Source organism: Actinosynnema pretiosum, assembly GCF_024171695.1.
GTDB lineage: Bacteria > Actinomycetota > Actinomycetes > Mycobacteriales > Pseudonocardiaceae > Actinosynnema > Actinosynnema pretiosum.
In genome coordinates this window covers 504,126-561,796 of the sequence record NZ_JAMTCF010000003.1, presented here as the reverse complement: position 1 = coordinate 561,796, position 57,671 = coordinate 504,126, and the positions used below count along the sequence as shown (strand labels likewise).

At 72.0% G+C, this 57,671-nt stretch carries 50 protein-coding genes and 4 tRNA genes (2 of these 54 cut by a window edge); 28 read left to right on the top strand and 26 right to left on the bottom strand.

What is annotated here, in order from left to right; all coding sequences use genetic code 11:
- The 5 genes from LV78_RS09010 to LV78_RS08990 form a co-directional block, all read left to right on the top strand.
- Positions 1-556, top strand: partial view of an FtsX-like permease family protein gene (locus LV78_RS09010; RefSeq protein WP_253844267.1) — the final stretch only. 1,805 nt of this gene lie to the left of the window's left edge; 556 of the gene's 2,361 nt are visible here — the last part of the coding sequence; its start codon lies off the left edge, out of view; its stop codon occupies positions 554-556.
- Positions 557-778: 222 nt separating this feature from the next.
- Positions 779-3,139: an FtsX-like permease family protein gene (locus LV78_RS09005; protein ID WP_253844265.1), complete on the top strand. Its 2,361-nt coding sequence runs from the start codon at positions 779-781 to the stop codon at positions 3,137-3,139.
- Positions 3,136-5,355 carry an FtsX-like permease family protein gene (locus LV78_RS09000; RefSeq protein ID WP_253844264.1) on the top strand — a complete coding sequence of 740 codons (2,220 nt, stop codon included), beginning with the start codon at positions 3,136-3,138 and terminating at the stop codon, positions 5,353-5,355. Before LV78_RS09005 ends, LV78_RS09000 begins: the two co-directional genes overlap by 4 nt.
- Before the next feature lie 121 nt (positions 5,356-5,476).
- Entirely contained in the window at positions 5,477-6,769 is a 1,293-nt protein-coding gene (locus LV78_RS08995) for a sigma factor (protein WP_253844263.1), read from the top strand.
- Positions 6,770-7,228: 459 nt separating this feature from the next.
- Positions 7,229-8,641 carry a hypothetical protein gene (locus LV78_RS08990; RefSeq protein ID WP_253844261.1) on the top strand — a complete coding sequence of 471 codons (1,413 nt, stop codon included), beginning with the start codon at positions 7,229-7,231 and terminating at the stop codon, positions 8,639-8,641.
- Between the two features lie 436 nt (positions 8,642-9,077).
- Here LV78_RS08990 and yczR read toward each other — a convergent pair whose 3' ends face one another.
- A complete protein-coding gene (yczR, locus tag LV78_RS08985; protein ID WP_253844259.1) occupies positions 9,078-10,541 on the bottom strand; it encodes a MocR-like transcription factor YczR in 1,464 nt (487 codons plus the stop codon).
- Between the two features lie 61 nt (positions 10,542-10,602).
- On the opposite strand from yczR, the gene yczE reads away from it, so the two are divergent.
- Positions 10,603-11,232, top strand: a complete 630-nt coding sequence (gene yczE / locus LV78_RS08980) for a membrane protein YczE (protein ID WP_253844257.1) — start codon at positions 10,603-10,605, stop codon at positions 11,230-11,232.
- Here the strand turns inward: yczE and LV78_RS08975 are convergent.
- Positions 11,201-11,734, bottom strand: a complete 534-nt coding sequence (locus LV78_RS08975; RefSeq protein WP_253844255.1) for a Clp protease N-terminal domain-containing protein — start codon at positions 11,732-11,734, stop codon at positions 11,201-11,203. The two genes, yczE and LV78_RS08975, sit on opposite strands and share 32 nt — an antisense overlap.
- On the bottom strand, positions 11,731-11,943 hold the full coding sequence (locus LV78_RS08970; protein ID WP_253844253.1) for an Lrp/AsnC family transcriptional regulator: 213 nt from the start codon (positions 11,941-11,943) through the stop codon (positions 11,731-11,733). Before LV78_RS08970 ends, LV78_RS08975 begins: the two co-directional genes overlap by 4 nt.
- 66 nt (positions 11,944-12,009) lie before the next feature.
- Here LV78_RS08970 and LV78_RS08965 point away from each other — a divergent pair, with 66 nt between their 5' ends.
- Positions 12,010-12,771, top strand: coding sequence for a hypothetical protein (locus LV78_RS08965; protein WP_253844251.1), 762 nt, complete (start codon positions 12,010-12,012; stop codon positions 12,769-12,771).
- An 84-nt stretch (positions 12,772-12,855) separates the two neighbouring features.
- Here LV78_RS08965 and LV78_RS08960 read toward each other — a convergent pair.
- From LV78_RS08960 to LV78_RS08945, 4 genes are all read right to left on the bottom strand, one after another.
- Positions 12,856-12,932 (bottom strand) — tRNA-Phe (locus tag LV78_RS08960).
- A 34-nt stretch (positions 12,933-12,966) separates the two neighbouring features.
- Positions 12,967-13,040: transfer RNA gene (locus LV78_RS08955), tRNA-Asp, on the bottom strand.
- Between the two features lie 34 nt (positions 13,041-13,074).
- Positions 13,075-13,147, bottom strand: a tRNA-Glu gene (locus tag LV78_RS08950).
- A gap of 638 nt (positions 13,148-13,785) precedes the next feature.
- Positions 13,786-14,031: a hypothetical protein gene (locus LV78_RS08945; protein ID WP_253844249.1), complete on the bottom strand. Its 246-nt coding sequence runs from the start codon at positions 14,029-14,031 to the stop codon at positions 13,786-13,788.
- A 165-nt stretch (positions 14,032-14,196) separates the two neighbouring features.
- Here LV78_RS08945 and LV78_RS08940 point away from each other — a divergent pair, with 165 nt between their 5' ends.
- The 4 genes from LV78_RS08940 (at position 14,197) to LV78_RS08925 (ending at position 17,538) form a co-directional block, all read left to right on the top strand.
- Entirely contained in the window at positions 14,197-14,523 is a 327-nt protein-coding gene (locus LV78_RS08940; protein ID WP_253844247.1) for a hypothetical protein, read from the top strand.
- Between the two features lie 64 nt (positions 14,524-14,587).
- Complete coding sequence (locus tag LV78_RS08935) at positions 14,588-14,794, top strand: heavy-metal-associated domain-containing protein (RefSeq protein WP_253844245.1); 207 nt, start codon at positions 14,588-14,590, stop codon at positions 14,792-14,794.
- Between the two features lie 5 nt (positions 14,795-14,799).
- Complete coding sequence (locus LV78_RS08930) at positions 14,800-17,019, top strand: heavy metal translocating P-type ATPase (RefSeq protein ID WP_253844243.1); 2,220 nt, start codon at positions 14,800-14,802, stop codon at positions 17,017-17,019.
- Positions 17,020-17,220: 201 nt separating this feature from the next.
- Positions 17,221-17,538, top strand: coding sequence for a hypothetical protein (locus LV78_RS08925; protein WP_253844241.1), 318 nt, complete (start codon positions 17,221-17,223; stop codon positions 17,536-17,538).
- 184 nt (positions 17,539-17,722) lie between these two features.
- Here LV78_RS08925 and LV78_RS08920 read toward each other — a convergent pair whose 3' ends face one another.
- From LV78_RS08920 to LV78_RS08910, 3 genes are all read right to left on the bottom strand, one after another.
- Positions 17,723-17,926 (bottom strand): cold-shock protein, encoded by a 204-nt coding sequence (locus LV78_RS08920; protein WP_015805473.1) that lies wholly within the window; start codon positions 17,924-17,926, stop codon positions 17,723-17,725.
- Between the two features lie 215 nt (positions 17,927-18,141).
- Entirely contained in the window at positions 18,142-18,969 is an 828-nt protein-coding gene (locus tag LV78_RS08915; RefSeq protein ID WP_253844239.1) for a glutamate ABC transporter substrate-binding protein, read from the bottom strand.
- A 189-nt stretch (positions 18,970-19,158) separates the two neighbouring features.
- The gene (locus LV78_RS08910; protein WP_253844237.1) at positions 19,159-19,998 is read right to left on the bottom strand and encodes an oxygenase MpaB family protein; all 840 of its coding nucleotides are present in this window, start codon (positions 19,996-19,998) and stop codon (positions 19,159-19,161) included.
- A gap of 171 nt (positions 19,999-20,169) precedes the next feature.
- Here LV78_RS08910 and LV78_RS08905 point away from each other — a divergent pair, with 171 nt between their 5' ends.
- Positions 20,170-20,820, top strand: a complete 651-nt coding sequence (locus LV78_RS08905; RefSeq protein ID WP_253844236.1) for a hypothetical protein — start codon at positions 20,170-20,172, stop codon at positions 20,818-20,820.
- A gap of 28 nt (positions 20,821-20,848) precedes the next feature.
- On the opposite strand, the gene LV78_RS08900 is transcribed toward LV78_RS08905, so the two are convergent.
- From LV78_RS08900 to LV78_RS08890, 3 genes are read right to left on the bottom strand one after another with little or no spacing between them, the layout of a single operon-like run.
- Positions 20,849-25,720, bottom strand: coding sequence for a DNA repair ATPase (locus tag LV78_RS08900; RefSeq protein ID WP_253844235.1), 4,872 nt, complete (start codon positions 25,718-25,720; stop codon positions 20,849-20,851).
- Entirely contained in the window at positions 25,717-27,723 is a 2,007-nt protein-coding gene (locus LV78_RS08895) for an SPFH domain-containing protein (protein WP_253844233.1), read from the bottom strand. Before LV78_RS08895 ends, LV78_RS08900 begins: the two co-directional genes overlap by 4 nt.
- A 14-nt stretch (positions 27,724-27,737) precedes the next feature.
- Complete coding sequence (locus LV78_RS08890; RefSeq protein ID WP_253844231.1) at positions 27,738-28,313, bottom strand: hypothetical protein; 576 nt, start codon at positions 28,311-28,313, stop codon at positions 27,738-27,740.
- A gap of 157 nt (positions 28,314-28,470) precedes the next feature.
- On the opposite strand from LV78_RS08890, the gene LV78_RS08885 reads away from it, so the two are divergent.
- Positions 28,471-28,546: transfer RNA gene (locus LV78_RS08885), tRNA-Lys, on the top strand.
- A gap of 74 nt (positions 28,547-28,620) precedes the next feature.
- Here the strand turns inward: LV78_RS08885 and LV78_RS08880 are convergent.
- Together LV78_RS08880 and LV78_RS08875 are read right to left on the bottom strand one after the other, a co-directional pair.
- A complete protein-coding gene (locus LV78_RS08880) occupies positions 28,621-28,839 on the bottom strand; it encodes a site-specific integrase (RefSeq protein WP_253844229.1) in 219 nt (72 codons plus the stop codon).
- Positions 28,793-29,494, bottom strand: coding sequence for a site-specific integrase (locus LV78_RS08875; protein ID WP_253844227.1), 702 nt, complete (start codon positions 29,492-29,494; stop codon positions 28,793-28,795). Before LV78_RS08875 ends, LV78_RS08880 begins: the two co-directional genes overlap by 47 nt.
- A 142-nt stretch (positions 29,495-29,636) precedes the next feature.
- On the opposite strand from LV78_RS08875, the gene LV78_RS08870 reads away from it, so the two are divergent.
- The 3 genes from LV78_RS08870 to LV78_RS08865 are packed head-to-tail and all read left to right on the top strand — an operon-like array spanning position 29,637 to position 33,278.
- The gene (locus LV78_RS08870) at positions 29,637-30,842 is read left to right on the top strand and encodes an ABC-three component system protein (protein ID WP_253844225.1); all 1,206 of its coding nucleotides are present in this window, start codon (positions 29,637-29,639) and stop codon (positions 30,840-30,842) included.
- On the top strand, positions 30,829-31,326 hold the full coding sequence (locus LV78_RS41985) for a three component ABC system middle component (RefSeq protein ID WP_372494827.1): 498 nt from the start codon (positions 30,829-30,831) through the stop codon (positions 31,324-31,326). Before LV78_RS08870 ends, LV78_RS41985 begins: the two co-directional genes overlap by 14 nt.
- A complete protein-coding gene (locus LV78_RS08865; RefSeq protein WP_253844224.1) occupies positions 31,323-33,278 on the top strand; it encodes a DUF3732 domain-containing protein in 1,956 nt (651 codons plus the stop codon). Before LV78_RS41985 ends, LV78_RS08865 begins: the two co-directional genes overlap by 4 nt.
- Before the next feature lie 857 nt (positions 33,279-34,135).
- Here the strand turns inward: LV78_RS08865 and LV78_RS08860 are convergent.
- The 3 genes from LV78_RS08860 to LV78_RS08850 are packed head-to-tail and all read right to left on the bottom strand — an operon-like array spanning position 34,136 to position 36,285.
- On the bottom strand, positions 34,136-35,224 hold the full coding sequence (locus LV78_RS08860) for an NAD(P)-dependent alcohol dehydrogenase (protein WP_253844222.1): 1,089 nt from the start codon (positions 35,222-35,224) through the stop codon (positions 34,136-34,138).
- On the bottom strand, positions 35,221-35,688 hold the full coding sequence (locus LV78_RS08855) for a DUF4334 domain-containing protein (protein ID WP_253844220.1): 468 nt from the start codon (positions 35,686-35,688) through the stop codon (positions 35,221-35,223). The genes LV78_RS08860 and LV78_RS08855 overlap by 4 nt, the downstream gene beginning before the upstream one ends.
- 60 nt (positions 35,689-35,748) lie before the next feature.
- Positions 35,749-36,285: a TetR/AcrR family transcriptional regulator gene (locus tag LV78_RS08850; protein ID WP_253844219.1), complete on the bottom strand. Its 537-nt coding sequence runs from the start codon at positions 36,283-36,285 to the stop codon at positions 35,749-35,751.
- Positions 36,286-36,383: 98 nt separating this feature from the next.
- On the opposite strand from LV78_RS08850, the gene dusB reads away from it, so the two are divergent.
- The 5 genes from dusB (at position 36,384) to phoU (ending at position 44,033) form a co-directional block, all read left to right on the top strand.
- Positions 36,384-37,529 carry a tRNA dihydrouridine synthase DusB gene (gene dusB, locus LV78_RS08845; protein ID WP_301306201.1) on the top strand — a complete coding sequence of 382 codons (1,146 nt, stop codon included), beginning with the start codon at positions 36,384-36,386 and terminating at the stop codon, positions 37,527-37,529.
- Entirely contained in the window at positions 37,522-37,980 is a 459-nt protein-coding gene (locus tag LV78_RS08840) for a hypothetical protein (protein WP_253844217.1), read from the top strand. The genes dusB and LV78_RS08840 overlap by 8 nt, the downstream gene beginning before the upstream one ends.
- A 147-nt stretch (positions 37,981-38,127) precedes the next feature.
- Positions 38,128-38,985: a GGDEF domain-containing protein gene (locus LV78_RS08835; RefSeq protein WP_253844216.1), complete on the top strand. Its 858-nt coding sequence runs from the start codon at positions 38,128-38,130 to the stop codon at positions 38,983-38,985.
- A gap of 212 nt (positions 38,986-39,197) precedes the next feature.
- Entirely contained in the window at positions 39,198-43,223 is a 4,026-nt protein-coding gene (locus tag LV78_RS41515; protein WP_253844215.1) for an LCP family glycopolymer transferase, read from the top strand.
- A gap of 147 nt (positions 43,224-43,370) precedes the next feature.
- Complete coding sequence (phoU, locus tag LV78_RS08825; protein WP_253844214.1) at positions 43,371-44,033, top strand: phosphate signaling complex protein PhoU; 663 nt, start codon at positions 43,371-43,373, stop codon at positions 44,031-44,033.
- A 60-nt stretch (positions 44,034-44,093) separates the two neighbouring features.
- On the opposite strand, the gene LV78_RS08820 is transcribed toward phoU, so the two are convergent.
- From LV78_RS08820 to LV78_RS08785, 8 genes are all read right to left on the bottom strand, one after another.
- Entirely contained in the window at positions 44,094-44,897 is an 804-nt protein-coding gene (locus tag LV78_RS08820; protein WP_253844213.1) for an ESX secretion-associated protein EspG, read from the bottom strand.
- Positions 44,894-46,597, bottom strand: a complete 1,704-nt coding sequence (locus tag LV78_RS08815; RefSeq protein WP_253844212.1) for a hypothetical protein — start codon at positions 46,595-46,597, stop codon at positions 44,894-44,896. Before LV78_RS08815 ends, LV78_RS08820 begins: the two co-directional genes overlap by 4 nt.
- 224 nt (positions 46,598-46,821) lie before the next feature.
- Positions 46,822-47,598, bottom strand: coding sequence for a phosphate ABC transporter ATP-binding protein PstB (gene pstB / locus LV78_RS08810; RefSeq protein WP_015805491.1), 777 nt, complete (start codon positions 47,596-47,598; stop codon positions 46,822-46,824).
- A gap of 10 nt (positions 47,599-47,608) precedes the next feature.
- Positions 47,609-48,523 carry a phosphate ABC transporter permease PstA gene (gene pstA, locus LV78_RS08805; RefSeq protein ID WP_253844211.1) on the bottom strand — a complete coding sequence of 305 codons (915 nt, stop codon included), beginning with the start codon at positions 48,521-48,523 and terminating at the stop codon, positions 47,609-47,611.
- Complete coding sequence (gene pstC / locus LV78_RS08800) at positions 48,520-49,578, bottom strand: phosphate ABC transporter permease subunit PstC (RefSeq protein ID WP_253844210.1); 1,059 nt, start codon at positions 49,576-49,578, stop codon at positions 48,520-48,522. The genes pstA and pstC overlap by 4 nt, the downstream gene beginning before the upstream one ends.
- Positions 49,579-49,616: 38 nt before the next feature.
- Complete coding sequence (gene pstS, locus LV78_RS08795; protein ID WP_253844209.1) at positions 49,617-50,738, bottom strand: phosphate ABC transporter substrate-binding protein PstS; 1,122 nt, start codon at positions 50,736-50,738, stop codon at positions 49,617-49,619.
- A gap of 192 nt (positions 50,739-50,930) precedes the next feature.
- Positions 50,931-51,824, bottom strand: a complete 894-nt coding sequence (mshD, locus tag LV78_RS08790; protein ID WP_253844208.1) for a mycothiol synthase — start codon at positions 51,822-51,824, stop codon at positions 50,931-50,933.
- A 106-nt stretch (positions 51,825-51,930) separates the two neighbouring features.
- The gene (locus LV78_RS08785) at positions 51,931-52,683 is read right to left on the bottom strand and encodes a response regulator transcription factor (protein ID WP_253844207.1); all 753 of its coding nucleotides are present in this window, start codon (positions 52,681-52,683) and stop codon (positions 51,931-51,933) included.
- Between the two features lie 211 nt (positions 52,684-52,894).
- Here LV78_RS08785 and LV78_RS08780 point away from each other — a divergent pair, with 211 nt between their 5' ends.
- The 7 genes from LV78_RS08780 to LV78_RS08750 all read left to right on the top strand — a co-directional run.
- Complete coding sequence (locus LV78_RS08780) at positions 52,895-53,593, top strand: alpha/beta hydrolase family protein (RefSeq protein WP_308208687.1); 699 nt, start codon at positions 52,895-52,897, stop codon at positions 53,591-53,593.
- Complete coding sequence (locus LV78_RS08775) at positions 53,590-54,396, top strand: LmeA family phospholipid-binding protein (RefSeq protein WP_253844205.1); 807 nt, start codon at positions 53,590-53,592, stop codon at positions 54,394-54,396. The genes LV78_RS08780 and LV78_RS08775 overlap by 4 nt, the downstream gene beginning before the upstream one ends.
- A 40-nt stretch (positions 54,397-54,436) precedes the next feature.
- Positions 54,437-54,862, top strand: a complete 426-nt coding sequence (locus LV78_RS08770; protein ID WP_253844204.1) for a thioredoxin family protein — start codon at positions 54,437-54,439, stop codon at positions 54,860-54,862.
- A 235-nt stretch (positions 54,863-55,097) separates the two neighbouring features.
- Positions 55,098-55,532 (top strand): DUF4395 domain-containing protein, encoded by a 435-nt coding sequence (locus tag LV78_RS08765; protein ID WP_253844203.1) that lies wholly within the window; start codon positions 55,098-55,100, stop codon positions 55,530-55,532.
- Between the two features lie 102 nt (positions 55,533-55,634).
- Positions 55,635-56,480, top strand: a complete 846-nt coding sequence (locus LV78_RS08760; protein WP_253844202.1) for a sulfurtransferase — start codon at positions 55,635-55,637, stop codon at positions 56,478-56,480.
- Complete coding sequence (locus LV78_RS08755; RefSeq protein ID WP_253844201.1) at positions 56,480-56,782, top strand: DUF1416 domain-containing protein; 303 nt, start codon at positions 56,480-56,482, stop codon at positions 56,780-56,782. Before LV78_RS08760 ends, LV78_RS08755 begins: the two co-directional genes overlap by 1 nt.
- A 385-nt stretch (positions 56,783-57,167) precedes the next feature.
- Positions 57,168-57,671, top strand: partial view of a heme-binding beta-barrel domain-containing protein gene (locus tag LV78_RS08750; RefSeq protein WP_253844200.1) — the 5' portion only. It continues 132 nt past the right edge of the window; the window shows 504 of its 636 coding nt (coding positions 1-504); the start codon lies at positions 57,168-57,170; its stop codon lies beyond the right edge, outside the window.

The window sequence follows — 57,671 nt, the reverse complement described above, 5'->3', positions numbered from 1 at the left end:
CCGCGACCTGGCCGTGCCGCCTGGCGCGAGCGGCTCGATCAGCATCGCGCTGGAGAAGGACGCGGACGCGGCGAACCACGTGCGCGTCGCCCTGGCCCCGATGGCCTGGCGCGTCTACACGTACTACTTCGGCGCCGCGGACCTGTCCTTGGAGGCCAAGCAGTACCAGCAGATCAAGGGCGCGCTGTTCGTGGGCGCGCTGATCGTGCTGATGCTGGCGGCGGCGAGCCTGCTGGTCGTGGCGCTGGAGCAGATCAAGGAGCGCAGGCGGCCACTGGCCGTGCTCGCCGCCAGCGGGGTTCCGCGCGGTGCGCTCGCCCGGTCGCTGCTGTGGCAGAACGCGGTCCCGCTGGTGCTGGCCGTGCTGGTCGCCATCGCCACCGGCGCGGGGCTCGGCGCGCTGCTGCTCGGCGTGATCGAGCGGCCGGTCGAGCTGGACTGGGCGGGCATCGCGCAGTTCTCGGGGGCCGCGCTGGTCCTCGGTCTGCTGGTCACGGCGCTGACGCTGCCGTCGCTGCGCAAGGCCACCGGGGCGCTGGGACTGCGCACCGAGTGAGCCCTCCCGAGGGGCGGCGCCGGGTCGGTGACGGCGTCGCTCCTCGTCCCCCGGAGGTCGATCCGGGGGCTCGAACCGACCATCGCCCGATCGGGCTGACAACGGAGGTGGCCCGATGCGGCCCCTGCTCGAAGCCGCGGACCTGCGCGCGGCGACCGGGAGCCAGGCGCGCGACCGGTTAGCACGTGGCGATGCCGCGCCCCGCGAAGTGGAGCGCGCCAGGTGAAGCGGGTGCTCGACGACCTGGCGCTCGGCGTCCGGCTGGCGGTCGGCGGCGGGCGCGAGTCCTGGGCCAGGCAGGCGCTGACCGGCGTCGGCATCGGACTCGGGGTGGTGCTGCTGTTCGTGGCCGCGGCCATCCCGTCGATCATGGCCAACCGGGACGCGCGGCAGGACGCGCGGCTGGCGGAGAACCCCGCCGCGGGCACGCCCGCCGAGCGGGTCCTGCACTCGGAGAGCTGGTACAGCGCCTACCGCGACCACGGCCCGATCGCGGGCAAGCACCTGCTCGCGGGCGGCCCGCAGGCCCCGGTGCCGCCGGGCATCCCGGAGATCCCGGCCGACGGCGAGATGTACGTGTCGCCCGCGCTGGCCGAGCTGCTCGCCGACCCCGACAACGCGGTGCTGCGCGAGCGGTTCCCGCAGAGGGTCGTGGGGACCATCGCCGACGAGGGCCTGATCACGCCGCACGACCTGGCCTACTTCGCGGGCGACGCCTCGGTCGTGCCCACCGCGCAGAACGCCGTCGGCCGGTTCGGCGTCCCGAGCGAGATGTCCCTGGTGCCGCCGTTCCTGCTGGTGCTCGGGCTGACCGGGTGCGTGGTGCTGCTGTTCCCCGTGCTGGTCTTCATCGGCGTGAGCACCCGGCTCGCGGGCGCCCAGCGCGACCGCAGGCTCGCCGCGCTGCGGCTGGTCGGCGCGAGCGCCGGGCGGGTCCGGCTGATCGCCTCCGGCGAGGCCCTGGTCGGCGCGCTCGTCGGGCTGGCGCTGGGCGGCGGGCTGTTCCTGCTGGCCAGGCGGCACGTGGAGGAGGTCGAGCTGGTCGGGATGAGCGTGTTCGCCGAGGACCTGACCCCGGCCCCCGCGCTGGTGGCGCTCCTGGTCGCGCTGGTGCCCGCGCTGGCGGTGGTCACCGCGCTGGTGGCCATGCGCCGCACCGTGGTGGAACCGCTCGGCGTGGTGCGGCAGACCAGGCCCGCGCGCCGGAAGCTGTGGTGGCGGGCCCTGCCGGTCGTGGCGGGTGTCGCCCTGCTCGCGTCGCAGGCGGGCGCGTTCGCCGGGCGGCTGGTCGACGGCAGCTCCCAGCAGACGCTGGTCGCGGGCATCACGCTGCTGCTGTTCGGCGTCCCCGCGCTGCTGCCCTGGGCGCTGGAGCGCTCGGTGCGGCGGGCGCACCGGGGCGCGCCGTCCTGGCAGCTCGCCATGCGCAGGCTCCAGCTCGACAGCGGCACGGCGGCGCGCGTCGTCGGCGGCGTGGCCGTCGTGCTGGCCGGGGCGATCGCCCTGCAGAGCGTCCTGACCAACGTGGAGAGGGCGATCCCGGACGGCAGCGGGCCGCGGGTCGACGAGTCGCTGCTGACCGTCGCGTCCAGCGGCAGGTACTCGATCACCCCCGCCGAGGACGCCGGGCTGCGCGGGCGCGCGGTCGAGCTGCTGGACGGCGTCGCGGGCGTCGAGCGGGTCTTCACCCCCGAGTACGCGTACGTCCGGAGCGACGAGGTCGAGCAGCAGGTGGTGATCAGCGACTGCGCGATGCTGCTGGCGCGGGGCGTGCCGGAGTGCGTCGACGGCGCGGCCTACAGCTTCCACCTGGAGGGCCAGACCCCGTACTGGCAGGTGGCCCCCGGCTCCGAGCTGACCGTGCTCCCCCTGGCGAACGCGGCGACGATCCGGACCGACGAGCGCGGCAGAACGCACGACGACCGCGTCCCGCTCGGGACGTGGCGCGCGCCCGAGGCCCGGCAGGTCGCGCTGCCGTCGGACAAGTCCGACCTGTACGGGCTGCACGTGACGCCCGGCGCGGCCCGCGACCTGCCCAGGGCGGCGGCCTCCAGCGGCGGGGTGATCGCGCTGCTGGACGGGCGCGTCCCGGAGGCGGCGGACAACGCGCGCACCGCGCTGGCCCCGCTGGCCTGGAAGCTCCAGTCGCACCACGTGGGCACCGCCGACCTGTCCGAGGAGGCGGAGCAGTACCGGCAGGTGCGGGGCGGCCTGTTCGCGGGCTCGCTGCTCACCCTGCTGCTGGCGGCGGGGAGCCTGCTGGTCGTGGCGCTGGAGCAGATCAAGGAGCGCAGGCGACCGCTGGCCGCGCTCTTCGCGGGCGGGGTGCCGCGCGGGGTGCTGGCCCGGTCGCTGCTGTGGCAGAACGCGGTCCCGCTGGTGCTGGCCGTGCTGGTCGCCATCGCCACCGGCGCCGGGCTCGGCGCGCTGCTGCTGCGCACGTTCGGCAGGCCGGTCGAGCTGGACTGGGCGGGCATCGGCCAGTACTCGGCGCTCGCCCTGGTCCTGGGCCTGCTGGTGACGGCGCTGACGCTGCCGTCGCTGCGCAGGGCCACCGACGCGCTGGGGTTGCGCGCCGAATGACTCCTCGCGCGCACTGGGCGGCAGACCTGGTCCTCGGCGTTCGGCTCGCCGTCGGGGGCGGGCGGACGGCGTGGGCCAGGCTGGCGCTCACCGCCGTCGGGGTGGGCCTGGGGGTGGTCGTGCTGCTGATCGGCACGTCCATCGGGCCCGCGCGCGAGGCGAAGTCGGAGCGGGTCGGGGCGGCGCTGCCCCGACCCGCTCCGGTCGCGCAGGACGCGGCGCTGCGCACCAGGGGCGTGGTCGTGTCCTGGCAGGGCAGGCTGATCACCGGGCTGGAGCTGGCGGCGGTGTCACCGGCCGCGACGCCACCACCGGGGGTCGGCCGGGTCCCCGCGCCGGGCGAGATCGTGGTGTCGCCCGCGCTGTTCGACCTGCTCGGCGCGGACGAGGGCGTGCGGGCGAGGTTCCCGGAGCGGGTCATCGGCGTGATCGCCGACGAGGGGTTGGCCCGCCCCAGGTCGCTCTCCTTCTACGCCGGGCTGGCCGCGCACCACGTGGGCGGGGCCGAGCCGGTGGCCGGGTTCGGGGTGGAGCGGCCACCGCCGGTGTGGGGGCCGTTCTACCAGCTGCTGGTGATCGCCGGGCTGGTCGCGATGCTGCTGCCGCTGGGCACGTTCGTGCTGGTCTCGACCCGGTTGGGGGCGGCGGGCCGGGACCGGCGGCTGTCCTCGATCCGGCTGGTCGGCGCGTCCGGCGCGCAGGTCAGGCGGATCGCGGCGGGCGAGGCGCTGGTCGGCGCGCTGCTGGGGCTGCTGGTGGGGACGGCGCTGTTCTTCGCGGCGCGACCGCTGGTGCGGTTCGTCGAGGTGGAGGGCATCGGGTTCTTCCCCACCGACGTGCTGCCCGCGCCGCTGCCGTCGCTGGTGGTCGCGCTGGGCGTGCCGCTGGTGGCGGTGGGCGCGGCGGTGCTCGGCGTCGGCGTGGGGACGACCGGGCCGCTCGGCCTCGGCGCGCGCGCCGAGGCCCCGCCGCGCCGGGTGGGCTGGCGGCTCGGGCCGCTCGGCGCGGGCGCGCTGGTGCTGGTGGTGCTGTCGGTCGCGGCGACGTTCACCGAGGTGGTGGACTCGCCCGCGCTGGCGGGCGCGGCCGGTGGCGGCATCGCGCTGGTGCTGGCGGGGACGGGCGCGCTGCTGCCGTGGCTGGTGGACCGGGTGGCGCGGCGGGCGCGGCCGGACGGGGTGGCCGGGTTGCTGGCGGTGCGCGCGCTGGGGTCCGACCGGAACACGCCGAGGGTGCTGTCCGGGGTCGTGGTGGTGCTGGCGGGCGGGCTGATGCTCCAGGTGCTGCTCGGGGTCGCCGCCGACCACGTCGCGGCCGGGTCCAGCGCGGGCGGGGAGCCGGGCCGGTGGGTGCTGGGGCTCGCGCCGGGCACGCCGGTGCGGGAGCTGGCCGAGTCGGTGTCGCTGGTCGGCGGGGCGCGGCGGATCAGCGAGGTCCGGATGGCGAGCACCGAGGGCGCGCAGGTGGTCACGACCGACTGCGCGGAGATCGCGGACCGGTTGCGGGTGACCGACTGCGCGCCCGGCCGCGCCTACCTGGTCGGCGGCGCGCCGCCCGCCGCGGGCACCGAGGTGCTGCTGCGGGTGTTCGGCGGCGAGCCGGTCCGGTGGGTCGTGCCCGAGCACCGGGTGCTGGGCGGGGACGTGACCGGGGAGTACCTGGGCCTGGTCGTGGCCGACGACCCGGCGCTGCTGGCGCTGGAGCCGCAGCGGCTGGTGGTGCGGGGCGACCCGGACGAGACGTTCGGCGAGCGGCTGCAGGCGGTGACCGAGCGGGTCGACCGGGCGTCGGCGCTGGTCACCGGGTACGAGGCCGGGCGGGTGGAGCTGTTCACCACCCTGCGCAACGGGGTGCTCGGCGGGTCGGTGCTGCTGACCCTGCTCGCCGTGGTCGGCCTGGTGGTGGTCGCGGTGGACCGGGTGTGGGAGCGGCGCGGGCCGGTGGCGGTGCTCGCGGCGAACGGGGTGCCGAGGGAGGTGCTGGTGCGGGCGGCGCTGTGGCAGGCGGCGATCCCGGCGGCGCTGGGCCTGGCCGTGGCCGCGCCGCTCGGCCTGGCGGGGGCGTGGCTGGTCGTTCCCGCCGACCGGTTCCGGGTGGACTGGGCGGCGCTGGTGACGGCGTTCGGCTCGGCGGGCGCGGTGGTGCTGGTCGTGGGCGCGTGCACGCTGCCCGCGCTGCGGTCGGCGATCACCCCGGAGGGGCTGCGCGCGGAGTGAGCGCCGGGGCGCCCGCACGCGTGGGCGGGCGCCCCGAGCGGGTTCATCGGCCGTGGATACATCGTGCGCACCTTCGTGTGCCAGCGGAAACGGGTGGGCGGTCGGCGCGGTCCGAGCGGTCATGCGACACAGCAGTGATGCGGTCCTGCTCGCCGGGGCGGGCGCGGGCGACGAGCGGGCGTGGCGGGAGATCGTCGGGCGGTACGCGCCCCTGGTGCGGTCGGTGGTGGGCGGCCACCGGCTGACCGAGGAGGAGGTGGCGGACGCCTGCCAGGCGACGTGGCTCGCGCTGGCCGAGCACGCGGGCGCGGTGCGGGACCCGGCGAAGCTGATCTCCTGGCTGGCCGCGACGGCCCGCAACCAGGCCCGCAAGCAGCTCAGGTCCCGCTGCCGGGAACTCCCAGCGACCGCCTTGGGGGACGTCGGCGGGGGCGAGCACTGGCTCGACGCGGTCACCGGGCGCGGGAGCTCGCGCGGCGGGCGGCGGGCGGGTGCGGAGGCCGGGTGGTGGGGTGGCTTCGGGGCGCCGCGCGACGGCGGCGGTCCTGATCGGACAGCCGGGGCCAGCGGGAGCGCGGGCCTCGGCGGGGGCGGTGGGGCTTGCCGGTGCGGGGAGCGCGGCGCCGGGCGGGCAGGCGAGGCCGGGCAGGCAGGCGGGGCCGGTCGGCGAGACAAGATCAACCAGCGCCTGGAACCCGCGCGCGTCAGCCGGGCGGGCGAGTCCGGCCAGGGGCACGGGAGCTGCGAGTGCGACCGGTCCGGCGGCGTGGGCGCGGTGAACCGGTCCGGCGGCCTCGATCCGGCCGATCCGGCGCTGTCAACGAGTCCGCCCCCTCCGGTCTCGACGGCTTCCCCGGAGCAGCCGGTCCTCTCGAATCCACTGGCCCTCCCGCCCGCGACGGTTTCACCAGCCCCAGCGGCTTCCTCGTCCCTGCTGGTGCCCCAAAACCCTGCGCGGTCGGCACAGCCGGGGCGGTCGACACCGCCGGGACGGCCGGGGCGATCAGCGCAGTCGGAACGGCCGGAGCACTTGGCGCAGTCGGAGCGATCGGAGCGATCGGTGCAGCCAGTGCGGCCGGAGCAGTCGGAGCGGCCGTTGAGTCCGTTCGCGCCGTTCGGTCCGTTCGGCGTCTTCGGGGCGGGCGGGGGTTTCGGGCGGCTCGGGGAGCCTGGCGGGTTCGGGGAGTCCGGTGAGGACTTCGCGGTTCGGCGGGCGCAGGAGCGGGCGTTGCGGGTGGCGCTGGACGGGGTGGACGAGCGGTGTCGGGCGGTGCTGCTGCTGGTCGCGGCCGGGCCACGGCCCGACGGGCGGTTGATCGCCGAGGCCGCCGGGGTGGCCGCGTGCAGCGCGGGCGCGGCGCGCGGGCGGTGCCTCGCGCTGCTGCGCCGCCGCCTGGTCGAGGCGGGCTGGTGAGGGGCGCCGGAGCGGTCAGGGGGCCGCCTCGGGGCCCGGCCGCCCGGCCGCCGCGACGCAGGGTCCCGGGAGCGCTCCCAGGACGGGTCACACGAACGGCCCACACCGGGCAACCACCCCGGGGTCCCGTGCATCTGCACGTGCGACCGTTCCCCCGGAACGGTGACCGATGGGTAAGCCCTCACACGCTGCACCCCACCAACGTCCACATCGGACACAACCGGGTGGTTCCGAGGAGGTCCACAACGGACGGACGGTGGCGCGAGCACGTGGCGTGACAACGACTGACGGTGTTCACACCCCGCCCCCGCGCCCCGTACAGCCGCAGAGGACCGCCCTTACGGGTTGCTTCGCTCCGATGCCGTTCGCAAAAGCCGTGCCCGGTGCTAGACATACCTCGAACGTCGACCTCAGAACGGTCCCGTCCCGTTCGCCCCATCCGGAACGGTGGTGATCCGCGTGGCTCTCAGCAACGTCCTGCGCCGCGGCGGCTCGCTGCTGCTCAGGGGATTCGTGGTGGCGGGGCTCGCCGGAACGGCCTGGCTGGCCGCGTCGGGAAGCGCGTGGGCGGAGGCCGATCCGGCAGCGCTCGGGGCCACGACCGGCGACAACGCCCAGGTCCTCGCGGCGGGCTCGACCGCGCCGCAGCTCACGGCGGCCCAGGGCTCGCTCGCGCAGAGCGCCCGGTCGCCCGAGTCGACGGCCCTTCAGCCGCCTCAGCTCGCCCAGTCGGCGGTCACCCAAACGGCCGTCACCCAGTTCAGCCAACCCCTGCACGGCCAGTCAGCGCCCGCCGCGCTCGCCCAGGTTGCGGCGACGTCGACGGGTCCGACCTCGGCGCAGCTCGGCGCGCAGGCGCTCGGGGCGACGGCTCCCGCGCGGCAACCGCAGTCCACCGGGACGGCGAGCGCGCTCCAGGCCACCGCGCAGGCCGGTGCGCAGCAGACCGGCGCGCAGACCACCGCACAGACCACCGCGCTCCAGGGGTCGGCCCTCGCGGGCACGGCGCTCACCGGGCAGGCGCTCACGATCCAGGCACTGGCGGCCCAGGCGCTCACGGCCCAGGCGCTCACGGCTCAGGCGCTCACGGCTCAGGCACTCGCGGCCCAAGCGCTCACGGCTCAGCAGTCCGCGCAGTCCACCGGCGGCGCGCTCACGGCCGGTGCGCTCACGGCAGGCACGCCCACCGGCCAGGTCCAGGGCAGCTCCCCGACCGGGAACTCCGCGACGGGCCCCACCTCCGGCGGCGCGGTCTCGACCATCCTGACCAGCGCGGACCTCGAAGGCTCCGCGCTCACCGGCCAGATCACCACGATCCCGGTGCTGATCGGCGGCAAGGTGGTCAGCAGGCTGGCCCTCGTCCCGGTGCTGGGCGGCACGGTCGCGAACGCGGTCCCCGGCACGACCCCGGACACCGCCCCGACCGAGCAGCCCGCCGCCGCCGAGGCGCAGACCCCCGCACCGACCGCGGCGCCCCCCTCGGCCGCCGCGCCGGACCGGGCCCTCGCGGCACCGACCAGCACCACCCCCCGCAGGCAGCAGGTCCCCCCGTCGGCGCAGGCGGCTCCCGAGGAAGCGCACGAGGACGCGCCCTCCGAGCCGCACCAGGACACCTGGGAGCGCCCGACCCCCGAGGCTCCCGCGCACCCACCGTCCCCGGCGCCGCAGCACGCGCCCGCAGGCGGCCCCTCGGCCTCCTCGGGCGGGGCGCAGGACACCTCGTCCAGCAACAACCGGGGCGGCAGCGCGCCGAACGCGCTGCTCACCCCGTCGGCCGACCCCCCGACCCCCGTGATCCGGGTCGCGGAGCGCGCGGACGACGACCGCTCACCCGGCCGCGTCCCCGGCCTGCCGAGCACCTCGCCCGACTGAACGACGCCGCCAGGCACCGGTCCGCGCGCGCCCAGAGCGCTTGCGCACAGCACCGTCGTTCCTCCCCGCACCACCGGCACACCCCCGCACAGGCTCCCCGTTCCTGCCGACCGCGCCCCGGCAGGAACGGGAACGGTCCCGACGTCGCGCTGCCCCCGCGTCGACGGGATCGCACGGGAGCCCACAGCGGGAGACGCCACTCCCTGGAGCGTCTCCCGCTGTGGGTTCGCATCACGAAGCGATGCGAGCACCAGCAAGAAGCAGAACCGAAGCCGCACCTGGCAACCACCTCGGGACCACCGCGCCAGAGCGGGCAGCCGCTCCCGACCCGGCCCCCGGCGAAGCCGCGCACCGGCTCTCCCCAGGCCACCCCGGATCCGCCGCACCTGATCCCGCGACCGGCAAGAACGCGGTTGATCACCCAGACCGGCCCCCCTCAAGCCACCGGCACGTCCACCTCCTGGTGCGGCACCGACCCGCCCCCCGACACCGCGGCGGCCACCAGCCCCAACCGCCGCACCGCCTCCCGCAGCACGTCGGACGGCAGCACGAACGGCAGCCGCAGCCACCGCTCGAACCCCCCGTGCGCCCCGAACCGCGCCCCCGGCGCCAACCGCATCCCGTGGTTCTGCGCGACCACCGCGATCCGGGTGCTCACCGGCGCGTCCAGCTCGCACCACACGCTGAGCCCGCCCCCCGGCCGGTCGAACCGCCACTGCGGCAGGTGCTCCCGCAACCCCGCCATCAGCACGTCCCGCTGCCCCGCCAGGTGCCGCCGCCGCTCGGCCAGCCCCGCCTCGGGCTCGGTCAGCAGCTCGGCCAGCACCATCTGGTCCAGCACCGCGGAGCCCAGGTCGAGCGCGGTCCGGCTGGACACCAGCCGGTGCACGACCTCGGTGGACGCCCGGATCCACCCGATCCGCAGCCCGGCCCAGTGCGACTTGCTGGCCGACCCGAGGGTCACCACGAGGTCGTCGGCGAACGAGGCCACCGGCGGCGGCCCGTCCAGCGGGTCACCGTCCAGGTCCAGCTCCACTATCGTCTCGTCCACCACGAGCGGGGTCCGCGCCCGGCGCGCGAGGTCGGCCAGCTCGGCGCGGGTCGCCGCGTCCATCCGGTGCCCGGTGGGGTTGTGGAAGTCCGGCACCACGTACGCCATCCGGGGCGCGGCCTGGCGCAGCGCGGCGGCGATGCCGGGCAGGTCCCAGCCGGTGTCGGTCATGGCGACCGGGACCGGGATCGCCGACATGGCCTTGATCGCGTCGAGCGCGTTGGGGTAGCTGGGCTGCTCCACGAGCACCCGGTCCCCCGGCCCGGTGAGCATCCGCAGCACGAGGGCCAGCGCGTGCTGCGCCCCGCTGGTGACCAGGATCTGGTCCGGGCTGGTGGGCAGCCCGCGCGCCTCGAACCGCTGCGCGATGCGCCGCCGCAGCTCGGGCACCCCGTGCTCGTAGTACCCGTGGTCGAGCAGCTGCTCGGGCAGCCGGGCCCGCACCGCGTCGAACGCGGGCAGCAGGCCGGGGATCGCGGGTGGGGCGGCGCGGGCGAAGTCGACCATGCTGCTGCCGACCAGCGGGGTGTCCGCCCCGCCGACCAGCGCCCCTCCGCTGGGCAGGCTGATCCACGTCCCCGCCCCGCGCCGGGAGGCCACGAGCCCCTCGGCGCGCAGCTGGTCCAGCGCGGCGCTGATCATGGTCCGGCTGACCGGCAGCGCCTCGGCCATCTCCCGCTCGGCGGGCAGCCGGGTCCCCGCGGGCAGCCTGCCGTCGAGGACGAGCATCCGGACGGCGGCGGCGAGGTCCGCGGACCCGTGCCGCGCGCCTCGTCGTCGCCACTCGCCGAGGAGCTTGGCGAGTCGGAACCCGGAAACACGTCCACCTGGCGGGATCGAGTGCTGCATGAGGCCAATTATTGGCTATTGGCCCTTCTCAGTTCGATGAACGCGGGCTGAAGATGGCCACATGCTCGCCGCCCTGACCCAGTTGCCCGTCACCACGGCACCCGTTCGCCGCCTGCCCCAGCTGTTCGCCGGCCTGTGGCTGTACGGCACGAGCATGGCGCTGCACATCCGGTCCACCCTCGGGCTGGACCCGTGGGACGTGCTGCACGAGGGCCTGGCGCAGCGCACCGGCCTGTCCTTCGGCACGATCACGGCCCTGGTCGGCGTGCTGGTGATGCTGTGCTGGATCCCGCTGCGCCAGCGGCCGGGCGTGGGCACGCTGGCGAACATCGTGGTCATCGGCGTCGCGGTGGACGCCGGGCTGGCCGTGCTGCCCGAGCCGACCTCGCTGCCGTGGCGGGCCGCGTTCCTCGGCCTCGGCATCGTGCTCAACGGCCTGGCCGCCGCCACCTACATCGGCGCCCGGCTCGGCCCCGGCCCGCGCGACGGCCTGACCACGGGTTTCTGCGCGCGGACCGGGACCTCGCTGCGCCTGGTGCGCACCACCGTGGAGATCGCGGTGCTGGGGATCGGCTGGCTGCTCGGCGGCACGGTCGGCGTGGGCACCGTGCTGTACGCGCTGGCCATCGGCCCGCTCACCCAGGCGTTCCTGCCGCTGGTCACGTACGTGGAGCCGCGACCAGCTTCCTGACCTCGACGTACCGGGCGCCCCTCGCCCCGAGCACCTCGGACACCGGTCCGCGCGCGCCGAGCAGCGCGAGCACGAGGTGGTCGGCGGTGAGCGTCGACGAGCCGAGGTCGAGCGCCTCGGTGAGGCTGCGGTTCAGCGCCTGCTTGCTCTCGGGCGCGAACGGCAGGTGGTTGCCGAACAGCCGCCACTTGCGCTTGGTCCCGGTCGCCGCCCCCGCCCCGCCGAGCGAGCGCTCCGCCGCGCCCAGCACCTCGTCCACGTCGATGCCGAGTCCGCGCAGCGCCTCGACGTCGGCGCCGGTCAGCCCGCCCCTGCGGCGGATGTCCGCGAACTCGGCGGCGACCTCGTCGCGCGGCAGGTCGAACCCGGCGAGCGCGGGCGCGCCGAGCAGCGCGAGCGCGAGGTGCTCGGGTTCGACCTGCCTGGCCCCGGTCCGCTCCGCCTCCCCCACCGCCGCCACGACCGCCTGGCGCGCCTCCCTGGTGAACCGCTCCCCGATCATCGCTCTCCCCCGTGCTTCTTGTGGACGGCCTGCCGGGTGACCCCCAGCTCGGCCGCGATCTCCTGCCACGACCACCCGTTCGCCCGCGCGTTGCGGACCTGCGCCGATTCGAGGTGCTCCAGGAGCTTGCGGAGCGCGCTGACCGCCCGCAGCCCCACCCCCGGATCACGATCTCCCGCCGCCGAGGCGAGTTGCGTCGCTTCCGTCATGCCGTCAACCTTGGTTGACAGATCCGGGTTTGTCAACCCAGGTTGACGCCGCTCTAGGCTGGCGCCGTGACCAGCGCGCCCCGGATCAGCACCGCCGAGCGGCCGGGCGTCGGCCTGGACGGGCTGCCCCGCCCCACCGAGGACCGGGTCGTCCTGCTGGACAACGCCGTGGTGCTGCTCGACGGGGCCACCTCGCCCACGCCGAGGGAGCGCGACGGCGGCTGGCACTCGCGGGCGCTGGCCGAGGAGTTCACCGGGCCGCTGCTGGGCGATCTCGCCGAGGAGCTGGCGGGCGCGATCGACCGGCTCCGCGCCAGGCACGGCCTGGTCCCCGGCGACTCGCCGTCCAGCACGGTCGCGATCCTGCGCTGGTCGGCCGAGACCGTGGACGCGCTGGTGCTGGCGGACAGCCCGGTCGTGGTCTTCGGCCCGCCCGGCGGTCCGATCCCCGAGGAGGGCGAGGTCGTGGCCGACCACCGGCTCCGCGAGCTGCGCGGGGCAGTGGCGAAGGTCACCGACTGGCGGAACCGGCCCGGCGGGTTCTGGGTGGCCGAGGCCGATCCGGCGGCGGCCGGGATGGCGGTGCGGCGGAGCTGGCCGAGGAGCGCGGTGTCGACGGCGGTGCTCGCGACGGACGGCGTGTCCTGCGGGGTGGACGACTACGGGCTGTTCCGGTGGCGCGAAGTGACGCGGATCGCATTTCGGAATGGGCCGGGGGCGGTGCTGGACGAGATCCGCGCGGCCGAGGAACGTGATCGGGATCGCACTCGTTGGCGACGCGCGAAAGTGCACGACGACCAGGCGATCGCGGTGGTCCGATTCGACTGATCGAACGCCACCGGCGAATTCGGGGGCGAAGTGCGGGAAAAGCGAAAGCCCCGCAGGAATCCCTGCGGGGCTTTCGAATGTTGTTGGTGGCCAGGGGCGGGGTCGAACCGCCGACCTACCGCTTTTCAGGCGGTCGCTCGTACCAACTGAGCTACCTGGCCAGGTAGCTGGCCCGGCCTCAGCCGAACAGCCTTGCGACCCAGACGGGACTCGAACCCGCGACCTTCGCCGTGACAGGGCGACGCGCTAACCAACTGCGCCACTGGGCCTTGCTTCGTGCAGATCGTACCCTACTCTACTGCGTACCCCCAACGGGATTCGAACCCGCGTTACCGCCTTGAAAGGGCGGGGTCCTAGGCCGCTAGACGATGGGGACCTTCGTTCCTCCAGCAGCCCTGGTGGGCCACCTTCTTCCCAGGCCCTCCAACCGCTGTCGTTGGAAGCATCGTAACTATAGAACACAGATGCCAGATACTCCAAAACGGGGGGTCCACAAGTGAGGTGACCTGCGATTTCAGGGTCACCGCCGCGCCGAATCCGCGATCTCGGGGCCCGCCGCCCGGCGCATTCGACGCCGAGGAGGGGGTAAGCCGTTGGAACCGACCACCCCGAACGGGCTCACCGCTCCGAGCGACCCCTCCCCGACTACCCGCTCCGGCCCCGCCGACACCACTCGGACGAGCCACCACCGGACGGGGCGGGAGGGAGCGACCGGCGGGTGGAGCGGGGCGCGGCGAACGGCTTCCTCGCGCGCGTCCCGCGCCGCACACCGGGCGCCCAGGCCCCGCAGGGCCCTCAGGAGCCACCGGACCGGGCAGCCCACCCGTCCACCCGCAGGAGCGGTGCCGCGCCGCCCCTGGAACGCCCTCCGGCCCGCCTGCCCCTTCCCCGCACGGGTGTGGAGGAGGCCGTGAAACGCAGAGCACCACCCGCGCCAGGACAGGCGCGGGTGGTGCTCGTGGTGCGTCGAACCCCGACGGCCGCTCCCCCACGCGCGGGGGAGCGGGCGCCCGGTCACCGCTGCACGGGTGGGATGCCGCCGTCCTCGCCCGGCGACAGGCCGAGCATGTCGAGCAGCAGCTTGCAGTCCTCGGCGCTGGTGGCCCCACGCGCGACCGACAGCCGCGCCCGGTGGACCTGTTCGTCGGAGACGCGCGACGGCTCCCCGGTTCGCTGGGCGGGGACTCCTCCTCCGCCCGGCCTCGACCCGATCTCGTCCTGGTTCCACAGGAACTGCCGAACTTCTAGGGACCCGCTCATGACGCCTCCCCGACTTGAGGTTGGCGCGAGGCTAAGCGAGCCCTGCGAAGTGCCGCAGCCCCCCGGAGAGTGATTCAGGGTCCACGCAGCGTTACTTTCCGTGCAAGCGCACGGCCCCCGGAGCACTCGTGGTGTGCTTGGCGGCGAACAGGAGGGCGGTACCCCATGACCCAGCCGGAACCCGGCAAGCAGCAGGAGCAGACCACCGAGCCGACGCCCGAGGAGGTGAGCGCGCAGGCGGCCGGGGAGATCACCGACGTCTCACCCGAACAGCCCAGCGCTGAGACGCCCGACGCGCCGCACGTGCCGTTCGCGGACCCGCAGGCGGTGTTCGCAGGCCTGTCGCTGGCCTCGCTGGAAGCCGACCTGGACGCGCTGATGAGCGACAAGATGGGCGAGCTGGACGGGATGCTCGCGGGCCTGGAGCAGCTCGTGGAGCGGTTGGAGGGGGAGGTCACGCAGCTGGAGAAGCCCTCGGACGACTCCGCCTGACCCACGACTACCCCCTGGGGGTATCCTCGGAAGCGCTAACGGCCTTCGAGGAGAGTGAGTGGACATGGCTGTCACCACCTACACCGTCACCGGCATGACCTGCGGTCACTGCGTCAGCTCCGTCACCGAGGAGCTGACGGGGATCGCGGGCGTGACCGACGTCTCGGTCGTGCTGGAGAGCGGCGCCGTCACCGTGACCAGCGATCGCGAGCTGGGCCTCGACGAGGTGAAGGCCGCGGTCACCGAGGCCGGTTACGAGCTGGTGGGCTGACGGTCATGACGACTGCGGAGACCGGGACCAGCCGGGTCGAGCTGGCCATCACCGGCATGACCTGCGCGTCGTGCGCCAACCGGATCGAGCGCAAGCTCAACAAGCTCGACGGGGTGACCGCTTCGGTCAACTACGCCACGGAGAAGGCGAGCGTCGAGTACCCGGACGGCACCGAGGTGGCGGACCTGGTCTCCACGGTCGAGGCGGCCGGTTACGGAGCGCAAGCGCCACAACCGGACCGCGCCCCCGAGCCGGAGGAGGACGACCACGCGGGCGACCTCCGGCTGCGGGTGCAGCTCGCCGCCGTGCTCGGCGTGCCGGTCATCGCGCTGTCGATGGTCCCCGCCTGGCAGTTCCCCGCCTGGCAGTGGCTCTCGCTCGCGCTGGCCACCACCGTGGTGTGGGTGTGCGGCTGGCCGTTCCACCGCGCGGCGGCGGTCAACCTGCGGCACGGGGCCAGCACGATGGACACCCTGGTGTCGATGGGCGTCACGGTGTCCTACCTGTGGTCCGTCTACGCCCTGGTGCTCGGCGGCGCGGGCGAGCTGGGCATGACGCACGGGTTCAGCCTGGTGCCGCGCCCGTCGTCGACCGGTGACGTCTACCTGGAGGTGGCCGTCGGCGTGACGCTGTTCCTGCTGCTCGGCCGCTGGCTGGAGGCCAGGTCGAAGCGGCGGGCGGGCGCCGCGCTGCGGGCGCTGCTGGCGCTGGGCGCGAAGGACGTCGCGGTGCTGCGGGACGGCCGCGAGGTCCGGGTGCCGGTGGCGGAGCTGCGGGTCGGCGACCGGTTCGCGGTGCGGCCGGGCGAGCGGATCGCGACCGACGGGGTCGTGGTCGACGGCGCGTCGGCGGTCGACCGGTCGATGGTCACCGGCGAGTCTGCGCCCGAGGAGGTCGGGGTCGGCGACGGGGTGGTCGGCGGGTCGGTCAACGCGGGCGGCCGGTTGGTGGTCGAGGCGACCGGGGTCGGCGGGGACACCCAGCTGGCCAGGATGGCGGCGCTGGTCGAGCAGGCGCAGTCCGGCAAGGCCGAGGTGCAGCGGCTCGCGGACCGGGTGTCGGCGGTGTTCGTGCCGATCGTGCTGGGCATCGCGCTGGTGACGCTGGCCGGGTGGCTGCTGTCCGGGGCCCCGGTGGAGTTCGCGATGACGGCGACGGTGGCGGTGCTGGTGATCGCGTGCCCGTGCGCGCTGGGGCTGGCGACGCCGACCGCGCTGCTGGTGGGCACCGGGCGGGGCGCGCAGCTGGGCATCCTGGTCAAGGGGCCGGAGGTGCTGGAGTCGACCCGGCGGGTGGACACGGTGGTGCTGGACAAGACCGGCACGGTGACGACCGGGCGGCTGGAGCTGGTGGACGTGGCGCCCGCGCCCGGCGTGGAGCGGGCGGAGCTGCTGCGGGTGGCGGGGGCGGCCGAGCACGGCTCGGAGCACCCGATCGCGGCGGCGGTGGTGCGCGGGGCCGGGGCCGAGGTCGGCGAGCTGCCGCCGGTGACCGGGTTCGCGAACGAGGCGGGCGTCGGGGTGTCGGCGGTGCTGGGGGGTCGGCGGGTCGAGGTCGGCCGGTTGACGTCGGCGCGGCTGCCCGAGGAGCTGGTGGCGGCCGGGCGGGAGCTGGAGGGGCGGGGCCGCACGGTGGTGGCGGTGACCGCGAACGGGCTGCCGCTGGGGCTGCTGGGCGTGACCGACGCGGTGAAGCCGACCAGCGCGGAGGCGGTGCGGGGGCTGCGCGGGCTGGGGTTGCGGCCGGTGCTGCTGACCGGGGACAACGAGGTGGTGGCGCGCGCGGTGGCCGCCGAGGTCGGCATCGACGAGGTGATCGCCGGGGTGCTGCCGTCGGGCAAGGTCGACGCGGTGCGGCGGTTGCAGGAGCAGGGCCGGGTGGTCGCGATGATCGGCGACGGCGTGAACGACGCGCCCGCGCTGGCGGCGGCGGACCTGGGGCTGGCGATGGGCACCGGCACGGACGCGGCCATCGAGGCGGGCGACCTGACGCTGGTGCGCGGCGACCTGCGGGTCGCGGTGGACGCCATCCGGTTGTCCCGGCGAACGCTGCGGACCATCAGGGGAAATCTTTTCTGGGCGTTCGCCTACAACGTCGCCGGTTTGCCGATCGCGGCGCTCGGATTGCTGAACCCCATGCTCGCGGGGGCCGCGATGGCCTTCTCCAGCCTGTTCGTGGTCTCCAACAGCCTGCGCCTGCGCGGGTTCCGGTCGACCGCGGGCTGAAGAATTTCCGCGCACCCACTCCCGTGGCGCACGAGCGCGTGCAAGAATCCGAATTGCTGACAGACCCCCGGTCAGCACCTGTGGAGATCCCCTCCGGCCCCCGCGTTCCTCCCCCTGGCGCGGGGGCCTCTCCATGCCACAAGAACTGTGACCCGCGCCACACGCCTAGGTGTTCCGCAACCGGACCGTTATCGTGGCGCGGTGGCTCTTGGTTCCCTGGGACGCAGGTCCAGCAAGCACCGCTCCGAGCAACCCGAAGCGGGTGGTCCGGTCGGTGGCGGCGACGACGAGCTGACGTCGTACCTCGCCGCGCTCGCGCCGGAGACCGTCGACGCGGAGACGACCGGCTCCGGTTCCAGCTTCGGCAACGCGCAGGTCTACCAGCTCCGGCTCCAGCTCATGGCCAACGAGCAGCTCCGCGAGCTGGCCGCCGAGCGGCAGACCTCGCCGCAGGCGCTGGCCACCGAGTGGGTCATGCAGCGGCTGGAGTGGGAAGCCCGCCAGCGCGGCATGATGTAGCGCTCCGTGACGAGGTGCCGCCCGTACGGTGTGCACCCATGCGGGTGAGGCTCCCCAGCGGGCCGATCCCCCGAGACGAACGCCGAGGGCGCCGCCCCCGACCCACCAGGGTCTGGGACGGCGCCCTCGGTCCGTCGTGGGGAAGCCTTCGGCCGCGGTCGGCGGCGCCCCCGGCGGGGTTCGCTCAGAAGGCTCGCACGTTCTGGGCCTGCGGCCCCTTCGTGCCCTGGCCGATCTCGAACTCCACCCGCTGGTTCTCCTCCAGCGTGCGGAAGCCGTTGCCCTGGATCTCCGAGTAGTGCACGAAGACGTCAGGTCCGCCGTTGGACTGGGCGATGAAGCCGTAGCCCTTCTCAGCGTTGAACCACTTGACAGTGCCCTCTGCCATCCGCCTGCCTCCATCGCAGGAAAGCTTGGGGCTGCACGGTGCGGCCCCGGCCGTCCCGGGGGCGTTCTCCCCGCCGACGCAAGCGGGAAGAGGCACGCCCGCGTGTTGTTCCGCGAGCGTGTGACACGACACAGAAACCACGGCCTGCGCAGGCGAGAGTATCGGGACAACCCCGCCAGCACTACCGAGTGCGAGGAACCATCACTTCCGAGTGATCACTTTTCGGTGACCTGAGGAGGCTCCGGAAGCTCGACCTCGGCGCTGCCGAGGTTGCGGTCAAGGGCCGCCTTCCACTCCCCGGTGCTCACCATCTTCTCGATCGCCGAGGCCACCTTGGCCTTGCCCGAGGCGTCGTCCTTGGCCAGGCCGACGCCGTAGCGCTCGGTCGTGAAGGGCTCGCCGACGAGCTTGAGCAGCTCCGGGTTCTGCCCGACGAAGCCGGTCAGGATGGCTTCGTCCGTGGTCACGGCGTCGACCCGCTCCGCGAGCAGGGCGGTCACGCAGTCCGAGTACTGGCCGTACTCGACCAGCTCGACGTCCTGCGCGAACTCCTCCTTGACCTTCGCCGCCGAGGTCGTCCCGGTGACCGAGCACAGCCTCTTCCCGCTCAGCGCCTCGGTGCCGGTGACGGCCTCCTCGGTGGCGCGGACGAGCAGACCCTGCCCGGTCTGGAAGTACGGACCCGCGAAGCCGACCTGCTGCTTGCGCGGCTCGGTGATCGAGTAGTTCGCGACGATCAGGTCGACCTCGCCGGAGGCGATCAGCTTCTCGCGGTCGGCGGGCCGGACCTCGCGCCAGGTGATGCCGCTCGGCTGGACGTCGAACTGGGCGGCGACGTACTTGGCCACGTCGACGTCGAAGCCGACGAACTCGCCGTCGATCCGCCGCTGGGACATGCCGGGCAGGTCGTAGCGGATGCCGACGGTGAGGGTCCCGTCGTCCGCCTTGCCCTCCAGGGTGCTCTGGTCCACGCCACCGCAGGCGGCCGTCGCCGCCAGGACCGCAGACCCCGTGATCGCCATGACCAGCTTCCGGTAACGCATCCGCTCGCACGCCTCTCGTCGTCCGGGAACGTGGTGCGGATCGCGCACCAAGCCGCCAGCAATGCTAAGCAGCCGGGTCCGAATGCCGGATGTGCGGTACGTCTCAAAAGCTCAACGAAGTCCCCCTAATGGATCAATAAAGGGGTTGTTCGCACCCTTCCGGAACGGCTCCGGATGTGCTTCCAGGGGTCACGGCCGGGGCAGCAGCGCCCTGCGCGGCACCACGGCCAGGCCGCCCCGCCGGATCGCCCGCACCAGGTGCCGGTCAGGCACGCTCCACCGCAGCGGCGCGGGCACGAGCCTGGCCGCCGCCCGCAGGCCGCGCAGCAGCCGGGTGGCCCGCGCGGCCGGGTGGGCGGGGTGGCCGTGCAGCTCGATCGCCCAGTCCGGCAGCAGCGAGTACGCGAGGCGCCCCAGCAGCGGCTCGTACGCGGCCAGCGCGTGCCGCAGCGCTCCCGGCAGCGGCGGGCGGCTCAGGAAGTCGTGCACCAGCTCGGAGTCCGGGGTCCGGCGCAGCAGGGGGCGCACCCCGGCGAAGTAGTCCGCCATCTCGCCCGCGCTGCCCGGCACGTCCCGCGCCCGCAGCCCGACCAGCTCGGCCCCGCGCCGCTGCTCCCGGTAGTACCGGTCGACCTGGGCGGGGCTCAGCCGGTAGCCCGCGCGGCGCACCACGGTCGCGAAGGACGACACCTCGGCGCAGTGCACCCACAGCAGCAGGTCCGGTTCGTCGAGCGGGAACGCGCGCCCGTGCTCGTCGGTCGCGCGCAGCGCCCGGTGCACCGCCCTGACCCGCCGGGCGGCGCGCTCGGCCTGGTCGGTGGTGCCGTAGGTGGTGACGCCGACGAAGCTCGCGGTGCGGCTGAGCCTGCCGAGCGGGTCGGTCCGGAAGTCCGAGTTCTGCACCACGCCCGCGACCGCGCGCGGGTGCAGCGCCTGGAGGTTCAGGCTGGTGATCCCCGCGACCCACATCGCCGGGTCGGCGTGGAGCTGCCAGGTGACCGTCATCGGGCCGAGCAGTCCTTGGTCCACGTCGCCATGGTGCTCCGGCGCTGCCCGTCCGGGCAGTCCTCGTCCCCCCGATGCGCCGCGCCCTTGCGGGCGTTGCCCGGAGTGGGTGAAGAATCGCCCAGCGGTAACGGATGGCCGCTGACCAGCGATTCCACGTGACACCGTGGGATGCCGTCGGGACGGGTGCGGGGGATGAGCAGTGGGAGACGGGCGCTCCTGGCCGGAGGCGTCGCGACGGTGGCCGCCTCGATGCTGGCGGTGCTGCTGATCTCGGCCAACGCGCCGAGGCCGGTGGAGTCGCGCCGGGTCGTCGCGCAGCCGGGGGCCGGGCTGCTGAGCGCGACGCACACGACCGACCTGCTGGGCCGCTCGCCGACCCCGCCGCCGCTGCCCGCGCCCACCGAGGTCAGGGCCGAGGTGGAACCGGTCGGCGAGCAGAGCGCGGACACCGCCGTGCCGACCACGACCACGCGACCGAGCACGCCGCCGCTCCCGCAGCCGCCGACCAGCACCGGTGGCGAGCCGTCCGCGCCCCCCAGCGGTCAGCCGCCGGGCGGGTCCCCGCCGGAGAGCGGGTCGGACGCGGGCCAGCCGCCGCCGGGCGTCCGGCCGACCCCGCCGACGACCACCCAGGCCACGCAGCCGCAGGGCGTGTGCGACCGGGCCTACTGGACCACCGGGTCGTGCGTGCCCTGGCTGATCCCCTGGTACGTGGAGGACTCGTGCTCGTGGCTGCGCAACCGGGGCGTGGGGATCATCCTGGTGCCCGGCCAGGACCGGCACGGCCTGGACGGCAACCGGGACGGCGTCGGCTGCTTCCTCGGCGACCGGGGCCGGTACTGACCCCGGCCACCGCCGCGCGGGACCGCCGCTAGCCGCGCAGCCCGTCGATCGACTTGCGGACCTCCTCGACCCGGTCGGCCAGCAGGCCCACCGCGCCGACCGCGCGGGCCAGCGGGTCGTCCCCGCCGCCCAGCGCCTTCTCCCGCAGGTACCCGGCCTTCACCTCGGCCCAGCGGCGCGCCCGCGCGTCGTCCAGCACCCCGCGCAGCTCCGCCAGCTTCAGCAGGTTCGCCTCCGCGCCGGAGGTGAGGGTCTGCGCCTCGCCGAGGTAGTGGTCGTCCAGGACGGCCTCCAGCTCGGCCTCGTCCATCACCGGCACGACCTTCTCCACCAGCTTGGCCATGTTCCGGTAGGAGCCCTGGAGCAGGAACGGCGGCTCGGTGCGGGACGCGTCGGCCTGACCGGCGGAGGCGATGTAGGCGCGGTTGACCGCCAGCACGACCTCGCGCAGCCGCAGCACCTTCCGCAGCACCGACAGCACCTGCTCCAGCTCGGCCGCCGGGTAGGTGTGGCCGAGCCGGTCCCGGCTGATCCGCTCGCCCGCCGCCATCCGCACCAGCAGCTCCAGGTCCTCGCGGGACCGGGAGGACAGCGGGGCCAGCACCGGGTTGGCGGTCAGCGCGTTCTCCACGTAGGACAGGGAGAACAGCTCCTCCCGCCCGGACAGCACGTCGCCGAGGTTCCACACGTCGGCCCGGTTGGCGAGCATGTCGGGGATGCGGAACCGCTTGCCGGACTCGGTGTACGGGTTGCCCGCCATGCACACCGCGAACCGCTTGCCGCGCAGGTCGTACGTCCTGGTGCGGCCCTCCCAGACGCCCTCCATGCGGCGCTGCCCGTCGCACAGCGAGATGAACTTCTGCAGGAACTCCGGGGAGGTGTGCTGCACGTCGTCCAGGTACAGCAGGACGTTGTTGCCCGCCTCCAGCGCGAAGTTGACCTTCTCGACCTCCTGGCGGGCGGTGGCGTTCGGCGCGTCGGCCGGGTCGACGCTGGTGACGCCGTGGCCGAGCGCGGGGCCGTTGACCTTGACCAGCAGCAGGCCGAGCCGGTCGGCGACGTACTCGACCAGGGTGGTCTTGCCGTAGCCGGGCGGGGAGATGAGCAGCAGCAGGCCCATCTGGGCGGTGCGCTTGGCCGCGCCGGTCGCGCCGAGCTGCTTGGCGAGGTTGTCGCCGATCAGCGGCAGGTAGACCTCGTCGAGCAGCCGGTTGCGCACGAACGCGCCCATCACCTTGGGCCGGTGCTCGTCCAGCCGCAGCCGGTCGCGCTCGCGGGCGACCAGGTCGTTGCGCAGCCGCTGGTAGGCGCGGAACGCGGGGACCCGGTCGGCGCGGAACGCGGCGGTCCTGGCGAGCAGCTCGTCCAGCCGCACCGCCAGCCGTCCGCCGGTGATCCTCGGGTGGTCGCCGAGCAGGCCGGTCACCTCGGACTCGACGGGCGCGTCGACCGGGCGGCGCGGCAGGTCGGGGCACACCTCGGCGGCCACGGCCTCCGGCAGGTCCGGGTCGGCGACCCCGCCGAGGAACGCCTCGTACCAGCCCTGGACGAGGGCGCGGCGGGCGTCGACGTCGTCGGCGAGCGCGGCCAGGTCGGCGTCGAGCTCGGAGCGGTCGCCGAGCGCGCGGTGGAACGCCTCGGTCAGCGCGCGGGCCCTGGTCCCGGAGGCGAACGCCAGCGGGGTCCGGCACAGCTCCTCGAACAGGTACTCGCCGGCGAGCGGGTCGCCCGCCCGCTCGGCCAGCTCGGCGCACAGCGCGTCGACGGCGGCGGAGCGGCCGAACCTGGCCCGCGCGCGGCCCAGCGACGCGGCGCGCAGCGACCAGCGGCGGCGGTCGTCCTCGTCGGCGCCCGCCCACAGGTACTGGGCGGCGGCGCGGGACGCGGGCGGGTAGCGCAGGACGTCCGCGCCGTCGGCGAGGCGGACAAGCTCGGCCAGCAGCAGCGCGGCGTCGTGGTCGTGCACGCCGCGCTCGTAGCCCTCGTCCAGCCTGCTCTCGGCGACGTGCCTGACCAGCTCGGGCAGCGTCCCGGCCTCGGCGCCGACGCGCAGCTCGTCGGCGGGCTGCTCGGCCAGCACGGCCGAGGCCAGGTGCTCGCCCCGGTACACCTCGGCGGTCTCGGAGACCACGGCCTGCGCCCAGAACGGCGCGGTGGCCTCGAACCCCGGATCGCGCACGGGGGCGCGGAAGTCCGTGCCGGTGACCGCGAACGCCATGCCGCCGTCCTTGGGCACCAGGGTCACGTCGACGGGCTGGGTGTTGACCGCGAACCGGTGGCCGCCCAGCTTGATCGCGTCGCCGTCGAACATCTCCAGCCGGTCGCGCAGCGCCCGCCCGGCCTCCTGCCTCGCGGCCAGCACGCGGCCGTCCAGCTCCTCGGCGCGGACCTGGTCGCCGAGCCCGCGCAGCTCGTCGGCGACCGAGCGCAGCCGCACGACCATCGGGTCGGAGGCGAAGTAGGTGTTGACCTCGTCCTGCGAGGACAGGCCCGCGACCCGGCGGGCCACGCCCGCGAGCACCCGGTCGGCGGAGGCGGCGAGCCGGTCGGCGCGGCGGGCCCGCTCGTCCAGCAGCGCCTGCTTGCGGGAGGAGAACGCCTCGTAGACGTCGGTGCGCTTGTCGGACAGCCGGGCGAGGAAGTCGTCGAACTCGCCGAAGCGGGACTCCAGGTTCTCCAGCTTGAGCAGCAGCCCGCCGAGCTGCTCGTCGCAGCGCTCCGGGGTGTCGGCGACGGCGATCGCGCCGGTGACGGCCTGGCCGAGCAGCGCCAGCTCGGCGGCGAACTCGGCGCGGCCCTCGGCGGCGACCAGGTCGCGGCGGCGGCCGTCGACGGTGGCGCGGACCCGGTTGAGCCCGGCCAGCACGGAGCCGATGCGCTCCAGCACGGAGGTGCGGGCGGTGGCGTCGGCGATGTCGAGCCCGCCGACGACCTCGGTGAGCACTTCGAGTCCGCGCTGCTGGGCGAGCAGCTCCTCGGTCAGCGGGGCGGCCTCGGCGGTGGTGCGCAGCTCGGTCGCCTTGGCCAGCAGCGAGTCCACCTGGTCCTGGTGCTCGGCGAAGGCGTCCTCGCGGCCGAGGAACGCGACGGCGCGGGCGCCGACCGACGCGATCTCACCGTCCAACGTGGACACCAGGCCGTCGATGCGCTCGTCGTCGGCGTAGCGCATCTCCTTGAGCGTCACCAGGTTCCCCTGCGCGCCGCGCAGGTCGGTGAGCAGCCGCACCCAGGAGTCGGCGGTGTCGAGCACGTCGCTGTGCGCGCGGCGCAGCAGCGCGGTGACCCGCTCGTCGGCGGCGGAGAGCGCGCCCCGCGCCTGCTCGGTGAGCTGGCGGACCGTCTCGAACTCGTCCAGCACCAGCTGGGCGGTGGCGCGCACTTTGAGCACCGGGGCGCGCAGGTCGCCGAGGTCGGCGTCGCCGAGCCAGTGGTGGGTGTCCACGACCCTGGCGCACGCGGCGATCAGCGCCTCGAACACGGCGGCGGTCGGCTCGGACTCCTCGGCTGCGGCCACCACCGACAGGCAGTCGGAGATGCCGCGCACCAGGTCCGCGTTGCCGACCCGCTCCAGCGGGCCGGTTCCGGTGCGCTGGGCGGCGGCGTGCGTGTCGGACTGGAACGGGGTCAGCCACACCTGGACCGGGTGCACCCTGGTCGGCTCGTCGGAGCCCGCGCGCAGCAGCACGAGGCCGCCGTCGTCGAACAGGGCGTGGCCCCGGCACGGCAGCGGGGTGGCGACCTCCTTGCGGATCACGTTGTAGGGCAGCAGGAGCGCGCGGTCGTCGGCGCGGAAGGCGTAGAGGACGTCCTCGCCGTTGGGCGAGCGGACGACGCGCTCGAACGCCAGGCCCTCGGTGTCGGCGCCGTCGAACGTGCGGGCCGCGCCGGTGGCGAGCAGGTAGCCGCCGGGAAAGACCAGGCCCTGGTCGTCGGGCAGGCGGAGGCAGGAGGGGCCGATGCCGTCGAGCCGGGTCGCGGCGCCGGTGCGGGTGTTGAAGACCAGGTGGCGCCAGGCGGTCTCGTTGTACGGGCGGACCCTGATCAGCACCAGCGGGCCGACGCGGGCGTGCTCGACGTCGGCGTCGGCCAGGCTCTGCAGCGGGTCGTCGACCGGCTCGCGCAGGACCGCCCGGTCCGAGTCGGGGTCGTTCTCGGTCTTGAGCACCAGCGAGCCGCCGACCGCCGAGACGTAGACCTCGCCCTGCACGGAGATGTGCGGGTGGCGGCCGAGGACGTGGTCCTCGCGGGTGGCCGGGGTCCAGGTGAAGTCGTGGGTCGGCGGGTGGACGTGGTCGCGCTCGCCCCGGTTGTCCAGGTAGCGCACGGCGCCGTCGACGCCGACCTCCCAGCGCAGCACGCGGGTGTCCTGGGCGCGGGCGCCGGTCTGGAACACCGCGAGCAGCCTGCCCTCGACGCGGCGCAGCCGGACCAGCCGGGCCTGGCGGTAGTAGCGGTGCAGCTCGGCGAAGTCGCGCAGGAAGCCGGGGTCGCGCAGGAGGCCGGGCAGGTCGTCGTCGGCGGCGTCGACCAGGGCGGCGGAGTCCACTTCGGACTCCCCGGCCTCGCCCGCTCCGGCGCCGCCGCTCCCGTCCGCGTCACCGCTCCCGGTCGTGCGGCGGTGCAGGGAGAGCACGTCGGCGACGGCGGTCTCGTCGCCGCGCAGCGCGGCCGGGGCGTGGTAGCCGACGAGCAGGAAGCCCGCGACCTCGACCACGTCGACCGGGACCAGGTTGGCCCCGGTGCGGACGCGCTCGGTGCCGAGCAGGCGCAGCTCCGCGCCGCCGAACGCCTCAAGCCTGCGGGTGTTGAGCGCCTCGGCCCCCCGAGCGAGCCCGGCGGCCTGGTCGGCCAGCCGGGCCCGGAGGACCTCGTACGCGCCCGCGTCGAGGGCGGCCGTCACGACTGCGCGGCGAGGGCGGCGACGGGGCGCTCGGCGACGCCGAGGCGGGTGGCGTGGTCGAGCAGCTTGCGGAGCTTGTCGGCGTCGGGGCCGCCCGCGCTGATCATGTGGTGGAGCGCGGCGGACACGGTGAGGTTCTTGACGTCCTCGGTGCCGAACGAGCCGAGCACGCGGGTGACGTCGTCGGTGAAGCTCGACGTGCCGTTGAGCCACGGCTCGACCAGGGTGCGGGCGACGTCGGAGTGCTCGACGAAGCCGTCGACGCTCTTGCCGACCGAGATCGCGCCGACGATGCGCTCGAAGAACGCGGTCTCGCCGCCGACGATGTCGATGTCGGCCTTCTCCAGCCCGGCGGCCAGGACGGTGGCCTGCGACTCGGCGACCTGCCGCTGCACGTCGATGCCCGCGAGGCGGATCTCCTTCTCGGCCTCCAGGCGCAGGCGGTACTCCTCGTGGCCTCGGGTGACCTCGTCCATGGCGGCCATGGCGCCCGCCTTCTCGGCCAGGCCCTCGGCCTCGCCCTTGAGCTTCTCGCGGATCGCCTCGGCGGCGACGAGCGCCTTCTCGCGCTCCACGACGGCCTCGGCGCGGCCGACCTTCTCCACGGCGGCGGCGGAGCGCTCGCGGACCTGCGCGTCGGCGAGGCCCTCGGCGGCGGCCTCGGCCTGCTTGCCCTCGGCGAGGCGGATCATCGCGCGGGCGTCCAGCTCGGCGGCCTGCTGGCGGGCCTCGGCGAGCACGAGCTCCTCGCGGGCCTTGAACTTCGCGGCGGCCTCGGCGGCCTCCGCGGCCTTGATGTCCTTGACCAGGCCCTCCTGCGCCTCGGCCTCGGCCCGGATGACGGTGGCCTGGCGCTCCCGCTCGGCCTCCTCCACGGCCCGCAGCCGCTTGATGTTCTCCTCCTGCTCGGCGACCGTCTTCTCCACGGCGACGCGCTCGCGCACGACCTCGGCGACCGAGCGCTTCTCGCCCTCGACCTCGCGCTCGGCGGCCATGCGCGCCAGCTCGGTGTCGCGCTCGCGGGAGACGACCTCCAGCAGCCGGTCCTTCTCGATGCGCTCGGACTCGATCGCGATCACGCGCTCGCGGTTCTTCTCGGCGACGGCGATCTCGCGGTTCTTGTTCTCGTGCTGGATGCCGAGCTGCTCCTCGGTGCGCAGGTGCGCGGCGCTGGCCTTGAGCCGCTCCTCGGCCTGCACCTTGGAGATCTCGGCCTCCTCGCGCGCCCGCAGCGTCTCGACCTCGCGCTTCTGCTTGATCTCCGCGTCGGCCTGGCGGCGCTCCAGCTCCAGGATCGTCTCGCGCGCCTCGACGTTCTGGCGGGTGATCTCCTTCTCCTCGGTGCGCTGGAACTCGTTGGTGCGCACGTGCTCGATCGCCGTCAGCTCGGTGATCTTGCGGATGCCCTGCGCGTCGAGGATGTTCGTCGGGTTGAGCTGCGCCATCGGCGTCTGCTCCAGGTAGTCGATCGCCGCGTCCTCCAGGCTGTAGCCGTTGAGGTCGGTGCCGATCACCCGGATGATGCGGTCGCGGAACTCGTCGCGGTGGGTGTAGAGGTCGACGAAGTCGAGCTGCTTGCCGACGGTCTTGAGCGCCTCGGAGAACTTGGCGTTGAACAGCTCCTGCAGGGTGGCCTCGTCGCTGGCGCGGGCGGTGCCGATCGCCTGGGCGACCTTGATGACGTCCTCGACGGTCTTGTTGACGCGCACGAAGAACGTGATCCGGATGTCGGCGCGGATGTTGTCCTGGCAGATCAGCCCCTCGGTGCCCGCGCGGCGGATCTCGATCGTCTTGACCGAGATGTCCATGATCTCGGCGCGGTGCAGCACCGGCATGACGACGGCGCCGGTGAACGTCACGTCCACCTTGCGCACCTTGGACACGATCAGGGCCTTGCCCTGCTCGACCTTGCGGAACAACCGGCTGACGACGATCAGCAGCGCGATCAGGACGAGAGCGCCGACGGCGATGAGCACGCCGAGGCCCGTGGTGATGGCACCCATTCCCGGAAAACCCCCTACAGCGAAGAGTTCAGCGGCACGACCCAGAAGAACTCGCCGTCCGGGTCGTACTGGTAGATCACGGCCGTGTCCCCCGCCGCGAAGGGGTCGCGACCGGTCTGGCGCACCTGCACGAGCGCGGACGAGCCGTCGGCCGAGGTGACCTCGGCCTGCCCGAAGTCGGAGGTGACCGTGCCGGTCCGCACGACGCAGGTGCGCCCGACGAAGTCGACGCGCGAGGCGGACCGCTCCGGTTTGCGGAACGGCTCGATCGCGAGGCGGGTGAGGAGCAGCCCGAGCAGCAGCGACAGCAGCAGGACGCCGAGGTCCAGCAGGGTGTGCGGAACCGGCGGCAGGTCCGCCTGGTCGACCAGCACCCCGCCCGCCAGGGAGGCGAACCAGGACACCGCGACGAGCAGCGACACGGAGATGGCGGCCGGGAAGTCCCCGAGCCCGAGGCCCAGCTCGAAGCCGACGTCGTCGGAGTCGAGCACGCCGAGGACGGCGAGGAGCCAGAACACCACCACCAGGACCAGCGGAACCCCGAGCACGACGGCGGGGAACGACAGCGCGGCGGCGGCGAACTCTCCCAACGAACCTCCCAGCTTCGTCTGGTGACGAAGATAGCTGGACGTAGGGGGTGCGCGTGGGGGAACGGCGGAACGTGTCGGGGGGCACACCCGGCGACTGCGGGAGGCAGGGGCCGGGGACGGGCTAGGAGGGGGCGCGCTCCGCTAAGCTGTGGGGTGAGGGCTGCTAGCTCAATTGGCAGAGCAGGAGACTTTTAATCTTCGGGTTCAGGGTTCGAGTCCCTGGCGGCCCACCAAAGCCCCAGGTCACAGGCCTGGGGATTTCGCTTTGTCTGGGTTTCCCCACACTTAACCCACACAAAACCGCTGGTCATTCAACTTCGTCGTCTTCAGCTTGATCACCTTTCGGGCCGCCGAGCGCGTCCTCCAGGGCGTCAGCGGCCCGCCGGTCGACCAGCTTCCGACCCATGTAGGTGTCCTGCGCCATGGACGGCCGAGCGTAGCCGAGCTGGTCCGCGACCTGCCGCGCGGAAAGCCCCGCCTCATCGAGGATGGTCGCCGCCGTCTTCCTGAAGACGTGCGAGGTCACCCAGGCGAACTCGTCGCCGCCCCTCGCTTTCCGGAGGTCCTTCCGGGTGTTGGACGGGTCGCGGAGCCCACCAAGGGCATCCGGGAAGACCGGCCCCGTTCGGGAAGCTGGTGGTCTTGCGCCTCCTTTGGAGCATGTCGAGCGCCCATCGTGGGAGCAGGAGCGTTCGCTCACCGGCCTCCGTCTTGGTCGACTTCCGGATCAGCCCGATGTCCTTGACCCGGATCACCGTGTAGTTCACGGCGACCGTGCCAGCCTCAAAGTCGACGTCCTCCCAGTAGACGGCCAGCGCCTCACCGATGCGAACGCCCGTGGCCATCATGAAGCGCGACAGGTCAGGCAGGTCCCGCTTCACGGCCTTGGGGTGCGACTCCAGCATGTCGAGCCAGCGGACCCGTTCCTCCAGCGTGAGCGCCCGCGGACTCTTCTTGCGGCCAGCCTCCAGCGGTTCCGCCTCCCTGACCGGGTTCGTGTCCAGCGCCTTGTCCCGGACAGCGATCCGCAGTGCCCCCGAGACATTCTCGTGAGCCTCGAACAACCGACCCGCGAGCCGCGCCCTGAGCGCAACGCCTTGGACATGTCTCCATCGACGAGGCTTCTCGATTGCTAGCTGATCACGTGCTAGCTCTGCCGCACGTCTAGCCAGAACGTCCACATCAGCTCCTGAAGGAGACCCGATCAGGGCATGCTCACCTGCGATGGGGGGGGTAACACTCTGGAGGTGAACGCCGATGGGTTAATGACACTAGCGAACACCCACAGTAACCTTCATCTCAAGGTTTAAGAGAAGAGGGCCTATGAGCAGCGATTCCAAGTTTGAGGCGAGCGCCTCAGCACTCGGATATGCGTATCAGTTCAGATACTCGCTGCACCGGGCCCTTGAAAAAATCCAGACCACCGGTCTCGACTGGAGCATCTCCATCGAATCAGCAGATGACGTCGAGATCATAGATGGCGCTGGACGCGAGCTTCGGCAACTCAAACTCCGCAAAGAAGGGGTCCAGCTTACCGACTACTCTACGGACCTCTGGAAAACGCTACGGATATGGTCCGACGGAATTTTCAAGAAGACGATCGTCACATCTGAGACGACACTCTATCTGATAACCACCGCCGAACTAACTCCCGACTCTGCGGGATACTTCCTTCAACCGGACGAAGCAAAGCGAGATATCAACAAAGCGAAAGAGTGTCTCGATACCGCCGCAAAAAAGACAAAGAATCAAGAACTCAAAAAGGCAGTCGAAGCTTACGGCAAGCTGACGGATCAAACGAAGCTTGATCTACTAAATTCAGTTCACGTGCTCGCCAAGAGCGATGACAACGACGCGGTACTAGAAAGAATTAAGAAGTTCTTTCGAGTCGGTACGCGCGGGAACCACCTCGACTACATCATGCAAAGACTGGAAGGCTGGTGGTTTCAGCAATGTATGGATTGCATGGCTGGCAAGCGCGATGGGATCAATGCGGCAGACCTTGATGCCTTCACCATGGAACTTCGCGATCAGCTTCGTCCCGATAATCTTCCGATCGACTCGGCAATCGCCTCTGAGCTTCAGGTGGATCTAGATAAATTTTTCGACCGAATCTTCTACCACCAACTATCCTGGGCAAGCATCAGCGCCAAACGAATACAGACCGCAGTGCGGGACTATCTACGCGCTTACACACAAAGATCTCAATGGCTACGACATGGTCTTGTACTCCCAGGTGAGATCGATCAATTCGAGAGACGACTGGTAGAAGAGTGGGAGATCGTTTTCGATCGAATCGCTGATGAGATATCTCCAGAAGCGGCCGAGGCTGAGAAAATTGCGGCAGCCAAAGAAGTATACCGATGGGTAGAGCAAGCTTTCCCCGCCCCAATTAGGCCGAACTGCACTGAGCCTTTTGTTACCCGCGGATCGTATCACCTGCTCGCAGATGAACAGCGAGTCGGATGGCACCCTGAATATGTTGCCAAGCTGATCGCTCTGCTTGAGCCGGTGAGTGAGAGTGTCTAGGTATAGGACCGGACGACCACCAGAGGAAGCCGCGCTCTACAACCCTGCCTTTCTTGCCCTTCTAGTTCGTCGGGCGGCTGAAGGAACAGCCTCCGAAAACAGTGCGGGCATTTCAACATTTCTGGCCTTTGTAGCCACAACGATGTCTTTGCGGTCAGACATACGTGAGCTATTGACGATGACGGTATCAAGCAAGCTCGGCAGTTGGACGCAAGAACATGCGCGTGAACTGACAATGATTGCGCCTGCTTGCCGCGCCCTAATACCTTATCTGAACGATGCTCTAATGTTCGGGTTGCACTACGACCTGTACACAATTTCTCGCGGTCGCCTTCACGTATCTGGCCGTGGCCCCACTAAAAAGATCTCAGGCTTAACCGTCGAAGTCCAGGAGTGCCAGAGGGCATCGTATTTTCTCGGCAGATGGTTTTCACTGAGCGGCAGCGATTCCACCGTGGCGGCACTTCTTGGGGTACGACCATGACCTTTCAGATCCGCGCAATTTACCTCTACTCAAAGCTTGGGGACGTAAGAAAACTGACGTTCAAGTTGAACTCTTTGAACGTCATCACTGGTGCCTCTAAGACTGGCAAGACCTCGGTCTTGCACATTATCGATTACTGCCTTGGCAGCAAGAGCTGCCACGTGCCCACAGGAGTAATTCGAAAGTATGTGCAGCGCTTCGCCCTGGAGCTTCAGACCGACCAGGGAATAGCCTTAACTTCACGCGGGCTGCCTCGCGAAGGCAAGAACACGACGTCAACAATGCACATAAGCTTCCGTGATGGAGACAGTGCGGACGCCCCGCTGCTTGAATCTTTGGCAGACAATGTCGATCTGGCCGGCGCTAGATCGCTCCTCTCCCGCCTAGCCGGAATCCAGGGAAACCAGACCGAGGTTGGCAGCGGAACTCGCGATCGGTTTGCAGTAAACATCCGCCACAGTCTGTACTTTGTGTTCCAGGCACAGGAGGAGATCGCAAACCCAACGATATTGTTCCACTCCCAAGGTCAGCAATTCGCTGATCAAGCGATAAAGGATGCACTTCCATATTTTCTGGGGACAGTAGACAGAGATTACCTCTCCAAAAGAGTTGAACTTCGGAACCTTGATCGTGAGATAAAGAGCCTGACACGAACAATTCATGAAGCTGTCACAATCAGCGGGGTATCAGGGCGAACGATAGGGCTTCTGCGGGAAGCAGAGGAAGTTGACCTGATTCAAGTTACCGACAGTTCAGAAATTGATCAGTCACAGGCCATACAGCTTTTGCAGCTTGCTATCGACTCAGATCCTGACCGCCCAATAGATGAAGAGCTGACATCAGAAGCTCTGGATGCGCTATTCGAGACTCGGAACAACCTGAGGCAACGCAGTCAAGCCTTGCGGATTGAGTCAGAAAATCTTCAAAAGCTTCTGTCTGCGCATACAGATTTTAATGGAGAAGCCGCAGAACAAGGGGCCCGACTTCAATCCATCGAGCTGCTTCGCCTGACCAATTCAGAAACGAACAATTCCGACGTCTGCCCAGTTTGCGATTCACGCATTTCCACACCTGTCACACTCGTTTCAGAGCTGCGGAATCACCTGACAGAAATTGATGCTCAAATAAGTGCTGTACGGGAGAACATCCCGGCAATTCAGAATGCCTTTGCGGAAATTAGAGAGAACCGTCAGCAAATAAGCGAACTTCTCCGATCAAACCAGACCGAGATCGATGAAGCAATCGGGAACCAGCAACGCCTTCAAGTAGCGCGCGATCGTGCCGTGCGGCGAGCGCTTGTCCGCGGCAGAATCAGCCTATATCTCGAAAACGCAGCAGGGCCTGTCAGCGACATTGCAGTCTCCGAGCTGCTCTCCACATTGCAGGGACGCGCCGAGACGCTACGAGTCGAACTGGATCCAGACACAGTCGCTCAAAGGCTTGAAAGCGCCATATCGCGCGTCTCCAGCACTATGACACGACTTGCCAGCAGGTTGGGCTTGGAGCATTCGAACTCGCCAGTTCGCTTGAACTATCGCAACCTCACGGTCGTAGTTGATACAGAATCCGGTCCGCGGAGCTTGCAGGAGATTGGTAGCGGCGAGAACTGGCTCGGATATCACGTCGTCACACTCTTGTCTCTTCATAACTACTTTATTGAACATCAGTCACCGGTTCCCCGATTCATGGTGATCGATCAGCCTTCTCAGGTGTACTTTCCTGCCGACCAAACTCCTGGCGATGCATCAGAACTTCTCGATGAGGACAGGGCTGCACTCTCGCGGATTATTGTTCTTTTTCATGGCCTTGCCGAGGCAAAGAGCAGAAACTTCCAAGCCATTATCACAGACCATGCCGACCTTAAAAGCGAAGCATGGTTCCAGGACGCCATCGTCGAGACGTGGCGGGATGGCCGCGCGCTAGTTCCATCAAGCTGGATCACAGGCGACTAGAAACTGATCTTCCTCGCAGCTCCGTCTAGACCGGATGAAAGCTTGATTGTTCGATGGATGATGTTGCCGAATACGGCTCTACAGGATCAAGGCGGCGCGTGCGGTCTGGCGCTTCACCAGCATCCATCCCGGCACGCCCGGCATCCGCTTCGCTGCGCCGGTCGGCCGGGCGGCGCTGCGCGCCGGACCTCAGACGCCAGCTGACGGCCGACCCGATCCGAGCCTGGTTCGTCCCCGGCTCCCTACGAGCGCCAGCGCAGTCACCCAAGCTGCTGTGCACGGCGCTCGACTGCCGCGATGGCTGCGCCGCCTTGCCACCGATGAGGCCCTAGACGAATCCGCGGGAACGCTCGGCGGGCACCAGGCCGAACCACCCCGACGCCGCGAGCATGACAGCGGCCGGCGACGCCGCGTCAAGGCTGGAACGAATACCTTGACTCAACGCCATCGGCCGCGTTCGAGGCTCAGTGTCGGGATGACAGGGGTATGAGCGGGTCGATAGGACCAAGATCAACCCACACTTAACTCTCACAAAACGACGACAAACGTCGAGATGCGACTGTCCACAGTGCTTAGATCAAGACCGGGTTCACGCAGGTAGTGAGTACTATCGAGGAAGATCGGCGAACAACGCCAAGCAAAGGCTCTTACTCTTCGGGTTCAGGGTTCGAGTCCCTGGCGGCCCACCAAAGCCCGAGGTCACGGCTCTCGGGAGCGTGGCGGGAAGACCCGGCTCATCTCCCACCCCATCACGCGCGATGTTTCCGCTGGCCAGGACGTCGAGCGCGGCTGTGGCGACCGAAAGCCGGTTGATCGCACGAGATCGTCGTGGGCGTGGTTCCGGCACCCAGGCCGCACTACGAGACCTGCTGATCGAACCTCAGCACCGGTTTCACGCAGCGCCCCGTCGTCGCGTCCTGCGCCGCCCTCTCGATCTGCTCGAACGGGTACTCCCCGATCAGCCGCTCGATCGGCAGGACGCCCTGCCGGTGCAGGGCCACCAGGTCCGGGATCAACGTGCCCGGCACCGCGTCGCCCTCGATCACGCCTCGGACGCGAATCCCGTTGTGCACCAGCGTTCCCAGGTCCAGCTCCACCTTCCCGCCCAGTCCCACCAGGGCCAGCGTCCCCCTCCGGCGCAGCGCCCCCACCGCCTCGCCGATCGCGTCCGCCCGGCCCGTCGTGTCCACCGCGTGGTGGGCGCCGCCGCCGGTCAGGTCCGCGAGCGGCGTTCCCGGTGGGACCGCCGCCGCCGCACCCAGGGACAGCGCCAGCGCGCGCCTGGACTCCACCGGCTCCACCACGACCGTGCGGCACCCGCGCACGTTCGCCGCCAGCAGCGCGCTCAGGCCCACGCCGCCCGCCCCGCAGACCACCAGCACCTCGCCGGGCGCCGCGTTGAGGACGTTGAACACCCTCCCGGCCCCCGTCTGGACGCTGCACCCCAGTGGCGCGGCCACCACCGGGGGCAGATCGGCGGGCACCTTCACCACGCTGCTCTCGTGCGCGATCGCGTGCGTCGCGAAGCTCGACTGGCCGAAGAACCCGCCGTACACCGGCGTCCCGGCTCGGCGAAGCGCGGTGCTGCCGTCCTCCCGCACGCCCCGCGCGTTCGCCCCCGCGTGCAGGCAGTACGGGTTCCACCCCGCCGCGCACTCCGCGCACCGGCCGCAGCTCCGGTAGCTCAGGCACACCGAATCCCCCACCACCACAGAGGCCACCCCCGCCCCGACCGCCTCCACGACCCCGGCGCCCTCGTGACCGAAGACCATGGGCAGCAAGCGCTCCGGCCACGTCCGGCGCATCAGCAGATCCGTGTGGCACACCCCCGCCGCCAGCACGCGCACCAGGACCTCGTCCGGCCTGGGGTCGTCCAGCTCCACCTCGCGGACCTCGAACGGGCCGCCGGGGCGTTCGACCAGGGCCGCGCGGGCGCGGCGGATCACGCCCGCTCCAGGACGAAGTAGTAGTGCTTCCCCCCGTCCAGCACGCCCTTGCCGTTCATCACCCCGAGCACCGCGCGCTCGTCGAGCCGCTTGAAGTGGTCCAGCACCGGCCTGCCGTCGTAGACCATCGTCGCGGTCGCCTCGCCCCGGAACTCGACCGTCCACAGGCTCGCCCCACCCCCGGCCAGCTCCTCGTTCGCGTACAGCCCGCCGTCCGCGTCCCGGCACACCAGGGGCGTCACGTCGGTCAACGACGTGAACGTCTTGCCGTACCACCCGGCCTTCTCCAGGTTCCCCTCGAAGCTGTGGCCGCTCACGAACTCGCTGCCGCGCCAGTCCCCCAGCAGCTCCTCCGGCGCCACGGTCGGCAGCGCCGCCCACAGGACGTCCAGCTCCTCGACCGTCGTGCGACCACCCGCCCCTCGGATCTCGGCGATGCGGGCGCGGGCCTCGTCGGCGGTCATCGGGGAACCTCCTGGGTGACGGGCATCAGGTCACAGACCTGACAAAGTAGAGCCGAAATGTCAGGTTGTCAGCCCCCGAACGGTCAACTCCACCAGACGGCGCAGGAGCACCTCCTGGCGCTCGACGCCGCCCAGGTGCAGCGTGATGCCCTTGACCCCGTAGAACAGCACCCCGGCCACCTCGTCCGCCCCGGCGCACGGCCCCAGCACGCCCTCCAGCACCTCGACCATCCGCCGCTCGAAGCGCGTCCACTGCTCGACCGCCCGCTGCTGCGTCTCGTCGATCAGCTCCGCCTGGAACACCTCGCCCGCGTGCATCCGCAGCACCAGCCCGAGCACGGCGGTCAGCCGCTCGGCCACCCCGCCGGGCCCCCGCGCCGCGACCTCGACCCGCTCCAGGAAACCCTCCAGCGCCCACCCCACGGCCTCCCGGAAGATCTCCTCCTTGCCCCGGTAGTACTGGTACAGCGCGGGCCGGGAGACGTCCGCGGCGGCGGCGATCGCGTCCATCGACGTGCGCCGGTAGCCGTACCGGGCGAAGCAGGACACCGCCGCGCGCATGTAGCGCTCTCGCCGCTGATCGGGTGACGTCGCCACCGGACGACTGTAACCAGCGGCCACCGGCCTCCCTCCGGTCGCGGGACGGGAGCCGGAAAGCGCCGGAACGGCGGGCGCGGGCCCCGGCTGCGACTAGCCTGGTCCGCGTGGCAGCTCCCCCTCCCTCGCTGAAGATCGGCCGGTACTCGGTCGACCCGGCCGTCGTGCTCGCCCCGATGGCGGGCATCACGAACATCGCCTTCCGGCAGCTGTGCCGGGAGTTCGGGAGCCCCGGCTCGCTCTACGTCTGCGAGATGATCACCGCCCGCGCCGTGGTGGAGCGCGACTCCAAGACCATGGAGATGCTGGCCTTCGGCCCCGACGAGCACCCCCGCTCGATGCAGCTCTACAGCGTCGACCCGGTGTCCATGTCCGAGGCCGTCAAGCTGATCACCGGCGAGGACCGGGCCGACCACATCGACATGAACTTCGGCTGCCCCGTCCCCAAGGTCACCCGCAAGGGCGGCGGGGCGGCGCTGCCGTACAAGCGGAAGCTGTTCCGGGAGATCGTGCGGGCCGCCGTGCGCGCCGCCGAGCCCGCGGGTGTGCCGGTGACCGTGAAGTTCCGGATCGGCATCGACGACGAGCACCTCACCTACCTCGACGCGGGCCGCATCGCCGAGGACGAGGGCGCGCAGGCCGTGGCGCTGCACGCCCGCACCGCCGCCCAGCGCTACTCCGGCACCGCCGACTGGTCGGCCATCGCCCGGCTGAAGGAGGCGGTGACCTCCATCCCGGTGCTGGGCAACGGCGACGTCTTCAGCGCCCAGGACGCGCTCGACATGGTCGCCCGCACCGGCTGCGACGGGGTCGTGGTGGGCCGGGGCTGCCTGGGCAGGCCGTGGCTGTTCGGCGAGCTGCAGGCCGCCTTCCGGGGCGAGCCGCTGCCCGCGCCGCCGACGCTGGGCAAGGTCGCCGACATCCTCTGGCGGCACGGCGCGCTCCTGGCCGACTACCTCGGCGAGGAGAAGGGCGTCCGCGACCTGCGCAAGCACATGGCCTGGTACCTGAAGGGCTTCCCGGTCGGCGGCGACCTGCGCCGGTCGCTGGCGATGGTCAGCACGCTGGCCGAGCTCCAGGACCTGGTCGGCCAGCTCGACCGGACCGCCGAGTACCCCTCCGACGCGGACGGCCCGCGCGGCCGACAGGGTTCCCCCGCCCGGGTGATTCTCCCGGAGGGCTGGCTGGACGACCCCGAGGACGCGGCGGTGCCCGAGGCCGAGGAGATGCACTCGGGTGGCTGAGCTGGCGCGCGGCGCGGCGCTGCTGGTCGGGGCGCTGCTGGTGACGGGGTGCTCCGGCGCGGTCGCGGGGACGGCGGTGCCGATCCGGCTGACCGACTCGGACCGGGGCCTGGTGCGGAACTACTTCGACGACCTGAACTCGGCGGGCGAGCAGGGGCTGGAGAAGCAGCACGCGCTGCTGGAGGAGACCCAGCACCCGGACTACCGGGACTCGGGCTGCCGACCGCCGTCCGGGACGATCACCTTCCGCCCGGCGATGGGCACGTTGCGGCTGGACAACCAGTGGTCGCCCGCGAGCGGCGACGAGGCGCACCCGCGCGGTGTCGTGCTGGTCGTGGCCGTGACGATCACGGTGCACCGGGACGGCGTGGAGGTCGGCTCGCAGATCGGCTCGCAGCACGTCGTGCTGCTGAACGGGCGCGCCTACGGCTTCGCACCGTGCGCCGCGTGACGGTTTTCCGCTGACCGACCGGAAACGTCACCGGTTCGGAGCAGTGCACGGTCAACCGGTAGAGGGAAATCAACCTCTGACGTGTCCCGCTCGCTCAAGAGCCGCCTCCTAGGAGACGACACCTTGGCAAGTGAGGAGGTGAGCACGATGACCGCACTGCGGCCCGAGGTCGCCGATCCCGATCGGGAGGGCGGCCCCGAGGCGCCCGCGCCCGCTTCCGAGGGCACCGGGCTGGTGCAGCTGCACGAGTCGATCGCGACACTGCTCGCCTCCAGGGGCCAGTGGCGGCAGGCCTACCAGCACCTGCGCTCGGCGTTCGACCTGGTCCACGCGGGGCGCGAGGAGCAGCCGAAGGTGCCGGAGCAGCTGCGCCGCGAGGTGGACCGGCTGCGCAGGGAGCACGCCGAGGCCCGCGAGCAGAGCCTGCGGGACAGCCTGACCGACAGCTACAACCGCCGCTACCTGGACGAGCGCCTGGTGTCGCTGGTCGCCGAGCGGGGCGCCACGACCGGCGGGCTGGCCATCGCGCTGATCGACCTCGACTGGTTCAAGCAGGTGAACGACACGTTCGGGCACCTGCTGGGCGACCGGGTGCTCCAGCGGGTGGTGGAGTTGCTCCAGGCGGAGCTGCCGGAGCAGGGGTTCTGCGCCCGCTACGGGGGCGAGGAGTTCGTCATCGTGCTGCCCGACGTGGACGTCGCGAGTGCGATCCAGATCACCGAAGCGGCCAGGATGCGTGTCGAGCGTCACGCCTGGGCCTCGCTCGCTCCCGGCCTGAGGGTGACTGTCAGCATCGGCCTGGCGTACGAACCCCCGGCCGCCGAGACGCCCTCCCGCCCACCGGTGGCCCCGGAGCAGCAGTTGTTGCGCGCCGACAGCCTCCTCTACACGGCGAAGCAATCGGGACGGAACGCAGTCGCCTACCGGGAGGGCGGACGCGTTCGGTTGGCCGGTGCTGCTTCTGGGCGACGCGGAATCACTGAACCGAGGGTGTCCGGTTACTGAAACGCGCACCCAACTCACCCGTTCGGGCGTAACCTGCTGCGCGTATCCGACCACCCCCCACCCCTCTATCACCGGGAGTGGTCGTCAGAATTGGCGGGCGTCCGTAGTATCGCGTGCGCAAGTGACACGCCGCAGGTGCTTTCACCGTGTCCTTGCTGTCGTCAACTCGTGATGACGACCTGACCGATGACCAATTGCTGAAGGGAGACCGGGTGCCCGACGAGCCCCGCCGTGGCGGCACCGGACCCGGAGGCGACCAGGCCCCGCAGGATGACCAGCCGACCGGGCGTCGCCGCAGGTCGATGGAGGGCAGCGGCGGTCTGAGCGTGTCGGATCTGCTGGAACAGCACAGCCGCACGAACATCCCGCGTCCCATCCCGCCGGGCCAGTCGGACTCCGGTCCGCAGCGCGGCGCCGCACCGGAACCGTCCGGTCGCCGCGCCGCGCCGGAGCCACCCGCCCACAGATCCGAGCCGCAGGGCCCGGAGAGCGGTCGCCAGCAGGGCGACCACGCGCACCGACCAGCGCAGGAGCCGCCGCAGGGCCGCCGCAGGGCGGCCCACGAGCCCGAGGACGACGGCCAGGGGCCGTCCCACTCCGCCGCACCCGTCCACTCGGGTGAGGCCGGTCCGCGCGCGGGCCGCAGGGCGAGGCCGGAGCCGTCCGCGCACGAGGAGGAGACGCGGTACGCCGCACCCGTGCACGGCGAGCCGGACCCGGCGGTCGAGGCCGCCGGTGGTCGGCGCGCCCGGCACGACGAGGCCCCCTCCGGGCGCCGCGCGGCGCCGGAGGAGCCCCAGACCGGTCGGCGCGCCGCTCCGGAGGCCGACCGCGAGGCCGCCGCGCCCGAAGGCGTCTCGCGCGCGAGCAGGCGCGCGCGTCACGACGAGCCCGCGCCCTCAGGCAGGCGTTCCGCCCCCGAGGAGGGCGTCCCGGCCCACCAGGAGGAGCCCGGCCCCCGAAGCCGCCAGGCTCCCGGTGAGGGGGCTGGGCGGCGGTCCAGGGCGACCGCGCCCGAGGACGGCTTCGCCGAGGAGGGCGGGCGCCACGAGCCCGCCGCCCGCAGGGGCCGCTCCTTCACCGACGAGGCCCCGTGGCCGCAGGCCGCCGACCGGCGCAGGCCGGACGCGCGGGGCGACGAGGTCGCCGACGCGCCCGCCGAGGAGTCCGCGGCGCGGCTGTCCAGGCTCTCGCCCGGTGAGCCGACCGGCCGCAGGTCGCTCCCGCCGCACGGCGCCGAGGCCGACGGCCGGGGCCAGCGCGGTCCCGGTCCCGACGCCACCGGCCGCAGGGCCAGGCCGGACGCGGGCCCGCAGGGCCCCGACGCCACCGGTCGCCGCGCGCGCCCCGAGGTCGACGGCGGTCCGCGCGGTCCCCAGGACGGTCCCCGCAGGCCGGGCCCCGACGGTCCGGTCGACGGCCCGCGCCGCCCCGGTCCCGAGCTCGGCGACGGTCCGCGCGGTCCGCGCAGGCCCGGTCCCGACGGCACCGGGACGCGCCCGAGGCCGATGCCCGGCGACGGTCCGGGGATGCCGGGACCGGACGGTCCCGACGGCACGGGCTCCCGCCCGCGCCCGATGCCCGGCGACGGCTTCGACGGCCGTCCGCCCGGTCTGCCCGAGGACGGGCCCCGCCGGGGTCCCGACGGCACCGGGATGCGCCCCCGCCCGATCCCCGGCGACGGCCCCGGCCTGCCCGAGGACGGCCCGCGCAGGGGGCAGGAGGGCACCGGCGTCCGCCCGCGCCCGATGCCGGGCGACGGCGGTCCGATGGGCCCCGGCCCGGACGGCCCCGGTCCCCGGTCCCGCCCGGTCCCGCCGGACGGCAGCAGCACCCGGATGCCGCGCCCGATCCCCGAGGACGGCCCCCGCAGGGGCCCCGAGGGCACCGGCACGCGGCCCCGGCCGGTCCCCGGCGACGGCCCGGCCAGGCTGGCGGGCCACGACGGCCCGCCGCCCGGCCCGCCCGGTGGTCCGCGCCGTCCCGGTCCGGAGGGCAGCAGCACCCGGATGCCGCGCCCGATGCCCGGCGAGGACTTCGAGGACGGCTTCCGCGGCCTGCCCGAGGACGGGCCCCGCCGGGGTCCGGAGGGCACCGGGATGCGTCCCCGCCCGATCCCCGGCGACGGCCCCGGCCTGCCCGAGGACGGCCCGCGCAGGCTCGCCCCCGGCGACGGCCCGATGGGTCCCGAGGGCAGGGGTCCCGAGGGCAGGGGTCCCGAGGGCACCGGGATGCGGCCGAGGCCCGTCCCGCCCGGCGACGACCGCCAGGCGCGCGCCGAGAGCTTCGCCGACGGCGACGCGGGCCGGGGTCCGCGCAGGCTCGCGCCCGAGAGCGGCAGGCAGGGCCCGCACGACGGTCCCCCCAGCCGGTTCGCCGAGGACAACGAGGACGCGCTGCCGCTCCCGCCCCCCGGCGTGCCCGCGCTCGGCGGTCCTCCGCCCGGTCCGGGAGGCCCCGAGCCGAGGGAGCAGATCGACCCGGCGAGCCTCACCACCGAGATGGAGGCCATCAGCGACGACATCAAGAAGCTGCGCGAGGTCGACCACACCCTCGCCCGCTTCTCCGCCGTCCACGACGAGCTCGCCGAGCAGGAGCGCCAGCGCAAGGAGCGCAGGCAGAAGCTGATGCCGTGGAAGTCCGAGGTCGACGAGGACGCCACGGAGTACGCCGAGCCGGTCGACCCCGAGGACCCCGACGACCCGGACGCCGACAGCGGCGGCAAGGGGAAGGGCAAGGGCCGCAAGGGGCGGACCGCCAAGCAGAGCAAGATCGTCCGGATCATCAAGGCGATCTCGCTGACCTCGGCGGTGGTGGTGTTCCTGGCCAGCGGCATCGGCTGGGGCGCGATGCTGCACTTCGACAGCAAGATCACCCGGATCGACGCGCTCGGCCAGAACTCGGCGGCCGTGCACGAGGCGGAGAAGCAGCTCGGCGACGAGAACTTCCTCATCATCGGCTCGGACACACGTGCGGGTGCGAAGGACTCGGACGGCGTCGGCGACACCAGCGAGGTCGTCGGCGCCCGGTCGGACGTGATGATGATCGCGCACGTCCCGGCCGACCGGAAGCGCATGGTGGTGGTGTCGATGCCGCGTGACCTCCAGGTCACGCGGCCCGCGTGCAACAGCTGGGACTCGGCCAGCGACACCTACTCGGACAAGGTGCTGCCCGAGGCGGAGGGCGTGAAGGCCAACGAGGTCTACGCCACCGGCGGCCCGCAGTGCGTCAGCAAGTTCATGACCCAGCTGAGCGGGCTGGACATCAACCGCTTCGTCAGCGTCGACTTCAACGGCTTCAAGGGCATGGTCGACGCCGTCGGGACCGTGGGCGTGTGCGTGCCCTCGGTCATGGACGACGGCGAGCTGGGCATGATCTTCGACAAGCCCGGCAAGTACGACATCAACGGTCAGAAGGCGCTGGACTACGTCCGCGCCCGCAAGGTCAAGACCGAGGAGTTCGGCGACTACGACCGGATCAAGCGGCAGCAGCAGTTCCTGTCCGCGCTGCTGCGCAAGGCCATGTCGAGCGAGCTGCTGCTCAGCCCGACCAAGCTCAACGGCTTCCTCAACGCCTTCGCGTCCTCCACCGCGGGTCAGAACATCGGCGTGGACTCCATGCTGACGCTCGCCCAGTCCCTGCAGGGGCTGGACGCCGGGCGGGTCAGCTTCGTGACCGTCCCCCACAGCACCGACGAGGGCCCGACCCCGAGCAACGACGACAACTTCGAGGTCCTGCAGGAGGACGAGACCAAGGCGCTCTTCCAGGCGGTCATCGACGGCACCCCGCTGCCCGGCGAGTCCCCCAGCGAGGGCGGGACCACCGAGAAGAAGGCCGAGAAGCAGCCCGGCACCGTGCTCGACCCCGGCAGCGTGCGGGTCCAGGTCTTCAACCAGACCTCGGGCGGCTACGCCCCGAAGAACACCAAGACCAAGCTGGAAGAGGTCGGCTTCAAGGTCGCCTACATCGGTGTCGCCGACCAGCCGTCCACCAGGACGTTCATCCGCTACGCCACCGGCAACGAGAACGCCGCGGCGACCCTGCGGGCCGCTGTCCCGGACGCGGAGCTCCAGGTCGACGAGAGCATGGGCGGCGCCGTGGCGCTGATGATGGGCTCCGGCTGGGAGGGCGCGGTCGAGAAGCCCCAGGCGGGCCAGAGCGGCGGCGTCTCCGCCGACAGCGGCTCGGGCACCGGGGATTTGCCCGTGGTGAACGCGGCCGTCGACCCCTGCGCGTGACCGGCTGACCACTCGGCGCCACCTCTCGGGAGTTCTGCCGTTCTCGCAGCTCCCGACGGGTGGCGCCGATCATCTGGTCGCCACGGGTTCATCCCCGGTTCACCGGGGAATGTCGCCCGCGCGATCAGGGGGCCCTAGGCTTGGGACATGCGTGAGGCCTACCAAGACCAGCTCGGACAGCTCGCGGAGCGACTGGCCGACATGTGTGCGATGTCCGGCAAGGCGATGGAGCTGGCCACGAAGGCCCTGCTGGAGGCCGACCTGGGCGTCGCCGAGCAGGTGATCAGCGACGACGCCAAGATCGACGAGGTGCGCGCGGGCATCGAGGAGCAGGCCTACGCCCTGCTCGCGCTCCAGGCCCCCGTCGCGACCGACCTGCGCACGGTGCTCGCGGTCATCCACGCCGCGGAGAGCGTGGAGCGGATGGGCGACCTGGCGCTGCACGTGGCGAAGGCCGCGCGGCGCAGGCACCCGAACCACGTGCTGGCCGAGCCGGTCGCCCCCTACTTCGCCGAGATGGGCCGCATCGCGGTCGAGCTGGCGACGGAGGCGACGGACATCATCCGCACCCAGGACGTGGCGCGCGCCAGGTCCCTGGAGGAGGCGGACGACGCGATGGACGACCTGCACCGCCACCTGTTCACGGTGATCATGGACAAGGAGTGGCCGCACGGCGTGCCGTCCGCCGTGGACACCACCCTGCTGGGCCGCTTCTACGAGCGGTTCGCGGACCACGCGGTGTCGGTCGCGAAGCGGACCGTGTTCGTGGTGACGGGCAAGATGCCCGGATACGGCGACGAAGAGGCCTGATCGACGACGGAGGGGGCAGGTCCGCGGCGCGCGGACCCGCCCCCTCCGCGTTGCGCGGGGTCAGCTGTTGAGCAGGAAGTTGAGGTCCTGGCCGAGCTGCATGGCGATCCGGCCGCTGTCGGCGGGCGCGGCCGTCATCCAGCGCTGGCCGTCCTGGCCGGGCCTGCTCTGCATCATGTAGCGGCCCTGGTCGGTGTCGAACCAGGACACCTCGGGCGCCTTGACCGGCTTGCCGTTGCGGCCTCGGACCGCGAGCCCGTACCGCCCGACGCGCAACCGGGGGCGGGAGAACAGCGATTCCAGCAACCGCATCTGCGGATTGCCGCCCGCGCGGGAAGCGACCGCCCTGGTGAAGGTGGCGCTGTCGTAGTCCTCTTCCCGCCGCTGGACGGGCTTCGCCTCGGGCTGCTGCGGGAGTGGAACGGTGACCGAGTGCCCCGGCCCCGGCGGGGCCGGGGGCACCAGCGAGACGAGGGCGTGCAGCAGCGCGGGAGCGCGGATCAGGTCCACCTTGATCTGCCGGTCGTCCATGACGGCGAGCGCCGCCACGTCCCGCGCCGCGCCACCGCGCGCCAGGAGCTGGTGGTCGTAGTTACGCGGGTCGAGACCCGCGAACGCGTCCACCTGGTAGTCACCGCGCACCACCAGTTTGAGAGCCTCCTCGACCTCGGGCACCACGCGGCCCCGCCGGGCGAGGCCGCGCGACTCGAGATCCCGGTGGACCGCGCGCCGGATGCCCTCGCGCTGGTCCATCGTGTCCCCGAAGTAGGGGAACTCGAGGGGGAAGGGACGGCTACCGAGGTCGAGGTCCTCCCAGAGGATGTCGGCTGCGGCGTGGGACAGGCTGAACGAGAACACGCTCACCCGCCGATGACGGGAGGCGCCACGAGCGTCCCGTCCCCGAAGACGTCCTCGGTCTCCTGGAGGTACGAGGCGGACTTGTGCTCCTTGTCCTCTTCCCCGTTGCCCCGGCCACCTGCGGCGCCCATGCCACCCGCACCCATGCCACCGGCCGCCGCGCCACCGCGACCGGCCGCCGCGCCGCCGAGGCCACCGGCTGCGTTGGAGCCGTAGCCGCCGACGCCGCTGCGACCGCCCTCGCCGAGCGCGGAGGAGGAGCCGCCGGAACCGAGGCCACCGCCCATGCCGGAACCACCGGCGCCGAAGCCACCCGCACCGCCGCCGAAACCGCCCGCGCGACCACCCGCCGCAGCGAGGCCGCCGGGACCGCCGGACAGGCCACCGCCCGCACCACGGCCGCCGAGGCCGCCCGCGCCGGTACCGCCGAGGCCACCCCGACCGCCGAGGCCGCCGGTGCCGTTACCCGTGCCGCCACCGCCGCCGACACCTGGCGGGACGTAGCCGATGCCACCGGGCGGGACGTACCCACCGCCGGTGCCACCACCGCCACCACCCGTGCCACCACCACCGATGCCACCGCCACCACCCGTGCCACCACCACCGCCGATGCCGCCGGGGTTGGTGACACCGGACTGGTTGGTGTTGCCGCCGCCCGAGTTGTTCGACCCGCCGTTGCCGTTGCCTCCACCACCGGTGCCGGTGCCACCACCGCCGGTCGGACCGCCCTCGTAGACGTACGACCCGCCGTTCCCGGTGCCGGTCCCGCCGATGCGGCCCGTCCCGGAGCTGCTGCCGATGCCGTTGCCGACGCTCGTGTCGGGGCGCGAGCTGATCGAGGTGCTGTCACCGCTGGTCGAGGAGCCCGTGTCCGAGCCGGTCATGGGCGGGGGCGCGGCGAACGAGGGCATGGTCGAGCCGGTCTGCTGGAACGAGGTGGCCATGGTCGACATGACCTGCGCGGCTTCCTCGTGGGCGGCCTGCTTCGCCTCGTACTTCTCCGCCACGGCCTTGATGCCGCCGTCCAGGTTCGAGAAGGAGGTCTCCTGGAAGAACAGCGCGATCGCGTCCGAGCGGCTGAACTGCACCGGTTCGGGCATGTTCAGCTTGGCCCGCTCGGCGGCCTCGCTCTGCTGGTGCAGCCGCCCGCTGGTGAGCTGGGCGCTGGTCGCGGCCACGGCGGACCAGTCGGTGACCCCGCCGAAGTAGGTCCGGGCGGACTCGGCCGCCGTGCCCGTCCAGGCGTCCTTGCTGGCCTCGGTCGCGGACCGCAGGCCGTCCTGCAGGGTGACGAGGGTGTTGCCGACCTCGTTCCAGGCGTCGCCCTGCTGCCTCGCGCTCGCGGGCGACATGTTGTCGTTCACCATCCCCTTGAGGGTGGGGTGGTCGCGCGAGAGGTAGTTCTGGCAGTTGGCGTCCATCGAGGGGCGGTACCCCTGGCCCGTCTGCTGGTACTGGCTCGTCAGCGCCACGTTGTTCGCGGCGATCTCGACGTTCGCCTGCGCACCGGCGACGGCGCGCTGGGCCACGACGACCATCGAACCGGGGAAGAGGGGGATGGAGGGGGACTCAGGAATCCCCTCGTAGTGCCTCTGCTCGATATCGGTCGCGGACTCGCGCTGCTGCGCCGAGATCGGGTGCTGCCCGTTCCCCTGCCCCGGTGTCTCCTGCCCCTGTCCCACGTCTACCCCCTGGTCAGCGCTCACAGCCCGTTCCCGAGCAAGCACGGTACCCGCACCGGTGCCGCCCCGTCCCCGGATTCGACGCGCGCCGAAAGCGGAGGGTTCCCGGTTCGTCGCCGGGCCCGCTCCGCAGGCGCTCGAGGTGTCAGCGGCACCGATCGCCCCGCACGAAGAAGATACCTCCGGAACGCCCGTGAAAAAGCCCCCCGCGCGAATCGCGCGGGGGGCTTCTCCAAGAAATCCGACGATCAGCCGAAGCGGCCCGAGATGTAGTCCTCGGTGGCCTTCTGGGTGGGGTTCGAGAAGATCTTCTCGGTGTCGTCCACCTCGATCAGCCTGCCGGGCTGGCCCACGCCGAGCAGGTTGAAGAACGCGGTCTGGTCGCTGACGCGCGCCGCCTGCTGCATGTTGTGGGTGACGATCACGATGGTGAAGTCCTTCTTCAGCTCCGTGATCAGGTCCTCGATCGCCAGCGTGGAGATCGGGTCCAGGGCCGAGCAGGGCTCGTCCATCAGCAGCACGTCCGGCTGGACGGCGATGGCCCGCGCGATGCACAGGCGCTGCTGCTGACCGCCCGACAGGCCGCCGCCGGGCCGGTCGAGGCGGTCCTTGACCTCGTTCCACAGGTTCGCGCCGCGCAGGGAGCGCTCCGCGACCTCGTCGAGCTGCTTGCGGTTCTTCACGCCCGCCAGGCGCAGCCCCGCCACGACGTTGTCGCGGATGGACATCGTCGGGAACGGGTTGGGGCGCTGGAACACCATGCCGATGGTGCGGCGCACCTGCACCGGGTCGACCGAGGAGGCGTAGATGTCCTCGCCGTCCAGCAGCACCTTGCCCTCGACGCGGGCGCCGGGCGCCACCTCGTGCATGCGGTTCAGCGAGCGGAGCACGGTGGACTTGCCGCAGCCGGACGGGCCGATGAAGGCGGTCACGCTGCGCGGCGGCACGGCTAGGGAGACCTCGTTCACGGCGTGGAACTTGCCGTAGTAGAGGTTGAGGTCCTTGACGTCGATGCGCTTGGCCATCAGTGCCCGCTCACTTGGTCTTCGGGGCCAGCCACCGCGAGGCCGCGGTCGCCAGCAGGTTGAACAACGTGATGATCAGGACCAGGGTGATCGCCGCACCCCAGAGCCGGTCGAAGCCCGCGTCCGTCGGGTTGTTGCGCTCCGTGGTCATGAGCAGCGGGAGCGACGCCATCGGCCCGTCGAACAGGTTGTAGTTGATGAACGGCGCGTACGCCGCCAGCACCAGCACCGGGGCGGTCTCGCCCATCACGCGCGCCAGCGCCAGCATGATGCCGGTGAGGATGCCGGAGAGCGCGGTGGGCAGGACGATCTTCACGATGGTCTTCCACTTGGGGATGCCCAGCGCGTAGGAGGCCTCGCGCAGCTCGTCGGGGACGATCTTGAGCATCTCCTCGGTGGTGCGCACGATCACGGGGACCATGAGCAGCACCAGGGCCAGCGACACCGCGAACGCGCTGCGGCCGAAGCCGAACGTGGTGATCCACAGCGAGTAGATGAACAGCGCGGCCACGATGGACGGGACACCGGTGAGGATGTCGACCATGAACGTGGTGGCCTTGGCCAGCTTCGACCGGCCGCCGTACTCGACCAGGTAGACGCCGACGAACATGCCGATCGGGACCGAGATCAGGGCGCAGACCAGGCCCTGGACCAGCGTGCCGTAGATCGCGTGGTAGACGCCGCCGCCCTGCTGCCGGGACAGCAGGCCGGACAGGGACTTCTGCCACCAGTCGGCGTTGAGCACGACCGGGAAGCCCCGCTGGATCACGGTGTAGAGCACCCAGACCAGGGGGATGATCGCGACGCCGAACGCCAGCCACACCAGCGCGGTGGCCAGGCCGTTCTTGAACTTGCGGACGCCGCTGATGCTCTGGAACGTGGGCGGCTTCGCCAGGCGGTCCAGGTCCGCCGTCTCGGCCATCATTCGTACTCCTTGTGACCGGCGACGATGGACCGGGCGATCGCGTTGACCACGAAGGTCAGGACGAACAGCACCAGGCCCGCGGCGACGTAGGCGCCCGCCGACTTCGGGTCGTTGAACTCGGGCGCGGCCAGCGCGATCTTCGAGGCGAACGTGGCGCCACCGTCGAAGAGGCTCCAGCCGAAGGCCTTGGCCGTCGAGCTGAGGATGATCGTCAGCGCGATGGTCTCGCCGAGCGCGCGGCCGAGGCCGAGCATCGAGGCGCTGACGTAACCGGCCTTGCCGAACGGCAGGACGGTGGTCTTGACGACCTCCCACTTGGTCGCGCCGAGCGCGATCGCGCCCTCGACGTGCGCGGGCGGCGTGCGGTCGAAGACCTCGCGGCTGACGGCCGTGATGATCGGCAGGATCATCACGGCGAGGACGATGCCCGCGGTGAAGATCGTGCCGCCCAGCTCGATGGAGACGTTGCCCTCGGAGAACAGGAAGATCCAGCCGAGCTTGTCGGTCAGGAACTCGCCGATGGGCGTGAGCACCGGCCCCAGGATGAACAGGCCCCAGAGGCCGAAGATGATCGAGGGGACCGCGGCCAGCAGGTCGATGACGTAGGCGAACGTCCTCGACAGCTTGCGCGGCGCGTACTGGGTGAGGAAGAGGGCGATGCCCAGCGCGATCGGCATGGCGATCGCCAGGGCCACCAGCGAGGCCACCACGGTGACCAGGAGCAGGTCCAGGATGCCGAAGCGCATGTCGCTGACGTCGCCGGTGGACCACTCGCGGCTGGTCAGGAAGTTCGTGTTGTTCAGCGCGAGGGACGGGACGGCCTGCATGAGCAGGAACACGCCGATCGCCGCGATGAGCACCACGACGAGGACGCCGGAGCCGGTGGCGAGCCCGCTGAAGATCCGGTCACCTGGCCGGACGTGCGCCTTCTTCTCGCCTTCCGAGGTGGGGGGAATCGGAGCCTCCGGGGCTGGTCGAGCGGCCGGGACGCCCCCGCGGGCACCGGGATCGGTCCCGGTGCCCGCGGGGCGCTGCGCCGCAGTGCGGTCGTTCATCGCGTCAACTTCGCGTCAACGTCCGGAGTCTGCCTGACTCAGGCGATCGCCTTGATGGCGGTCAGCAGCTTCTCCTGGAAGGCGTCGGGCAGCGGGGCGTAGCCCGCGTCCGCCAGACCGGCCTGGCCGGTGGTGGCCGCGACCGTCAGGAACGCCTTGACGGCCTTGGCGGTGTCGGCGTCGTAGCCCTTGGAGCAGACGATCTCGTAGGTGGCGAGGAGCAGCGGGTAGGCGCCCTCGGCCTTGGTGCCGTAGATCGAGTTCAGGTCGAGGACGAGGTCGTTGCCCTCACCCTTGATCTTCGCGCTGTCGATGGCCTTGCCGACCGACTCGCCGGTCAGCTCGACCGCGCCGGCGCCGGAGTCGATCTTGGCGATCGAGAGCTTGTTGTCCTGGGCGTAGGACAGCTCGACGTAGGTGATGGCGCCGTCCACGGAGGCCACGGCCTGCGCGACACCGGCGGACTTCTCCTTGCCCTCGCCGACACCGCCCTTGAACTGCTTGCCGTCGCCCTGGGTCCACGCGGCGGGCGCGGCCGTGGTCAGGTACTTCTGGAAGTTGTCCGTGGTGCCGGACTCGTCGTTGCGGTAGACGACCTTGATCTCGGTGTCGGGCAGCTTCGCGCCCGAGTTGAGGGCGGAGATCGCCGGGTCGTTCCACTTCTTGACCGCGCCGTTGAAGATCTTGGCGGTGACCTCGGCGTTGAGGGCCAGGTCGGTGACGCCGTTCAGCTTGTAGCCGAGGGCGACGGGGCCGAAGACCATCGGCAGGTGCCAGGCCGGGTTGCCCTGGCAGCGCTCGGTGGCGGCGGTGATCTCGGCGTCCTTCATGGCGGAGTCGGAACCGCCGAAGTCGACCTGGCCCGCGTTGAAGTTCTTGATGCCCGCGCCGGAACCGGAGCCGTTGTACGCGAGGTCGGCGCCCGCGCACTGCTGCTGGTAGGCCTGGACGAACGTGTCGATCGCGTTCTTCTGAGCCGAGGAGCCCTCTGCGTTCAGCTTCGTCTTGCCGCCGCACTCGACCGGCACGGACGGGGTGCTGGCGCCACCCGTCGAGGAGCTGCCGGTCGCAGCGGTGTTGTTGTCGCTGCCACATGCGGTGAGCAGAAGCGCACCGGCCGCGATAAGGCCGACGACGGCGCCGTGCCGCTTGGTCTTCACCTGGGTCCTCCACGTACGGGGGCTTTGATTGAACGGCGTTTCACCGCTCGACACGGACGGTAGGGAGCGAGAGTGGACAGACCCCCAGGGGAACATGAACGGAAGGTGAACACCACACGGGAGGTGACTGGACCCACGGCCATTAGGGTGATCCCGTGACCTGCACGTTTGCATGGCGTGATGGGTTTGTCACTACAGGGCGTACTGGACGTCCGCTTTCCACCGCGAAAAGCCCAACCGGGTGTACACGCGCACCGCCGGTGAGTTGTCGGACTCGACGTACAGGTGCACGTCGCGCAGTCCGGTGTTCTTCAGGTGGACCAGACCCGCGAGGGTGAGCGCCTTGCCGAGGCCGCCGCCCTGCGCGTCCGGGTCGACGCCGACCACGTAGACCTCGCCCATCGACTCGTCGTGCCGCTTGGTCCAGTGGAAGCCGAGCAGCCGGTCGTCGGCGTCCACCGCGAGCAGGAAGCCGCTCGGGTCGAACCAGTCCTCGGCCTCCTTGAGGCGGACGTCGTCGGCGGTCATCGCGCCCTGCTCGGGGTGCCAGGAGAACGCCCGCGCGTTGACCCGCACGACCGCGTCCTCGTCCCGCCCCGGCGCGAAGGCCCGCAGCGACACGCCCTCGGGCAGCGGCGGGGCCTCGGGCAGCCCGGCCAGCTCGCGCCGCATCACCCACAGCTCGCGGACCCTGCGCAGGCCCAGCTTCGCGGCGAGCCCGGTCGCGCCCTCGCGGTCGCCGTGCGCCCAGGCGCGCACCGGCTTCCCCCGCTCCGCGGCGGCGCCGAGGACCGCTCCCGCCAGCTCGGAGCCGACGCCCGCGCGGCGCGACCCCGGCCGCACGGCCAGCTCCGCCACCAGGTTGCCGTCCGAGTCGCCGAGCAGGTCGAGGTGCGCGTACCCGGCGAGGGCGCCGCCGACGCGGGCCAGCAGGTGCGCGCTGCCGGAGGCCCCCGGACGCAAGCGGAGGTGGACGGCCTCGCCCACCGGGGCGACGCCGTCCACCTCCTCGGCTTCGGCGAGCAGCCGGGTGATCTCCTCGGCCTGCTCGGGGTCCAGCGCGTCGTGCCAGGTCAGGTCAGCCACGTCCGCGACGCTACCCGCTGCGGCGGCGGTCGATCAGGTGGTGACCACCCGTCGGGCCCCCGCGTTCGGGCTCCCGCTCCGGTGACCGGAACGGGGAACCCGGCGCTCAGACGCGGAACAGCTCGCTCTCGTCCAGCTGCGGCGCGCCGATGGCCTGCTCGGCCTCGGGGCGGCGGATCGAGCCGGGACGCGGCGGGCGGACGAACTTGTAGCCCACGTTGCGCACGGTGCCGATGAGCGACTCGTGCTCGGGGCCGAGCTTGGCGCGCAGGCGCCGCACGTGGACGTCCACGGTGCGGGTGCCGCCGAAGAAGTCGTAGCCCCAGACCTCCTGGAGCAGCTGCGCGCGGGTGAACACCCGGCCCGCGTGCTGCGCCAGGTACTTCAGCAGCTCGAACTCCTTGTAGGTGAGGTCGAGCGGGCGACCGCGCAGGCGGGCGGTGTAGGTGGCCTCGTCGATGACCAGCTCGCCGAGCTGCAGCGAGCCGTCGCCGCCGGACTGGGCGGCGCCGCGGCGGGAGCGCACCAGGCGCAGCCGGGCGTCCACCTCGGCAGGGCCGGACGTGGGGAGCAGGATCTCGTCGACGCTCCAGTCGGCGTTGACGGCGACCAGGCTGCCCTCGGTGACGATCGCGACGACCGGGACGTCGACGCCGCTGGAGTCCAGCAGGCGGCACAGGCCGCGCGCGCCGACCAGGTCGGTGCGGGCGTCCACCAGGACGACGTCGTGGGGTCCGGCCTCCAGCAGCGCGGAGACCTCCGGGCGCAGCGGGCGGACCTCGTGCGGAAGCAGGGCCAGCGCGGGCAGCACCGCCTCGGGGTCCGGGTCGGTGGTCAGCAGCAGCACGTCGATGCTCATCGCGGCGCCCTCCCTGTTCGGCCGGTGTTGGTCACCGGAGCACTCGCGGAGAAGTACGGTGACCGGGCCCCGTTGCCTGCGGATGACGGAGACGATACCGGTGCGCGCCGCGAAAGACCCAGGTCAGCAGGACAGGGTCACAGTTGTTTCCACAAGCGTCACGCTTGTTACACCCGTGTCACACGGCGGAGTTCGCCTGCACGGGGTACACGTGGCGGCCCCGTCGACCCCGCCGGACCTGGCGTTCGTCGTGGGCCACGGCTTCACCAACCACACCGGCAAGCCGTACGTGGCGCGGGTGCTGCGCCGCTTCGCCCGGCACGGCGGGGTGGTCGCGCTGGACTTCCGGGGGCACGGCCGCTCCGGCGGCCGGACCACCGTCGGCGGTGACGAGGTCCACGACATCGCCGCCGGGGTTTCGCTGGCCCGCGAGCTGGGGTACCGGCGGGTCGTGGTGGTGGGGTTCTCGATGGGCGCGTCGGTGGCGCTGCGGCACGCCGCGCTCGCCGACGACCGGCCGGACGCCGTGGCGGCGGTCAGCAGCCCGGCGCGCTGGTGGTCGCGGGAGACCGCCGCGATGCGCCGCGTGCACTGGCTGCTGGAGCAGCCGCACGGCAGGCTCGCCGCCCGCGCGCTGGGCGTGCGGCTGGCCGGGCCGTGGGCGCGGGTCCCGGAGAGCCCCGTCGAGGTGGTGCACCGGATCGCGCCGACGCCGCTGCTGCTGGTGCACGGCGAGCTGGACCGGTACTTCGCGCCCGCCCACGCCACCGCGCTGCACCGGGCCGCCGGCAGCGCGGCCGAGCTGTGGCTGGAGCCCCGGATCGGCCACGCCGAGTCGGCGATGACGCCCGTTCTGGTAGACCGGATCGCGACCTGGCTCGACGACGCTTCCTGGAGGACCTGGCGATGACCGCCCCCGAACCCCGCCGACCCCGGCGGGGCCGCAAGCTCGTGATCACGGCCCTGGTGCTCGGCGGGCTGCTGGTCGCGGCCGACTTCGGCCTGGCTGCGGCGGGTGAGTACCAGGTGGCCCAGCGGATGCGGGACAAGCTCCAGCTCAGCGAGGACCCGGCCGTGCGGATCAACGGCTTCCCGTTCATCACCCAGGCGCTGGGCGGCGACTACCGGGACATCGAGATCACCGCCAACGGCGTGCCGGTGCGCGACCAGCTGCGCGACCTGGAGATCAAGGCGAACCTCTACCACACCAGGATCGGGCTGTCCGAGCTGCTGGCGGGCGACACCAGCAACGCGCGCATCGACCAGGTCAAGGGCAGCGTCAAGATCAAGGCGAACGACCTGAACCGGCTGGTCAACCAGGTCACGCCGTTCACCGACATGGCGATCGAGCCGGACACCAGGCCGGTCGAGCAGGGCGGCCCCGAGACGCAGGGCGGGCAGCAGCCGCCCACCGCCGCCGCAGTGAAGCTGAGCGGCACGACCTCGCTGGCCGGGCGCAAGATCCGGATCTCGGCCTACGGCACGGTGACGCTGTCCGGCGGGATGGTGGAGATCGGCGTGAATGACGTGGAGATCGACGACACCTCGCTGGCCGGGCTGAACGAGGTGCTGGGCGCGGTGCGGTCGGCGCTGAACGTGAAGATCGACCCCGGTTCGCTGCCGTTCACCGTGACGCCGACCGCCGTGCGGGTGGAGAGCGGCGCGCTGACCGTCGAGGGGACCCTGGAGGACATCCCGCTGGACCAGCGGTGAGCGCGGCCCCCGGTCGCGGCGGGTTCCCTGGGGCGCCCGCGTGACCGGGGGCCTGCTCGGCCTGCTGGCCGCGCTCGCGGTGGTGGCGGCGGTCGCCGTCGCGACGCGCGGGCGCGGCCGGGTCCGGGCGCCCGCCCGGCGGCGCGGGCTGCCCGCCGAGGTGCGGGCGCTGCTCGACCCGGACGCCGAGGTGACCCTGGTGCAGGTGACGACGCGGTTCTGCGCGGGCTGCCGCCGCAGCCGGCAGGTGCTGGGCGCGCTGGTCGAGCGGACCGGTGGCCTGCGCCTGGCCGAGCTGGACGTGACCGAGCGGCCCGCGCTGGCCGCCGACCTGGGGGTGCTCGGCACCCCGACCACCATCGCCTACGACCGGCGCGGGACCGAACTGCTGCGGGTCACCGGCGTGCCGGACGCCGAGGAGCTGTCCGGCGCGCTCACCGGGCCGCCCCGCCCGTCGGACGGGTGAACCCGATCCTCCCAACCCCTGGACACCACTCCCGGTGGCAGGGACCAGCGGCTACCCTCGACGGCATGAACGCGCTGCTGACCAAGCGACTCGCGGTGGACCTGTGCCGCGTCCGCAGCAGCCTGTGTCGCACGGCGGGCTGACCCGCCGAGGTCGTCGTGACCGCGCCGAGCGTGACCGCGCCGAGCGCGCCACCCGTCCCCACCGCCCCTGACGCCAACGCCAGGAGGTCGCCGTGCCGAAAGACGTCCCCGTCGATCCCAGGGGAGCCAGGTTCAGCGCCTGGTTCACCAGCGCGGTGCTGGTGCTGGTGCTGCTCACCGGCTCGTGGCGGCTGCTGGCCGCGCAGACCTTCCTGTTCGCGATGTGCGCCTTCGTGTCGCTGCGGCTCAACCCGTGGGGGCACGTGTACCGGCGGGTCCTGCAGCCCAGGCTGCCGGAGGCGGAGCGGGAGGACGCGGCGCCGCTGCGGTTCGCCCAGGGCGTCGGGTTCGCCTTCGCGCTGGTCGGCACGGTCGGCTACGCGGCGGGCTGGACGGCGCTGGGCGTGGTGGCCACGTCGGCCGCGCTGACCGCGGCCCTGCTGAACGCCGCGCTGGGGCTGTGCCTCGGCTGCGAGCTGTTCCTGCTGGTCCGCCGCATCGCCCCGGCGCTCGCGCCCCGCACCTGACCAGCCCCGAGCCCCCGCCGCCGAGCACAGCCCCGCTCGGCCCCCGAGAGCACGACCGCAGACCCGAAACCGCAGTTCCGCACAACGAATGGGAGCCGCTCGATGAGCCGTGCAGACGTCCTGGTCTCCGCCGCCTGGGCCGAGGAGAACCTCACCGCGCCCGGCGTGGTGTTCGTCGAGGTCGACGAGGACACCACCGCCTACGAGGGGGGCCACCTCCCCGGCGCGGTGCGGATCGACTGGCGCACCGAGCTGCAGGACCCGGTCCGCCGCGACTTCGTCGACCGCGCGGGCTTCGAGAAGCTGCTGTCCGCCAAGGGCATCGCGAACTCCGACACGGTGATCCTGTACGGCGGCAACAACAACTGGTTCGCCGCGTACGCCTACTGGTACTTCAAGCTGTACGGCCACGAGGCCGTGAAGCTGGTCGACGGCGGTCGCAAGAAGTGGGAGCTGGACGGCCGCCCCCTGGACAAGGAGGTCGTGGAGCGCGAGGCGACCACCTACCAGGCCCAGGAGCAGGACCTGTCGATCCGGGCCTTCCGCGACGAGGTCGTCGAGGCGATCGGCGCGAAGAACCTGGTGGACGTGCGCTCCCCCGACGAGTTCAGCGGCAAGCTGCTCGCGCCCGCGCACCTGCCGCAGGAGCAGGCGCAGCGCGGCGGGCACATCCCCACGGCGATCAACGTGCCGTGGAGCAAGACCGCCAACGAGGACGGCACGTTCAAGTCCGACGAGGAGCTGACCGCGCTGTACGCGGAGGCGGGCCTGGACGGCTCGCTCAGCACCATCGCGTACTGCCGCATCGGCGAGCGCTCCTCGCACAGCTGGTTCGCGCTGCACGAGCTGCTCGGGCACTCGGACGTGAAGAACTACGACGGATCGTGGACCGAGTACGGCTCGCTGATCGGCGTGCCGGTCGAGCTCGGCTCCGGCAAGGAGGCGTGATGAGCGCGGCGGGTTGCGGGGCGCCCCAGCAGGGCGTGGAGCTGAACGTGAGCGCGAACGAGGTGGTGCTGTCGGGCCGGGTCAGCGCCGAGGGCGCGCCGGTCGGCGGCGCGTACGTGCGGCTGCTGGACTCGTCCGGCGAGTTCACCGCCGAGGTGGTGTCGTCCGAGCAGGGCGAGTTCCGCTTCTACGCGGCGCCCGGCGACTGGACGGTGCGGGCGCTGCACCGGTCGGGCAACGGCGAGGCCGCGGTGACGGCGGGCGGTCCCGGCGTGCACGCGGTCGAGGTCGCGGTCGCCTGACCGGTCGAGCACCGCGCGGGCCCCGGTGGCGTTCGGCCGCCGGGGCCCTCGCGCGTCCGGGCGAGGTCGTTCGCGGGCCGTCCGAGGGTCGTTCGCGGGTCGTCCGGGGGAGCCGGTCACGGGCGGTCGCGAGGTCCTCCGGGAGCCGGAAACCCAACCCCTGGGCCGCTTCCGGGTGTGCGACCCATCATCTTGATCGTTTTCTGGCTCGGTCAAGTGGCGACGCGCCCGGTGGTCTTCGCCACCGAGTCCCGCGCCACGACGCCCGGTGACGGTAAACTTGCGGAGTGGAACACTTCTTCACCACGCTGCTGGTCCTCGTGTCGTTGCTCATCACGTGGTTCGCCGGGTACGTCGTGTACCGGCTGTTCTCCGACCAGCGGTGATGGCAGAGCAGACGCCGGCCCCCGGCAGCGGCGACGCCGCGGTCCAGGCTGCCGCGGAGCGCGCCGAGTCGACGCGCGCCCTCAACCTCCCCCAGTTCGACGACCTGCCGGTCCCGGCGGACACCGCGAACCTGCGGGAGGGCCCCTCGCTGCACGACGCGTGCCTCGCGCTGCTGCCGCTGGTGGGCGTGTGGCGCGGTGAGGGCGAGATCGTGTACCCCACGATCGAGGGCCCGTACCGGTTCGGCCAGCAGGTCACGTTCGCCCACGACGGGCGGCCGTTCCTCTACTACGAGGCGCGGTCGTGGCTGCTGGACGAGGACGGCGCGGTGATCAGGCAGGCCGCGCGCGAGACCGGCTTCTGGCGCCCGCAGCCCGACGACACGATCGAGGTGCTGCTGACGCACAACACCGGGATCGTGGAGCTGTTCTACGGCAAGCCCCGCAACCAGACCTCCTGGGAGTTCGGCACCGACGCGGTGGTCCGCACGGCGACCGCCAAG

Bases quoted from the DNA above. Each gene is read 5' to 3' on its own strand.
- LV78_RS09000 (WP_253844264.1), top strand. From the start codon at position 3,136: ATGACTCCTCGCGCGCACTGGGCGGCAGACCTGGTCCTCGGCGTTCGG.
- LV78_RS08995 (WP_253844263.1), top strand. From the start codon at position 5,477: ATGCGACACAGCAGTGATGCGGTCCTGCTCGCCGGGGCGGGCGCGGGC.
- yczR (WP_253844259.1), bottom strand. From the start codon at position 10,541: ATGCAGCACTCGATCCCGCCAGGTGGACGTGTTTCCGGGTTCCGACTC.
- yczE (WP_253844257.1), top strand. From the start codon at position 10,603: ATGCTCGCCGCCCTGACCCAGTTGCCCGTCACCACGGCACCCGTTCGC.
- LV78_RS08975 (WP_253844255.1), bottom strand. From the start codon at position 11,734: ATGATCGGGGAGCGGTTCACCAGGGAGGCGCGCCAGGCGGTCGTGGCG.
- LV78_RS08970 (WP_253844253.1), bottom strand. From the start codon at position 11,943: ATGACGGAAGCGACGCAACTCGCCTCGGCGGCGGGAGATCGTGATCCG.
- LV78_RS08945 (WP_253844249.1), bottom strand. From the start codon at position 14,031: ATGAGCGGGTCCCTAGAAGTTCGGCAGTTCCTGTGGAACCAGGACGAG.
- LV78_RS08940 (WP_253844247.1), top strand. From the start codon at position 14,197: ATGACCCAGCCGGAACCCGGCAAGCAGCAGGAGCAGACCACCGAGCCG.
- LV78_RS08935 (WP_253844245.1), top strand. From the start codon at position 14,588: ATGGCTGTCACCACCTACACCGTCACCGGCATGACCTGCGGTCACTGC.
- LV78_RS08930 (WP_253844243.1), top strand. From the start codon at position 14,800: ATGACGACTGCGGAGACCGGGACCAGCCGGGTCGAGCTGGCCATCACC.
- LV78_RS08920 (WP_015805473.1), bottom strand. From the start codon at position 17,926: ATGGCAGAGGGCACTGTCAAGTGGTTCAACGCTGAGAAGGGCTACGGC.
- LV78_RS08915 (WP_253844239.1), bottom strand. From the start codon at position 18,969: ATGCGTTACCGGAAGCTGGTCATGGCGATCACGGGGTCTGCGGTCCTG.
- LV78_RS08905 (WP_253844236.1), top strand. From the start codon at position 20,170: ATGAGCAGTGGGAGACGGGCGCTCCTGGCCGGAGGCGTCGCGACGGTG.
- LV78_RS08895 (WP_253844233.1), bottom strand. From the start codon at position 27,723: ATGGGTGCCATCACCACGGGCCTCGGCGTGCTCATCGCCGTCGGCGCT.
- LV78_RS08870 (WP_253844225.1), top strand. From the start codon at position 29,637: ATGAGCAGCGATTCCAAGTTTGAGGCGAGCGCCTCAGCACTCGGATAT.
- LV78_RS08865 (WP_253844224.1), top strand. From the start codon at position 31,323: ATGACCTTTCAGATCCGCGCAATTTACCTCTACTCAAAGCTTGGGGAC.
- LV78_RS08855 (WP_253844220.1), bottom strand. From the start codon at position 35,688: ATGACCGCCGACGAGGCCCGCGCCCGCATCGCCGAGATCCGAGGGGCG.
- LV78_RS08835 (WP_253844216.1), top strand. From the start codon at position 38,128: ATGACCGCACTGCGGCCCGAGGTCGCCGATCCCGATCGGGAGGGCGGC.
- phoU (WP_253844214.1), top strand. From the start codon at position 43,371: ATGCGTGAGGCCTACCAAGACCAGCTCGGACAGCTCGCGGAGCGACTG.
- pstB (WP_015805491.1), bottom strand. From the start codon at position 47,598: ATGGCCAAGCGCATCGACGTCAAGGACCTCAACCTCTACTACGGCAAG.
- pstA (WP_253844211.1), bottom strand. From the start codon at position 48,523: ATGATGGCCGAGACGGCGGACCTGGACCGCCTGGCGAAGCCGCCCACG.
- pstC (WP_253844210.1), bottom strand. From the start codon at position 49,578: ATGAACGACCGCACTGCGGCGCAGCGCCCCGCGGGCACCGGGACCGAT.
- LV78_RS08785 (WP_253844207.1), bottom strand. From the start codon at position 52,683: ATGAGCATCGACGTGCTGCTGCTGACCACCGACCCGGACCCCGAGGCG.
- LV78_RS08775 (WP_253844205.1), top strand. From the start codon at position 53,590: ATGACCGCCCCCGAACCCCGCCGACCCCGGCGGGGCCGCAAGCTCGTG.
- LV78_RS08760 (WP_253844202.1), top strand. From the start codon at position 55,635: ATGAGCCGTGCAGACGTCCTGGTCTCCGCCGCCTGGGCCGAGGAGAAC.
- LV78_RS08755 (WP_253844201.1), top strand. From the start codon at position 56,480: ATGAGCGCGGCGGGTTGCGGGGCGCCCCAGCAGGGCGTGGAGCTGAAC.